Below are 57,671 nucleotides of genomic sequence, written 5' to 3' on the forward strand. Positions count from 1 at the left end.
CTTCAGCACCAAAAAATTGGTCATCGTTTTGTTCCAAACTTGTAAAATTCTGTTCAGACGAATCAATTACTTCAGTATTCTGCTCATATCTATTGTTGGTATTATTCTCTGAATAGTTCGCAATGAATTCTTGATCTTGTTCGTGATCAAAGTAGGCTTTTTCTTCTTTTTCAAATTGCAGTTCATCGAAATTGTCGATTGTTACACTTGAATTATCAGTATCAGACATCGTTTCTAGTTCCAGTGAGTTTTCTTGTTCCACTGATTCGGATTCTGTATTCTCAACAATTGGTTCTATTTCTAAATCAGCTTCAGTATTTTCTGGTGGTTCAGATACTACCGTTTCATCTGCGATCCATTCATCGGACTCACTTAAAGAATTATCAAAATCTGTTTCTTCTCCCTCCAACTCTGGCAAAGTATCTTCCAATGAATTATCGATTTGTTCTTCTTCTGATACTTCTTCAAAAACCGCTTCGATTTCAGGCGTTACTTCATCAACATCTTGTTCTTTTTCTTCTATGTCGAAACTTTCTTCAGGTGCTGAATCTTCTTCCATTTCTGGATTAAAGAATGAACGCAATCCCTGTTTGATCCCTGTGAATTGACCTGTTTCATCGACAAAATGTTCTTTCCCAACATTTAAGGCTTTATCTGGCAAAAGTGCATCTGCACCACTCATTACCATACCCGCATTTCCAGTATAAGCACCCGCAGCAACCTGAGCTGTTCCTACACCTACTTCAGTCACTCGTTCTGCTCCTTCTTTGACTTTTTCATTGAGTTGTTTTTCAAAGAACGGCTGCTCGATTTGACCATCTGAGAAGAAACGCAATAAGCGATAACGATTTTTCCATAACGTTTTGATCATGACGATTTTTACAACGATCATAATGATTCTTGTGCCTAATAAAACAATGCCGCCTGACAGCACGTTCAATAAACTTTCGTTGACTGTTTCAGCGACATTTAGAAACACTTGATCAACTAATTGATTCATCCAAAAGAGTACAGATAGGAAAACGCCATAAATGACTGGCATAAAGGATACGCCGACAAGGGCTTTAAAGAATTTGAATAGAAGCATTTGGCAACGTGGAAAGAAAGAAGCAAGCGCAATGACTGGAAAAGCAAGGATCAATAAATTAATCGCCATTTGCATGATTGTTAACATCACACTTACGTATAAGCTCGGTAAAGCTAGGACGAGTAAATTGATTACACCAACCCAAATCGCAAAACTTTTCTCCATGGTTTTCGCGCCATCTTGCGCAAAGTAAGGATTTTCTTTCTCTAAAGACTCAATATACTTGTCTCTTTCTTTCAGAAATGTTTCTTTGTCACTTTCTGATAAACCTGGTTCTTGCAATAACTTTTTTTCTTCTAGTTTTTCACCATTTGGCATTGTCCCATCTAACGATCCACTATTTACATAATTAAAGGTTTGTTGAATCGTCGCATCAAACATACTGCTTTGATCCGCACCTGATTCATAGGTAGTACCAGAAAGGAAGTTGCTTCGAATGGAAGAAGCTATGCCATTTAATGACTTAATAATAAAAATAGGGACATCTTGGGTGGTTACATGCCCATTTTGATTGGTTGAAGAAACTTGACCAAACCAACCGAAAAACAATAAAAATACTGCAGCATAATGAAGCAATACTTTTGAAAAATTACGTCGATTCGAGAAGAAACTGACCAATAAATAATAGGCACTGAACAAGATTGCCAATCCCATCAATGTACGCGTACCGAATTGAGTACCACCAAAATTATCTAAAATTTTTACAGACATCTCATAAGCTTCGGTTTGTCTTGCGATAAAATAGTCAGATTGATTCAACACACTTTCACAAAATAGGAAGAAAGAAACACAGAGCTTCAGTATAAAAAAAGGGACGCCTACAAAAAACCAATTTACAGCTTGCCAACCTTTATCAAGTAAGCCGCCGCCCACTGTATAAGCATCATAACTATCAATCAAATAATTCATTCCTTACCTCCTTCCTATACAGCAAAACGATTCTCCATGACGGAAGCCTCAGTATCATCAACTGTTTTGAATAATTCCAACCATTCCTCAAAAAGTACATGGACGACCACCCGATTTGTTTGCCCAAACATATCTTTCAGCAAGCATTGTCCCTGGACCATATTCGAAACCCATTTCATATTCTGTTCATTGTTTGGCAGATTCAAATAACTCAATATACCTTCACGATTCTGTACTTCATCAAAACAAATCACCGTTCCAAATCCTGTACCGTCTTCTTTATCATCTAAATCATTGACCGATTGAGTGATCAATACTAAAAAGTTATTGAAGGAACGCCCGATCCGCTTCATCGATTTCAAAATTGCCTTTCCTTCTGGAGACGATTGGAAGATCCAACTTTCATCAAAGAAAGTCACCGTTTCTTCTTTAGGATTTCTTGAACCAAATTTCGAACAAAACGTTCCTAAAGCAAACATCAATGTGACAGACAATCGCTTGTTTTCATCCATATGTTCATTTTTGTCTGTTGGCAAATCTAAATCTTCAATTTCTAAAATGGTGACTTTCTTTTCAAAAGAGAGCCCTGGTGTTTCGCCATGGGAAAAAGCAAGTTCCAAAATGGATTCTTTGATTGTCGAAAGTAAAAAACGTCCCATATCCTCTACATCAGGAATAGGACTTTTAGCTAATCGCTCGATTACGTGCCAGAAACCAACTTTGTTACCCGATTTTCGTTCCTTCACGACTGCAGCAATTGTCTCATTAATTTCTGTTTTTTGTTTCAAGTTCCAGGTACCTTCGTAAATATTGGTTAACATCGCTTTTGCGGTCGCAATCGCTTCTGTTTCATCGAATAAAACAATTGGGTCCAATACACCTCTGTTTTTCTTATCCCGGACATCTAAGGTCACAAAATTAAAGGAGTGGACAAATGCAACATCTAAAGGATATTTTTTCTGATAGGTTGGATCATCGATTGTTCGCATGAATTGGCAGCGCATTTCTTTTTTTGGATCGATATACAATACACGGTCTTTTAATGTTGCACATTCCATAAATAATTTTTTTGCCGTAACAGATTTTCCATTTCCAGTATCTCCAGTCAGTGCCCAGTGTGGATTATTGGTTTTCTTACCTATTACATCTTGTTTATTCGCTAAAAACATATTCATATAGATCAGATTTTTCGAGTTAAGAAGAATACTCTTTCGGTCTTCTTTTTCTTCTAAGGTCGTGTCTACACGTCCAAAATAATAACCCAGGCTGGTACCAGCTTTCAGTGACGTGAAAAAATTCAGCTCCGCAAACGATTCGATGGTGCTAGTATGTTGCCATTTTTTCTCTTTCATTCGCAGAAAATTACCAAACAATGTGGATTGGAAAAGATACGGATTATCAAAGGCTGCTTTTAACAAAGGAATTCCTAATCCATCAAATCGATTGATCAGGTATTTTTTTCGCGCTTGCATTTGCTTCTTGGAACTTCCGCAAACAACCAGGTAAGCCTTCCAATCGATAATATCGACGCCATCATCGATTTTTTGATTCAGGTCATCTAAAGACGCTTGTCCTTCAATGATTTTTCGTTTTTGTTTTGATCCTGCTAAATGTGCTTCTTGCATAATATTTTTAGTTCTTGTTCGTGCCCTAGAAGAACGTCCAGATAAAGCTAATTGTCCCTTACTCTCAGCAAAAGTTGCTTGTATTTTAACTTCAACTGGGAAAGGCATCTTTTGGACGATTTCCAGTAAATGGTTCCCATCTAAAAAAACACCCATATCGCCAACAGGCAAATAGGAAACGTAACTTTCTCCTTCTTCACATTGGAATTTCAATCCACCTGAGAAAACAGGATTGATTTTTGTTGCCATCAAATTATCTAGGTTTTGACTGGCTAAAATATCTTGTCTTTCATGAGGGATATTTTTCAAAAATTGATAGGCTTGATAGTAATACAGTTCATCTTCTGTCAGACGTTCGACTAAAAGCTCCGATAGATTCTGGTATACTTCCTGTTCTTGTTCCTGGTAATTTTTATACCACTCCTCTTCTAACGCTAAATCAAAGCCTAATCCTGTCACAACTGTTTCGGTCACATGGTTCAATGCTCTTGTCACATTTTCTTTCAAATCGATTGCAATATCTTTTTTTACTAGCGGTACACCAATGATCCAAGCATATTCATAAACCATGCCCATCTCATTTTCTAACATCATTGCTGTCTTCTTTAGTTTATCGACACCAACTGCATAATTTTCAACGTCAATCAATGAACGCATCGCTCCCATTTTCCCACGGATATCTGCATTCACTGGTAATAAATTGATCTCGAACCCACCGCTTGTTTTTAACCTCTTTAGCGCACGGGCAACTTTTTTCTTTGTCTTTTGTTTCTTTTCAAAATCCGTCAGCATTACTGTTTCAGAACGTACCCTGTAATAAGCAATCGCTGATTTTTCTTTGGTTAGTACCATGTTTTTCTTCATGGTCTCTAACAGCGGATATTCAAGCTGCATATCATTCTCCTATCTTTTAAATGAAATTTCTTCCAGTTCCTTGACTCGTTCAAATGCAATAATGGGACGTTGATCAAAAACGAAATTCAGAAGATAAATAAAAAAATCTTTTAGAAAAAGATTGGCTGATTTTCCATCGAGCTCCGTTTCAGAATACCAACGTGCAATTTTATTTGGCAGATACAACATCACCAATAAATTTAAATCGATACCGAAAATCGTTGGTAAAGAAACATTCATCCAAAAAATCCCAATTATGATTAACCAAAAGAACAGCATCAATACATAAGAAAGATTTAATGGCTGAGCAAATACCCATACGACTTTTCCTTTTGGTGAACGTATCACTTGTAAAGAGTAAGGAGCTCTTAACCCTCGTGAATAATCGTAATATTTCATTTCTCCCTCACATTCTGATACCAAATAACGTCAGTACCCATCGCACAAGAGTAAAAACATTTCCTCCCTGATTGGTAGCAAAGTCGTTCAGGATCAAAGCGATCAAAATCACCGAAATGATTTTGAGCCATTCAGCGCCTCTCCAATGTTTTAAGATCAGTAGAATGACACCGAAAGCTAAAATAGTGACAAAACTGGTTCTCAAAAAGTTATCTAAATTCGTGATATTCATAAATTACCTTCCTCTTCCGTAAAATAATGTTTTAGTGTATTCACAAAATATGAGTTTTCTGTCTGTGTGATCCAAAGAGAAAAATCTTCTGTATGGGTCAAACTCGTTTTCTTGTCTGCAAAAGTAACAGAGACTTGTATTCCTCGAACGTCTTCTTGATTGGTTTCAAAATAATGAACCTCATTGAAATCTACAGAGACAAATTCAGTTGTTCCTGTCGTTTGAACTGGTTCTTTCATCAAAAGCATCATTTCTTGTTTATCAGCATCAGCATATTTTTCAAAAAACATCGCTAGAAATTTCTCAATGGCTTCTTTTTCTTGAGTAGGCACTTCCATGCGTTCTTCTCCTTGCGTCAATGCTTCCGTTTTTCCTTGTGGCAAAGCAGCCGCTAGGAAGTAAGGTCTGCTGACGATCGAGAACAAATGGTTTTTCGTCTGGATCGGCAATACCATATCTTGCGTGATCGTTTCTGTTTTGTCTTCCGTAGTTACTTCATACGTGACATTTACATAAACGAGTAAGCAGTCACTTTCTTCTTTCACTTGTACCAATGAAGCTTCTTTAAATTCCCTTGAAAAATCGAGTACTGTTTTTCCTGTTTCATCAATCGTTTCAACATCCATAGATAAATAATCAGATAAACGCTCTAAGCGATCTTTTTTCTTTCCTTCGTCTGCAGACGTATCATAATCCATGTATTCTTTGACAAAATTTGTTGCATAAAAAGAAAGAGCAGCGTAATCGTATACCTCTTGGTTACTCTGTTCTTCTGGCAGTTTTTCGCTTATCTTTTCCACTTTATTTGCTAAGTTGTCAAAATTAGTGGCGACAACATTTGCTCGAACGACACCAACAACCGAAGAAATAGCTATGACACTAAAAACTGAAAATACCAGACGATTCGCTTTTTTCTGAGAAAGGCGTTTTGTCCTTGGTGCCTTTTCCTTTTTCTCCTTCTTTATGATCTTTTTTAAATTCATGTTTCCTCCTTGTTCCTTATTTTTAGGCAAAAAGATAGACCTAGTTATTCTTGAGATTTCAAGGTGATAACTAGGTCCATATGCTATAATTATTACTAGACAGTAAAGTTTAATGACGGTGGCTATCCAATAGAAAGCGGGGTGGTGCTTATGCACATAAATCCAAACTTTTCAGAAAGGAGAAGCCTTTTGTCTGTGGAAGCAGCGTTAGGGCTAATGATCAGTTTTGGATCTTTGATCGCAACACTGATTTTTGGCATTCTAACTTTAGCCCACAAAAATGACAAAAAGAAATAGCCGTCACTTTAGCGAGCCGACTAGCTATTTCTTCTTGAAATATTTAGATTAAATCGTCACCGTCTTTAGCGGTGCTGTCAAAAGGGAACTGTTAGCGCAGTTCCTTTTTTCGTGTTCATTATACCATGGCTTCTCATTTTAATTCAATTGTTTTAACGAAATGGCTTTGTTCATTATTTTTTATATTTATTTAATCCTATCAAAGCAACAAATGCAATCAACAAGATTCCTACCAACACACTTAGAATAGATCGTGCACTTCCTGTTTCTGGCAGTCTTTCTTGGATTTGTTTTGGTTCAGGATTATCCGGCTCCTCTTCCTTAGACTCTGGCTGCTCTGGTGTTTTGAATGTGACAGTCTGTTCTTTACTGGTCAAATCATCTTCTCGCCCTACTTCGTTTTCCTGTTCTTCTTCATAGTACAGGATATGCGTAGCAGTTAACTGGTCACCATCATTTAAAGTATTTGCAGCCAAATCTAAAAAGACCTCAAATTCATCTTCTTTGTTCTTAGCAGTGTAAGTTGACGTGTCTTCACTGACAACTTCTCCAGTTTTAGTATTTTTGTATTGAGTGAAAACTGTGTAAGTATGCCCAATCTCGATTGCTTCTCCTTCAACCCAAACGACGTCTCTCAAACGATTGTCTATTGTTGGATCGATTTCTTTGTTTCCATCACTATCTGTAAAGAGCGAAGCTAGTACCAAATCTTCCCGTTCATTGTAGGCTTCCAGTACAATAAGCTCTCCGTCATTTTCCACTGTAACTGAAAAATCGATTGACTCTTCCAATGGCAAATATCCATCCAATTGTGCTGTTTCGATAAATTTATACGAACCATAAGGCAAGTTTTCCACTTGGATTTTCCCTTCTTGATCCGTCAAAAACTCATCGATCAAGATTTCTTTTTCTTCATTTTCCTCGTCCTTTTCGATTCTGTATAATTCAAATGCCACATTTTCTAACGGTTGCTCATTTAGACGATCACGCTTGATCAATTCTACTGTTTGTCTAGCTAGTCGGTTGGGTACTTCTAAGCGAATCAGAGCATTTACATCCTCTTCTGTCACGCTAAATACTAAAGGCTCTTCTAAGGGAACATACCCTTCAGGCGCTTTCATTTCATGAAGTTCATATCGGTCAACACCCCAAGGAAGACTTTCCGTTGTAACGATTTCTCCTTTTTCATTCGTTTCAAAAATTTCTGTCTGTTCTGTATCATTTGGGCGAACCATTGAAATAAACGCCCCTTCCCCACCATTTGCCCATGTATCGAAAATTTTGAACTGAGCGCCAGCATACGGAATATTTTCTCCAGTTTCTTCATCTACTTTGACAATATGCAAACGTGACTCAATGATTCGGTCCTCCAACAAGAAGAAATGAGTATAGCCCTCTTCCGTGATTGTGACGTCAAAAGGTTCAATTAATAAATAGCCATCAACACCTTGCGTTTCCGCGATCGTATAGGTATCATAAGGCAAGTTTTCAAACTTAAAGTACCCATTCTCACTTGTTACTTGAACATATTCCTGTCCGGTTGTATGAGAAGTAGCGGTTAACTCCACACCCTCTAACGGCGGTTTCACATCACCTGATTGGTTGGTCAATCGTTCGAGCATTTCCGTAAATGTTTTGGGGATTAATGGTCTCGACCCAAATTTATAACCTTCCATATGACCTTTAATGACACGATCAGTCACTGTTTTCTGGTGGATCGCTACTGTTTCATTTTGACCTGCATAAGTTAAATTAACTGTATACTTCGTTGGATCTAAAATGTAGCCTACAGGTGGCTCTACTTCTTGTAAATAGTAGGTACCAAGTTTTAGTCCTTTAATTTCTGCTTGTGAAATCCCATCTACATCTTCCATCGTCAAGCGACCGGCTAGCTTTCCATCAGCACTTGTTAATTCATAAACAGCCCCAGTTAATTGTGCAGCTCCTTGTGGCTGATTCCCTGTCTCCTCATCTTCTTTGATCACAGTTAAATTTGCTAGTTGTTCTTGATTGTCTAACGAAATCGTTGTGGTTTCGTTTGCCTTGATGGTCAGTGTTTGAGGATTAGAATTTAAAATATAGCCATCCGGCGCTTTGATTTCTTGGATCGTCACCTTTGTATCTACCAATAAATCATTCCAAGTCGCATAGCCATCCGTTCCACTTGTCAGTTCTTTTGTCTGACCATCCGATGTAGTAAAACGAAAAACGGCACCTGCAAGTGGTTGCTTGGTGGTTTGATCCACTTTGCGGACTCTTGCATTACCGTTTTTTTGAACATTGATCTGAAAATTTGTACGAACTGGATCATTCACTTTTCCTAACATCACATTCTGTGTATAGGGATTTTCATATACCACAATCGCACCTTTATAGCTACCATCAATATTGTATTGAAATTCAATTTTACTACTAGTAGGTGCCTCTTTAGTTGCTGTAATAGTTACTTGATTACCTTGTCTAGTAATCGATAATCCTTGTGGCGTTGAAACAGGAGTACTTTCATAGTTGTTAAATGCTCCTGTTGTATCAGTTAACGTTTTACTCTCTCCAACTTTTAAAGTTACTGTTTGTCCTTGAAAAGAAGGATTAGTATAAAATCTGTCCACGTTAGCCATAACTTCAGACTTAAACACCTGATAATCTGCCATCGAAAGTACTCCAGACATATTGAGTGGCATTATTCCTTGTTGTTCCCAACTTAAAAGCTGTGTCATAATCTCTTTGTATAATGTATGACCGGTAACAATGATACCATAATACTTAATCAATGATATTCTTTCCATCAATGCGGTATTTTGGAACACAGCTGTATATCCTCCATTTGAGCCAACATTTAGAGCAACTCCTTGTTCGATACATATCGCAATTTCTCCATTGACACGCTTACCGTACCAACCGTATTCTCTATTTCCATTGGATAATTGAATATCAATATTCGCTACGTTTGTACTAGGATCTACATAGACAATGCTGTCTCCTGCTCGAAGTTTACTATCAAAATTAAGCATCTCACTAATTGGAGTCTCGCTATAATTTTCTGCGGTAGTTGTATAAAGTTTTCCATCTTGACCTTGTACTAACTTGTTTTTCTTTAAAAAGTCATTTACTTTTTCTTGATCATTGACTGCTTCATTTTCTAATTGAATAGTTTGATCGTTAGTTTCAATGGTTGTTGCAACAGCTAATAAACCTTGACCTAAAAATGAAGTTAAAAGCATACCAATAATGAACCAGATTCTTAATTTGATTTGAAATTTTTTCATGTATGTTCTCCTTATATTTTTTACAAAAGAAAAAGCCTTCAATGATTGAAGTGCTTCGACAGTATCTGCTTATTTTAATTCATCTCCTATTAGAAAAAACCAAGAGAAATCATTCCCTTGGTTAGCTTATTTTACTTTTATATAATTAATAGAACTCTAAATAATATTTTTCAGTACCATCCGACCAAAACTCTGTAATAATACGATACCCGTTTATATCTGTTGCTGCTCTACCTGCGCTATTTGCTGCTTCATAAGTCGCATAGAACGTTCCACTTCCAGTGTAAGGATTCAACGCATACGGTGCTTGTGGCGGCTCAGGTGTCGTGGTATTTCCTGTATTCCCGCCACTAGTATTTCCAGACCCGTTTCCTAGTGTACCATTTCCTGCAGTGCTGTTACCTCCTGTAGAATTTGAGTTACTCGATCCACCACTCCCTGAATTAGTAGGGGGCGTTACTGGGGTAACTGGTTGAATATTTGGTGTTTCTACTATTGGAACTTCTTCGATTGGAGCTGGTACAGGTTCAGTTGATTGAGTTTGGTTTTCAGCTGTTTCAGTTAGGGCAATTTCTTCTTTTACAGTTTCTTGTTGACGTTGTGCTTCCTCTGCAGCTGCCTTCTCCTGTTCTGCTAAAGCTTCACGTTCTTTTACGTTCTCTTCAATCACTTTTAAAGGATTATTAAAAGACTTTTTCGCTTTCTCATTTTTAATCAACTCAACTTCTTTTTTCAAAGCCTCATATTTTTCATGATCTACTTGATCAGTTGCTTTGCCATCTTTATACAACTCTTCCAGCATTTTATTTGTTTTATTGATTTGATCAACTTGTTCAGTCGCTAGATCAAGTCCTTCATTCAGGACGTCCTCAAAACCTTGTTCTACTTTTATCTCCTTTTGGTAATAAATATCTCTGACATCCTTCAATTGGTCCTCAGACAAATCATCAATAATTATTACATCTTGGTTGCTTTCAGCACCAATTAGATAAGGTTTTTGAAATAGTCCATTGACAGACTGTTTCCCATTTAATTTTCTTTGTACTGCTTGTAGTTCATTCTTAATTGAGGAAACGTTATTGACATTTAACTGATATTTCTTTTGATCATTTTTCCGTAGATCTGCTAGTAATTTGTCCGTTTTCTTATTCGCTTTTTCATAAACTTCCAGATGTTCAACTAATGAACTAATTTTCTCCTGAGTCACTTCTTCTTTTAGAAACTGTTTGGAGTCATCTGTATAACTAGCGGATAATTCTACTTGGATCTGTTTTAACTTCTTTTCATTTGATGATAGTTCACTTGCTGCCACTTCTACTTTTTTTTGATAACTTGTTTCACTCAAAAAATAGAACCCAATACCACATAAGGTAATCAATACCATACTAACAATACCAATTTGCACTTTTTTATTCATTATTTCCTCCCTTTTGTGAACGTTTTCTAAAACTTACCATATTTATATTGTTATTTTCTTTACAATTGTTTTAAATCGATCTTGTTATCTTAAGAAATTAAATTTTTTTATGGCTTTTAACACATCTTTATAGGTACCATTTGCACAATATACTTTTACATTTTTAGGGGTATCTCCAAAATAGTAGGAAGCTTTATAAAAACTGTATTGTTTTCTGATCACAACATCATGTGCATTTCGAACACAGATTGCTTCTACAAATAAATAGGTGTGCCTTGTCAATCGTCTTTCGTAGCAAATATCCACGATTGGACGAAATGGAAGATCCTTTCGCTTTAGTCGTTTTTGTACAGCTTCATACACTTCGTATTCTCTTTTGATTGGTGTAGCAGTAAAGATATTAAATCCATAATCTCTTTTCAATATGACAGACAGTGTTTCTGAAAAAGGCATCAAATCCCTCCTTACTTTTTCCTAAAAGAAGCAAGCAATGGATCATTTAAAAACTCTTCCTTCATTTTTTTATAGCCAATCTGCTGTGACATCGTATTGATTGAAATACGTTCCTGTTCATAGCCACGCAAATACACGTCATTCGCTTCAAAGTATGCTGTAGCACGTTGACGCTCGTATTTTTCAACAAAAATAAGGTCTTGCGAATCAAACACAAGACCGGACAACAATTTATCTAGTTTTAACCTTTCAATATGACCATGCACAAAATTATCTAAGGAAAGTATATTCATTTCAGGTTGAAAATACTGGATTCGATTGACACCAAAATTCGTTACCATTTCTTGTAAATAAGCATAATCTGGCTCTCTTCGGTTCCGTTCATAAAAGGTATAAAAAGAATTTTCTGCTCTTCTTAATTCTGCTTTAAGCAAAATTTTTACTTTTGGATCGTTTAAATCAACGAATGATAACTCATTCAAAACATGTCGAATCATTTCTTCATACTGAAATAAAAATTTTCCTAGTTTTATAGGTTCTCCTAATTTTATTAAGTTCATTTTTACCTCTCACTTACTTAATACATAAAACATTCTAAGAAAATATTCTTTCTATTTTTCTAATTTTTTTAAATTTTTTTCTACAAACTCTTTATATTCTGGATAGATTACTTTACAGAAAACCCTATAACATTCATGTTCTACTCTTACTTGTGTAGCATTTATCGGTAAACTGTCAAAAATAATCGAGCTATTCTTTTTCCAAAGTAACGTTATACGTTCTTCAAACCTCTTAAAAGTTTCAATCTTAATCGATTTATAATCGAGATCTGGTCGAAAAACACCACTGGCATCAATTGTTAATAAATAATGAGCTCTTAGTTCACCAATTTTCTGTTCCAAATAATTTGATAGGATTGAGTCAATCCTTGCAACATTAATTTTATTTTCTACCATATTCTCCTCCTATACTTCACTCACCAATTCATTATTTTTTATTTCCCATTCAAACCATTCTGAAAAATCTTGCTTAAATCCATCGACTCGATATTGATTTTGTAGATCTGCTGCTTCTCCATCTTTAGGATCTAAATAAGTCGGCTTCTCTTTTGGACGAGCATAAACACCAATCCAAGTCTCGTAGTCTCCTTCAAAATACCCATCTACTAAAAATCCCTTTTTAGCAAGTGTTTTTCGTACTCTTTCTTGTATATCTTGGGCATTATTTGGTAGAAAAAAACGATACTTTGAAGCAAACTCTTGGAATTTGGCGACTTGAATTGCGAATTCGTTTTTCTTTTCGAAGTATTCATTCCACAATGCCCATTCTTTATTCGTTAAGTTCCTTCTGTGGATCTCATAAAGGCTATCGATTCGACGATAGGCAGTTTCTCTAAAATGAATTTCCCCTTCAGAATCATTCACTTTAGAAGTTAACACTGGAATAGTTAGTTTCTTACTTTCATCTAAACCCTCAATTATTTTTTTGATTTTTATAATGTCATTAATCGCCTTAGTTAACTTTTCAGTTTCTTTTACGATCATTTTGATCAAATGATTTTCAATAAATTCTCTGCTTGTCATTCTTTACCCTCCTACTACACATATTCGTTTTCTAAATGAAATTCTTTTTTCATATAATCTCTTAGTCCAAGATTGTTTTCACTTGTCAGCAACAAGTCCTTCGCACCGACACAGACTTGTTCAATCAGTTCTTCATGCTTTTCTTTTAATTCTGCAAATTCGATCCGTTCCATCAACTCATTCGTGCCTAAGCGTGAATCAATTAGCTTGATCATTTTTAGGGAAGGCGCTAAATAGTTTGATAACCACCGTAATGTCTTTTCTATCGAAGGCTTTTCACCTTGAACAGATAAACGTAAACCTTCTAGCTTATCAATGACGTTGTACCATTCTTTACAATAAACGCGCACCCCATCTTCGATTTCATAAACAACAAGTGAAGCGTTAATAATCTCTTTGACTAACCAATCTAAACTCTCACCAGTCGATAAAAAGTATTCGACAAACAAAAAGGCCTTCTCATCAGAAAGCCGGATTTCATAACGGTTCTTAATTTCATGGATCTCTCTCGCTTTCTCAATTGATAGACCTTCTTTACGAGCTATTTCATAATCTTTTTGATAAAAGTTAAAGTAAAGTGGAGATTGACGACTTCCAAAATAAAGAGACAAGCCTTTATTCACTTTTTGTCCTTTCTCAAATGAATAGCCCCCACTAAAATCGAAATTTTTGAAGGTTGTGCCAATCAAACCAGCTTCCATCTTTTCTTTTAACTTGTATAAATCAAAATTCGGCTGTCCTTTAACAATCAATTCATCTAGTGCAATGTCAATTCGGGTGATTTTTGTGTCGACAACCAAGCCTTTGCCAAAAATATCATCATCGTATAAAGAGCGAAAAAACTCTGTCCATGTCCGATCATGATCCTCTTCAAAAACTTCTTCCAGTTGCCGACAACCTTCACCAGATAAATCAAGCATGATTCCCATATTTATATTTTCTGGATTCCGAAACAGCCGAATCGAACCATACGAAAATGTTTCGGTATAGTGATAAAACCCTCGAGCTTCATGGGTGAACCAATTCATATCCATGTGGAGTAACTTACGAATAACCGTTTGGACATCCATTGTTTTAAAACGCACTCTTAAAAAATCGATTTTTGCTTCCACCGAGGCTTTCCCACCATCAAGATGAAGAACCTCACTCACTTTTTCAGCCAATTCTTTGGAAATTGCACGTTTGCCATTCTCAATTTTTGAAATCAAACTACGTTCGATATGCAATTTATCAGCTAATTCTTGCTGTTTCAGTCCTAATTCTTTACGGAATCGCTTTAACTCAATACCTCGCAACGATTACCAACTACTTTCAATAAATGTGACAACTTCCGTCCATTTATGTGACAAAAACCAAATCGCTGTACCCCTTGTGCCCCAAGGGATAAACGACACTTTTTATATCGGCATGTTAAATTCTACCCCCATGTTATAAAAGGGGGGTTCATTCGTTGAGGTGGGCATTCGCCCACCTCACGCCTTTTTATTTGATCAGGGATATAACAGTTGCTAGAAGTGTGAGCGGGTGTGGGTTCGCTACGCTCACCCGCCCACACTTACTACAGCAACTATCCCTGAAATAGATAGGCGTATAGCTACCTTTGTTCCATTGCCTCTAGTTTTTGTTTTAAATAGGAATTATCCGCAATAATCTCTTTGCTCAGTTCAAGCAAAGACTTCAAGTCTTGTTTCATCTCGATTAATTCCTTTTTATTCGCCTGAAACTTCTTCCATTCCTCCGAACCAAAAGCTAGTTCAATCGCTTCATCCAGCGGAACATGTTCTTTTCTTAATAAAATAAGTTGCTTAAAATCAAGTAAATCCCCTCTAGAGAAAACTTTATAGCTATACGTATGATTTGCTGTATTTTTTGCGTATCTTCTTTGAAACTTTCTATCTGTTACTTTCTCTATTTTGATTGCCCAACTCTTTAATGTTTTCAGTGCGATTACTTCACCTAGCTCCTTATATATTTCTTCAAAAGAAAACATTAGTTGCCCCTTTCTACGCAACATACTTGTCGGTTAATTTATTCAATAAATCATTCTTTGACTTCGCTTCTTCATCCATTTCCGCTAATGCTTCTTTGTCTACATGTTTAGCGATCGTCGTAGAAAGTTCTTCTTTGGTTTCAGCTTCAATTGGTTGAAATCCTAACTCATCATTTATCTTGATAAACTCATAGATAAAGTCAAACGTCATTGGTACTTGCGGAGAATAGAGTTCTTGGGCAGTACTTCCGCCTTGTGCTGCATATCCTCGACCATACACTTTTTGCCCAAGAATTTTCTCTACGAACTTAAACTTTTTATTTTTATTCTCATCCCCAAAAATCATCAATATACCTGCTTCAGATAATCTTCCAACAGACATGCGAAACATAAATTGATCACGTAAAGCTGTTTTTATAAACTCGCCATCTGGTCGCTGCATCGCAACAATAAAAAATATATGCCACACTGTCGAGCTTTTAAAATCAGTTGAGTCAGATATTCGTCCACTTCACCGTCCGACTTATAGTCCGTTCCGATCTCCGCTCGAAAAGCAGCAAATTCATCGATAATGACAAACTTTGGTTTTAAACCATAGTACGCATAATTCTTTCCCATCTTAAACTCTTCACTATGATTCATCATTTCAAAGCGAGCTTCCATCAATTCAACGGTATTTCTCAAACAATTGATGATATCGGTTTTACCTGTATGGACTCTCCCTGCAAACATTGGAATACGGTTTAGAGCCATCAGATCACTATTCTTAGGATCACAAATCTCAATATCCGCTACTCGACAAAGCGCATAAATCAAAGCTAAAAGTGTAAATGTTTTACCACCTCCGGTACCTCCGCCAAGCAATAAATGCGGATCTTTATCAAAATGCCAATATAAGTTTTTCATCAATTGGACTTTTCCTTTATCCGCTTGCATTTCTGTGATTGAAATCCGTTGTGAATAGACATCTGTCACTAACTCGTAAGTAACAAATCCTTTCTCATCTACTTTCGCAATATTATCCGCATGAAAAGTTGTTTCTAAAAACCCGCCAATTGTTTCAAATTTATCCTGGAATTTATTTCCTGCAGTCTCAAACGAGACAAAAATACTTCCTTTCTTCGCTTTATAATAAACCTTTGGAAACTTGATCTTCTCTTTGGTTTTCCCATTATTAGACGTCTTCACTTGTTTTTTCGTGTAATACCCATTGTCAAGAATCATTCGAGCAAGAAGTTGTTGTTGCTCGACACGTGAAAAGTATCCTGAACGAACAATTGATAAGCGAATGAAAATGAAATTAATGGTTATACCTACTAAAGATATACCTAAGAGGATCACTACAGGTAACACGTATATTTGCCAGTTTCTCGCCTTTTGTCCAATCAAAGGGTAAATCCATTGATAACCGATGAAGTAGCTTAAAACACCTAAATAAGGCATAAAAAATAGCACTTGATATAGTGCTAACAGATTTCTTTTGAAGTAGCGAATTCTTTTCCCACGATAATGAATTATTTGTTTTAGCAATTACTCACCTTATTTCTATTTTTTCGATTCTCATTTAAGGTTCAATTAAGTTTGATCGACTATTCTTACAACATACCAAACAAACTCCTAAACACTTTTTTTCATTTCTCCTTTCTCTTGCAGCCCTTTGTGGCTGCTTTTTTTATGTCATTCTTACCAATTGTTTTATTTTTAAACGGCAAAATGTCGCATAGACAGGTATAAATACCGTCGCAAATTCCCATACTGTCCGCTCATTTACATTACTATAAGCGTGTGCAAATAAATTGCGAATGTATTTAAGGCTCCGCCAGTCTACCTCCTTACTCGTTTCTTCTTTAAATGTATCGGATAACTTATTAGACATTTCCCCCACTTGCATCAAAGACATACTGACTGCATGAAAAAACACTCGATCATTGATAAAAACTTCGTAGTTTCTATCAAAACGATTGAGTGTTTGCTCGATGTCATCACAATAAGTCAATGATCCATATAAAATACGCAAATCTGCTTTCATTTTATTTTTCAAATATTTTTAATCGCTCCTCCATTACTTGTTTTGTAAAATTCTTTTGAATTGTTGTTGGATTTGTATTTGCTAGTGCTTCAATCTCTACTAGATCGATCTCATGATCCACCGCTTTTTTTAACTCTTCAAAGAAGTCACTATAGACTAACCAACGATATTCTTCTGGCATGCCTTCCGTTCCTACCAAGAAATCAATATCACTTTCATTGGTCGCTTCATTCCTTGCGTATGATCCAAAAATATAAACGACTGGAACTTCGTATTTTTCAGCAACAGGCTTTACACGCTGCTCGATTTCTTTTACCGTCAATACCATCTTATAGCACTCCTTTCACGTTCTATCTTTGATTTCATTATATGGTATTGTATACGTTCAGGCAATTTTCTGTTTTTAGTAATAGCTAAAGAGTAAACTCACTTATTTGCAAAAGTTCATCTTTTGAAATTTTATTTTTGATATAATTATCTCAAATAATTATATAAGGAGTTATGTCTATGAATACTGAATTAATGAATGTTTTTTTATTAGCTGTAAATTTAATATGGGTAGCCTACAATACTAATAAAATTAGAATTATCGAAGCAAACCAAAAATTTGCTCCTATTTTGATCGATGAGATTTTCAAACCATATTATTTGAAAATTGAGTGTCATTTATTTATAGCTATTACTGAGGATAATAAAGAACTGATATCTTCCAATCTAATAGAATTGTATGATCAATTAAAAAATAAAAATTTACTTTTTTACATATCTGATAGATTATTAGTATCGTTGGAAGAAACAATTGATATCTCTAAATCAAGTTACTTTGATAAAAAAGAGTTTAATAAGAAGTATCAACAATTTTCTAGAGATTATTATTTTGAATTAAATAAATTTAGAAAAATAGTTGGATTAAGAAATAGAACACCTTATTTTAGAATTCACCATAATTTATACAAATATAAGATTCAATGGCTGGTTATAAAGTATTCATATTTATTACCAATTACAATAATTATAACCCTATACTTATATTACTTTTATAATACATTTCTTAAATAGCTATAAATAACTCCTATAGCTAATATAAATAGTAGGACCTTTACATATGTTTCACCTGATTCATCTTGCGAATAGCATTCATACGTTAATCCAATAAAACCTATCAAAAACAGTATATGTGTAAATAAATTATTCTGCATTATAAAATCCTTTTTCAAATTTTTAGATGATAAGTTAAAAGAAGTCTTTCTATAATCTGTAGTATTGTACTAGCTTTCTTTTTTCTCTTTGATTGGAGCAACAGTCCGAGTAATACCAAACTTCTTAATACCGGCAGCTCGAATTTTAAAGGCTTGTTCCGACTGGATCGTATTGTTATAGCCCTCATACGTACTTAACCAAGCTAACGCAGTCACTTCACCAGTCAGTTCGATTCTGTCATCATATTCAATGCCTTCTACTTTGTAATCTGGTGTGATCGCAATTTCGATTTGATCGTTTAACTTTTCGGAATAAACAGTTACACGTTGCTCACGTACTGTATCAGTTACCCGATTTTCTTCATCTCTTTCAAAAATTTGATCTACTTCAAGAAAATTCATTGTTCCAAAAGTTGCTTGAACATCAAAATTCTGAATCGTATTATTTTCAAATGTTAAACCCATTTTCATTATCCCCCTTGCACTACTTCTAAACGTTTCGCATAAACAACCAGATCCAACGAACGACTGTTACCAATATTATTTCGTTTTGCGTTTACACGTACAACAGGTTCGATCAGACGAATTTCTTTTCTCCCCACAAATGATTGCGAGTTTCTTAAATTGGGTACATAGATCTCAAAATCACGTTGCTCAGCACTTGAAGCTGTAAAAATACGTCCTCTCAACTGATTTCCGTTCACGTACATATCACGTTCCATATTGAATACTGCTTTGATTTTCTTACCTAACTGTTTTTCAGTTAAGGCAATTTCTTGAATACGGTTTGCCAAATGTTTTACCTTCTTTCATTTTCTTTTTGTTATAATTAATTAAAATTCAAACTAGCATAGAGGTGCCATATTATGGATATTACTGTCTTAAATTTCATTTTTGGAACATTCAATGTATTTTGGGGAATCTACAATTCTAAGAAGATGCACTCACTCTCAATTGTTCAAAGCTTCTCTTCTAACCTAATAGAAAAAATTTTTATTCCCTTTTACAAAAATATTGAGTGTAATCTATTTGTAAATGTCACATCAGATAATAGAAAAGAAATTATTCGAAACTTATCTGAGTTGTACAATACATTAAATAATGAAAATTTATTGTTCTATATTTCTGATTCCTTGTTGATACCTTTAGAAAAGCTAACACAACAAAACAGAAAACCTTTAACTTCAAAAGAAATCAATAAAATATATCAGGACTTTTCTAAAAATTATTATATTGAGTTAAACCGAACAAGAAAAACTGTAGGGCTTAAACCTCGAACTCCAAACTTTAGAGTCCATCACAAATTATATCGATTTAAAATTCAGAATTTCTTAGTTGCATATGCGGAATATATTTTTGTTATAGCATATTTGGTTATACAATTATTCCTTATATTTTATTCTTTATTTAAGAAGTAGGTACATCATCGTCAATTCAAGCGAAAATAATACAAAGCAAAAAAAATAAACATCTCGCTCATTTTCTTTGATTCCATAAATTACTCCACAAAAAGAAACAATTAATGCAGCAATCATAATATAATAGTCACTCAAAAATTATCAACTCCTTTTTTATTATTTAAGAAGGCGAGTTACTCAATCATATATTTTTCAATCGCTTCTTTAATCGTGTTTGCAGGAAACGAATTAATCCCGTTTTCGTCGTCTTCTCCTGAATAATACGGTACAAGATTCCCTGCTTCATTGATTACAATATCAAAAGCTTGATTTGTTTCAGGCTGATAAAAACAGAAAATTGTTACTAATGGTCGCTCGTCTAAGATCCATCCTTCAATTTCTATCTTTTCTTCTTCCATCTGTGCAATGACACCTTGTAACACATTCTTAGTAACCACAGAATGTAAAGTAGCGTATGTCCTCGGTTTAGATAATACAATACTCATCTTATTTTCCTCTCTTGATTAATTGTTTACACTACCCCCAAAGATAACCATTGTTTAGTGTTTTCGTAATAAAATCATTGATCGGTTTTCTGTAGGACATTTCAGCTTTTTGAAAATAACTTTGGACCAGCTTATCATCTAGTCCTTCATCCCAAAATTTTTCATGCAGCGTAACTAACCGCTTGTTCATAGCTTTTTCTACCCGAAGTTTTGCATGGTGAATTTCTTCAGAATGTTCTTCTTTATCAATACCTGCTTTGTAAATGGCTTGATCAATACGATCATAAAATTCTTTTTCTAAACAAATCCAATGTTCTTCAAGTTCCTGGATTGTTTCAATTTTCTTTGACATTTTTTCACCTCGTTATTGAGAATATAAAAAAGCACAACTAGAATACTTCTAATTGCGCTGATTTTTTGTTACTTATTCATATTAAATCGGCTGGATCACAAATGCGTTTATCTATTTCAGACTTCAAAACTTTCCCAGTTTCCTTATCAATTGTTTGAATATGCCCTGTTTCAGTTAAGAATCTGTAGGTTAATGCCTTCTCACTTAATATATTGTTCACTTGGATTCCATTGATTACTTTAAAATCAAATTCTGGTTTCTTTTCATTCAACCACATTTATCCCAACCTCTTCTTTTTTTAGTTGAAATTTCTGTTTTTTAGTAACAAAAAAGCACAACCAGAATACTTCCAGTTGTGCCCTTCTTTTCAAAAGAAAAATTCTATTAGTTCATGTAATTATCGTAGCAATCTTTCTTGACTGATCATTTATTGATTCTTTTATTCATCGTAGTAGAATATGCAGAGTTCTGCTGACAATAGTTTAAAAGTTCGCTTACGCTATGAAATAAACTATTATCCATTCGTTTCATAGAATCATCCTTCAACGGCTAACAATTTCTTGTATCGCGGCACGTTAGATAGACCTACGACATACGGTGTACAACACTCCTCCTTTTATTGAGCTTTCTTTGACTTTTTTACTCAGTCAAATCTGGCAATTATTTTCAACGTGTCCTCACGACATGGTTAACGAAAATAATCTGATTCATCAAAATAAACACCCTTCAATCATTAAGCGGAACTTAGTCCAATGTTTTCAATGCCCTACTGCATGTGCAGTCAAAACGGAAAACCTAGTCCTTAATGAAAGTTAGAAACCTTCTATCCTGATTCCTCATCAATATGGCTCTAATTAAAGATTCCATTGCCACCTTGTGCGCCATTCATCGGCTGGCACACGCTACCTCAACAAGACTTATAACCGTAAAGGAAAATATCCTTCTTGTATTATTCCGTCAAATCGCTTAAAATAAAATTGTCTAGGTTTTATCTTAAGTGTTTGCGGAACAGAAATTTATTTTCTTCTCGTGAACGCTTTTTTGTTTATTCTTTTTCAGTTAAACATTTTGTTTAACTTGTAATTAGAATACAACCTTTAATAAGCATTGTCAACACTTTTTGTTTAACTTTTTATATTTTATATTCAAAACGTTTATAATGAGAATTAGGGGGAGGATTTTACATTGGAAAAACTAGCTGAAAGATTAACTCTTCTGAGAGAAGAAAAAGAGTGGACAAAAACTTATGTAGCTAAGCAATTAAACCTGAATAATTTGGGAACTTATGCTAACTGGGAATATGGTACTAGAGAACCTGATAATGAAATGCTTACTAAGATAGCTTCTTTATACAATGTTTCTACAGATTATTTGCTAGGTCGGAGTGAGAAACGTCATTATTATGATTTAACTAAAAAAGACGAGAAAGATATCGCTACAGAAATAGAAAACATGATTGCTGATTTAAAAAATGCTGATGCTTTTGCATACTCAAAAGAAGCATCTGATATTGACAGAGAGACCCATGAATTACTTATTGCTTCTTTAGAGAACTCGCTTAGAATAGCAAAAATAGAAGCTAAAAAACGATTTACTCCAAAAAAATATAGAAATTAACTAAGGTGAACTATGTTTATTCCACATATCCATAAAAAAATAAACTCGCTCATTCATGTTCATGAAACAAGAAATCCCTTCAAGATTGCTAGGGATAAAAAAATTATCGTTATCGAGGAAGAACTTGGTGAAATTTTTGGCTATTATAATCGTATAAAAAGAATCCAATTTATCCATATAAATACTTCTCTACCTAATGATATGAAACTTTATATTTGCTGCCATGAGCTGGGTCATTGTATTTTTCATCCAAATGAAAATACACCCCAACTTTCATCCACATCTATCATTTCTGAAATGAAAGTAGAAAAAGAAGCAAATTATTTTGCTACTAATTTAATCATTGATGGTAGCCATAAAGAGTTACATTTACCTAGCAAGTACGAAATATTGGATTATTACGGCTTACCTTGGTATCTAGACTGCTATTTGCCAGCAGAAATAGCAGTCATGTAATTATTCTAACAGTACACACGGAGGTATTCCATTGACACAAGATTATTATGAACTTTGTCTAAATTTTTTAAAAGGCGAGCCAGAAAAATACTCTACAGATGAGTTCATTCAGAAACTATTTTTCTTATATCCTAGTTTGAAAGTTAATGTAGATTTGTTACACAAAATTACAAGCCAAATAAGTATTACTTTAAATATTCCCTATCATGATATAAAAGTTATTGGTTCAAGTCATACTGGTTTTAGCTTTATAGATAAAGATAAAAAAGGTACAGTAAAATTTTATGATTCAACAGCACCATCAGATATTGATATAGCAATCATCAATGATTCAATTTTTATAGATATTTTAGAAAAAACTGTTATTAGAACTGAGAATTATTCAGATAATACAGCTTTTAAAAACGCTCATTTATCGCAATATTTTAAAAAAAATATACCTTCAGGTTTTATCAGACCCGATTCCATTGGTTGCGAAGTTACTAGGGAAAAATGGGTACGTTTTTTTTCTGACTTATCTAGCGAACATGATTTAAAGATTTCTGGAGCCATATATTTAAATGAAACTTTCTTTATTAAAAGACTAAAAAAACAAATCGAAACTTTCCAAAATATCGAGGAGGTACAAAATGGAATTAAATGAAAAATTTGAGATAAAGTCCGAAGCAATCGGTGAATTGTATAATAAAATGCAACGTAAAGAAATAATTTACGATCCTTATTATCAAAGAAAATTCGTATGGGAACCTAAGCATCAAGTAGAATTTATAAAAACAATATTATTAGGTTTGCCCTGTCCAGAAATATTCCTTGCAGATGGAAGTATAGATCTTGATACACATGTTAGGTATACACATGTTATAGATGGACAACAAAGACTGAGAACTATAGAAAGATTTTTAAAAAATAAATTTAAGGTTGAAGATAAATTCTATAAAGATTTAGATAACGAAACTAAGACAAGGATTTCAACGTATGCTATTGGAGTAGTAAAACTTAAGTATAATCCGGACCAACAATCAGATGAGATAGCTGAAATTTTTAGAAGATTAAACATAGGGACTTATGAGTTAACTGAAACAGAAAAAACTATTTCAAAATTTTCAGATAATGAATTTGTTTTATTAGCACGCTTAATCAGTAATGATATAACTTTTGGACAAAAAAATAATATAAACGAAACCGATCCAAAAAAACAAGATAATTCCGAAGAAATTTCAGAAGAGCAAAAAGAAATCATTAATAATATGAGGGAAAACCCTTTTATTACTGATGAATTTAAAGATTGGGCCTGTGCACAAGATTTTTTCAATTTTGCTGATTTTTTCCTCAGTAGAGAAATATATAGTTCAAATGAAATTCGTAGAAATAATAATAGTAAAGACGCAATTGATATGATTGGTATTCTTGTAAATAATGCTTTCCATGGCCGTGTACTTAGTGATGAAGAGATTGATAGGCTTACGAGTGATGTAAGTAAAAATAAGAATCTTATTTTAGCAAAATTCCATAAGGCAATGGATATTTTTAGCAAACTACAAATACCTGAAGTAAATGGGTACAAGAAAAGAAAATATCTTTATATTAGAAGTAACGCTTTTTCTTTATTTACTGCATTATTGCTTAACTATAAGCTTTTATTTAACATATCTATTGAAAAATTAAATGCAAATTTAGCTACTTTTTGCGAAAATCTACCTGAAGAATTTATCAACGCTGCAAGAAATAGTAACATGGATAAGAAACAGAGAGAAATTCGAAATAGACATCTTGATTCTATAATAAAAGAATCTCTTTGATTATCTCCTGGACAAAGGATATAATTTGTTTTATCCTTATACATCATTAGAACAGTTTAGGAGCTTGATCATGAATAAAGTAAAACCCTTAGCTATAGATTTATTTGCCGGCGCCGGAGGCATGAGTGAAGGTATATTACAAGCCGGATTTCATATTATCTATTCAAATGAAATAAGCAAAGATGCTGCATTGACCTATCAAAAACGACATGAACAATTAGGATTGATAGACGGGCAAAATACTATTTTAGAAGTCAAAGATATACGAACTATCTCTGGTTTAGATATTTTAAAAAAAATATCTAAATTACCTTTGATAGATAATAAAAATATAAAGATTGATGCTATCTTTGGAGGCCCTCCTTGTCAAGGTTTTAGTAGAGCAGGAAAACAAAGAGAAAACGATACAAGAAACACCTTGTTTAGAGAATATTTAAGAATTATATCAGAAGTGAAACCAAAATATGTAGTTTTTGAGAACGTAACAGGGATAACAGATATTAAATTTTCTAATTACAAAAGTTTATTTGATCAAAAAGTTTACGATAAAGCTCATGCTTTAGACATCATAGTTAATGAATTAAGAAAAATTGGCTATGACTCTTTAGATTATAAAATTTTAAATGCTTCTGACTTTGGAGTTCCCCAAAATAGAAAGAGATTTATACTTATAGCTTATAAAAAAAGAGCAAAAAAGCCTAATTATCCTTTACCTACTCACGTTGAAAATAAAATTACAACACTTGAAGCTTTAGGTGACTTGGCAAATATTAATAATATTAATCCATTTCAATTAGCTTCAAAGTATGGACGCACACCACATATAATTACAGGTAAACCAATTGCAGAGGAAAAAATCTATAATAACGAAAAAACTTCTCATCATCCATATATCAAAGAACGATTCTCGTTATTAAATGAGGGGGAATCAATTGCTATGGTTAGAAAAAAAATAATACAGTCTGGTCTAGATTTAGAACGATATCCTCACTTATTAGAATATTTTCTTTCAAAAACAACACATTCCAGAACCTCCGCTATTAACATTTTTAAAAACAAACGATTTTCTGAAAATGATTTAGACATATTATTAACTAAAAAAAATTCTAGAAATAAATTAAAAAAAGATAGCCCTAGTAATACCATTGTAACTTTACCTGACGATATCATTTCTCCCTTTGACAATAGGATTTTTTCAGTCAGAGAACTCGCTAGACTTCAATCATTTGATGATAGTTTTATTTTTTATGGCAAACGAACCACTGGCGCCAAATTTAGAAGGATTGAAACACCACAATATACACAAGTTGGAAATGCTGTACCACCTCTTCTAGCCAAGGCTATTGCAAAGGAAATAATTAACGTATTAAGATGATAGCTAATTGTATTACCATACACTTAATAATATACAATTTAAGACACAAGACATGAGCCAACTTATGGCTTGTGTCTTATTTAAATTCTAGATCATATGTTACTGTATTTTTAAAATTTTTATTCTCTGACATCATTAATTTCTTTAACATCGAACTTAATATTTATTTTTACCAGAATAACATTTCAATGACATGGCCTGAATGCAAGTATAATAATCCTTATAACTTCGACAAATTTTTTTAATTTGAAGTTTACTTATAAATTTAAACTACTAATATCCTCGTACATTTATTACTATTTTTTTAGTTTACATAATGCAAATTATCCTAAGCTCTGATTTCAGATGAGTTCTACTACAAGTAAAACTCAACAAAAATGCACAAGATCATTCACTTCTATAGTAGCGTTCCTACTTCAGTGAGTCTCGTGCATTTCTTGATTCTATTTTAAAATGTGAATATAAAATTTTGGTCTAGAGTAGCTAGAAAAATTTACTTATCCAACCCCACTAATTTTCGCTGTTTACGATTTGCTTCATCTGCTACGTACTTCATTACTGTTTTAAATTCTTTCGCTGAGGCGTTTTCTGACAAATCAGCGATACTTTTATTATACTTCTTCACGATTTGTTGTACTTGTTCTTTCTCAGTCATGTAATTCCTCCTCCAACTCTTTTGAAGTATATTGTATGGGTAGTACTAATTGAATATTATCTGCTGCATAGTGTACTTCAGAAATATTATTTTGATAATCCTTAATCATTATGTGAAGGACTACTTCAGGATGTCTATCTTTGACTTTTTCAATATTCTCTCTTGACTTAAAAAACGCATTTATAAACGTTTCTTTTGGCACATGACGTCCCTCAGCTAATTCACGTTTTCGAGTGAAATCCCAGGCAACTTTGGGATCTTGGTAAACATAGAAAATCGTAACGCGAAAGTTATTTTTAAGGGCTCGAATAATGTTTTTCTCTGCACTAAGGATAGCAAAAGTAGCATCTAATATGAAAGAATAGCCATGTTCCAGTACATATTTTAATGATTGTTCAACTAACCAAGAAGAAGCTTTCTGAAAAACACTTGAGTTCTTTCCATTGTATTCTGGAAATTGTGTTCTAAAATAGTCCGCATCAATCACAACATGGTTGTCATAATTTTCAGCTAAACCTAGTGCAACCTCTGTTTTACCTGCTCCTGGGCTTCCGGCCATGAATACCGCGTCTTTTTCATCGTCAGGGATTTTCCCCTTGATAATTGTTTCAATAAATTTATCTTTATTGACCCTAGCGTAATCTAAATACTGGTCTTTAGATTCCAAGATTGCACCTTCTTTCCTTCTTCTATATTCATACTAATTATACGATATTTATATAAAAAATATAACGGTCATTTTAACCATATTAACATTTAAGTCACAGTAATAACAGATATGTTCGCAAAATGGAATATGGATATAAGCAGAAACCTTATGTTCTGCGGATTTGTTTGTTTCTTTCATTTGATTTTCTTTCTCCTTACGTCAAAAAGTCGTACCGCTTTTCGACCACTCTTTAAACGGTGTTCAAGTGCCAACTCCTTGAAATAAGCCAGCAATTTTCAAAACATGAAAAGCTGTTTTAAAAATTGCTTTCTTATTGTCATCGGAGCTAACCGGCACTTTCACGACCTCTTATATACGCATACTAAACGTATTTAACAAACAAATCCACTAAAAAATCCAAGAATCGGTTTCTTGGATCAGTTTTTCTTTAGTTGTATTGGAGACTTGTTTGTAAATTTCCAGTGTGGTTCTCATGTTGGCGTGCCCTACACGTTCTAGAATGTATGCGTTTCGTGTTATAGTAAGTTTCAATCTATTTAAATATCTCCATTTGAGCCTGATCAATATCTCTAAATTGAGCATCATTGATCAGCTCTCTTTTTATCGTTTTGTAAAAAGATTCCATTAAGGCATTATCATAAGGGTTTCCTTTTCGGCTCATACTAGAGCGTGCTTCTTTTTTTCTTAACACCGATTGGAATTTAGCGCTTGTTTATTGTGAGCCTTAATCAGTGTGAATAATAACCCCTGGTCCAGGCTGCTCTTTTCCAAATGCTTGAAGAAAAGAGTCCACAACTAATTGACCTTTCATTCTAGGTGACATAGACCACCCAACAATTTTTCTCGTACAGATATCAATAAATATAGATAAATAAAGCGTTCCTTCTTTCAGAGTGATATAGGTAATGTCTCTTAACCAAATTTTATATTTTCTGTGGCCTTGAACCTTTGTTGATTAACAAAATTGGGTTGTGAAAGTGGCTCGCACTACATAATTTTCCTCTGCAAAAAAGCATAATCAGGCTCTCTGCGATGTTGATCATAAAAGATATAAAAAGTAGTTTCTGCCTTACGTATTTTTGCTCTTAATAATGCTTTTATTTTTTCTGAATCAAAATCTACAAAAGACAATTCACATAACACATGCTGGATCATTTCTTTGTAACGACCCATATATTCGCCAAATTTGATTGGTTTTCCAAGTTGTTCAAATTTCATAATACAATACTTTTCTGTTGCGCATACTTATCGTCATGGAATATTTAGATACAATATATTCAAACCATGTTATTATATAATTTGAGGAGAGTGAAATAATGAAAAAAATATTTGGTTGTTATTACTTGTATCAACGATTACTTTATTTGCTGGTTGTTCTAATCAAAGTACCGAGCCAACCACAAAAAAAGTTAGTTCTACAACGAGTAGTACGGTTGAACAAACAAAAATATCAAGCAGTGAACCAACTTCTGAATCATTATTAAAAGAATATCCTGCAAGTGAATGGCATCCTGGAAAAATGGATATTCAAGGTATGATTAATGCTACTCAAGGCAACGAAACTAAAGCTTTGCAGGATGCCTCTATGGTTGCAGAATTGAGTTTATCACCTTATTTTTCTGATAATACTGACAAAGCTGAAATTGAGTTAACTAAAACAGGAGATAACTTCTATAGTCTAAGCATTACTAATAATTATTTAGAGAGTGAACAAGATTTAGAACGTTTTAAAAAGAACTCAGAGCTTTTGATGGCACAACAACCAGTAAATAAATCAATTAATCTGTATATATTTACTGGAACAGGAATGGGACTGAGTCGCCAAGTGGTTACTAGTTATCAATTAAAAGATGATGGTACTATCGCAAAAATTTAGACTAAAGTTAATGAATAGTTTTGCAGACTTCTTTGATCAGCAAAATATAATTGACGATAGAATAATCTATGGTTTTTCTGAAAATGGTAAATATGTATATTTAAAGGATTTCATTATTATTATACAAACTAGTAACATACCTGGTCTAGATGTATCAGACTACCTGGTTAATTCCTTATTTATTTCATCCCAACCAATTGCATTAATTGATAATTTAAATATCATAAAATCCACTTTTTCCTTTGACTCATATGAAAGATGGAATCAAAGTTCTCCAATCACAATATCTATAAATAAAGCAGAAAATTCTGAATCTGTAAACTATGGTAAGGAAAATCTAAAATCAATTGAAAGCTCATTTCTAATAGAGGTTGATACAATGGAATTTTCTAAAAGAGCTATACTATCAAGGAGACATATTGATGGATTTACAAAATTTGAAATTTCTCTAAAAAAATTTTGAAATAAAAGTTTTAAACGACAGTCTACTTCCTTTTTAAAGATTTTAAAGATAGTTTACTTAAAATCAATAATTTTTATTCAATTTTTTTTGGGACGAAAACTAAATTATAGATATTTAAAAATATTTACAGATTCACAAGAAATTATCTTACCCACGGAGATTCAGTAAGTAAATATGAATTAGCCATTACCAATCCAATAGAATTATATATGTAACTCTAAAATTACAATGTATCTTAGATATTCTTATGCTAAAACAATTAGATTTCGACGAATTAACAATTATAAAAAATATTTCTAGATACGATGTTCCTTATCAGAATCTTTTCTATCATAATAATTCTATCCTACCGTAAAAATTTTATACTCTCTTTTTCATAAATAATCGGGCTTACAACCGATTATTTATGAAAATAAACATAATACACTTTATGCTGAATATAAATTGTAATCAAAGAGAAATAATATCAATTAAATACTAATTAAAACGTATTAGTATTAAGATAAATGCTAATGTAAAAAAAACTATATAAACATAAAACCTATATTTTGTTAAATAATCTTGTGTTTTCATATAATCTGATCTTGACAAACTTTTCCCAAGGTTTTGTCGTACTAATTTTTTTATTCTCCATAAAAAGCTAATGCCTATACTAAAACACAACAGACTTAAGAAACATAAGCCTATTCGGATCGCGAAATATATCAATTTAACCTACCTACATCCTTTTCAATATGTACTGTTAAAGGCTTATTCCAAAAGATAACTATTATTTTTCTGACGATTCTAGCTATACCTTCTGCAATAATTCTCTTTACCATAGTTCATAGTAGTACCAAGAAAATTTTAATTACAAAAAAATTATTAATCTTTAGAACTTTTTTTACATAATATACAAAAAATCATAAACCTTTAAACCACACGTTTAATATAACCTAATAACATAGTTATTATTCAAACTAATCATAAAAACTTATTTTGAACGCATAAACGTTAAATTTATCTCAATCAAGTATGATAAAATCAGCAAAACAAAAAAAGCCATACACATATTTCTTGGATGACTTCAGTATCCAATCCATTTTACCCTAACCAACTAATCCTTTCTGTCTTTTATTCGCTTCATCTGTTACATATTTCATTCCAGCATAAAATTCTTTCGCTATGACAATCTCTACTAAATCCACAATACTTTTATTTTACATTTCTTGTACCTTTTCCTTTTCACTTTATAAGTGTATTTTTATTTAACTGATTGATAAACTACTTAGGCAAAATAAAAATCAGTTGAACATCCTCCGTCTTTATACTATGTCTATAAAAAGAAGGAATGTTCAACCAACCTTGTTTTTTGGTGCGAAAAAATAGAAGAGATATAAGTAATTTCATGCATCTGTTCTTTTGTCGAAATCACCTATTTAGCCAAGCTCATTAACACCGCCTTTTCAATCGAAAATTAAGCGGTAAAAACTTGGTATTTCTGATAAAATGACTACTTGTAAATCTTTATCGAGCGAAAATATTTCTAACTCTTTCGACTTTGGCTAGAAAATGATATGCCAAGAAGTTTCAACTGGTTTTTGAATCGCTTGAACTTTTTATATTATTGAAACATGACTGTCACATTTGAAACCACACGCACTGTTCGTCCATTTGGATATGAAAGCATTAGCTCTAGCTTATGTTGACCAACTTTTGATAGAACTTCAGGATTCAAAATAGTGATTTCAGGACGATCGTTTTCTTCTATATGGGTTTGCTCAACAAAATCAAATGGATCATAAGATTCACCTAAAATAATCTCAACCGTCCGACCAACAGGAAATGCATCTTGTATTGGTATTTGCGTTTCTTTATATTGATCATACATTGTAGAATCGATCAAACTTCTCCAATCCTTTGGCATTTTGTCATACTCTGCTGAGGTCCAATACTCAACATTTAATTGACGATCAGATGTGTCATCACGTGTATTGCCAGAAACATATGTTGACTCTCCTTTAAAACCTTCAGAAGCTTGATTCATGATCAATAGCTCTCTCCGGCGGTTGGCTGGAATATTGTGATAATTGATAAATTTATTATCAATAAATACCCCATTGTATACGTTGTCCTTTCCAGTATGCCGATTATACTCTATCCCAATCGCGTATTTATCCTGCCACTCTTTAAAATCAAACACGTTATTTGCTACGAACCAATTCGATAACTCAGCTACTTGACCTTGAGCAAAACTATCTCCTAATCCAAATTCTGGTGTTTCATACATGATAATACCGGTATTACGTAGATAATTATTCATGATCGTGATGTTACGTCCTGATTTGAATTTAAATCCACCATAAGGTCCATTGTGCAATCCACGAACGTGATTGCCTACAACCTGTACATTCTGTGATCCTCTTAGATAGATGGCATGATCACCTACCACACCATATCGATCCTCGTTCTCGTACATCTGCTGGAAGAAATTATTTTTTATCAAAACATTCTTCGAATTACTATATGAATTGACACCACAAGAAAGATAGTTTTGTTCGTTATGTTCAAGAGACATTTGCTCAGACTCCAATGCAGATTGTAGACGATTGATGGTTTTGATAATCTCAGGATTGCTAAAGCTCTTGATTGCTTCTAACTCATTGATCCGTAATCCAAATAGATTATCTGTAATCTGTACATTTTCCATATACTCATATCTTCCAACCGTCGAAAAACCACCAATATAGATTGCCCGATTTTCTGTATCTGGCGTGGCATGTTCATGATCTCTCATAAATATATTATTTTGCATAGTTGCCCCATTGGATGTCTGTAGGTTGATCGGATATAAAGAGACAGGATGATAAAACACATTATCATTGATGGTAATGTTATTTGCTAAACGTGTAAAAATTCCTACTCCATCGAAAAACAATGAATGAATCTCAATATTGTAGCTTGTCTGGTAATTTTCATCTGACAAATAAACGTTTTGTCCTGTTTCATTTTTCAGTATCGTTGGATTCTCTTCTTCTCCTTTGATCTTAAGACCGCTTCTTAACACTACATTTTTGTTGATAATATACGTACCAGCTGGAATATATAACTGTTTTGTTAAAGAATTGGCATGATCAATAATCGCTTGTAATTGATTTGACTGATCTTCTAAACTCTCACGTCGCAGCGCGTGCTCTCCAAAAATCGTCGCATCTGTTGCATCTAACCATTCGGTGTGCTGAGCCGAAAAAGTTTTTTGGCCCTCTAACTCATTCGTTGCTTCTGCGTTTATATTTGCTGGTATGCTTATTACAAACAGAACCAGAAAACATAACATCATTTTTAGTTGTCGTTTGTTCATTTGTCTCTCCATTCTTTTTAGCTGTGATTGGCTATCGTTCTAAACAGGAAGTATTCTTTTATTTTTGATGTTAGGTACCTTTTGTTTTAAGACACTATAAAATAACGAACGATATCCATTTGTAGATTAGCAGATAAATAAATAGTTTGGCACTCAATAATTTCATTCACAGGTGAAATTATTGAGTTCTTTCACAAAAAAAATAGTTGAGCAACAGTTTTACCTAAAAAGACCCGACTAAATTTCTCTAGTCGGGTAACAGTCCTATTCCTTATAAATTATCACTTGAAACTTGATAATCCTTTTCTATTTTCTTTATCAATCATCGGGGTTATCTTAAACTCTTTTTCACTATACACCCGATGCATCGTCCACTGATCAATGAATGGTACCGCTAGATTCATGACAACAATCGCTACGCCGATCCCCCCTGGCAAATCTAAGACGATTCTTAAAACAGCACATAGTAAACCACAGCCGATAGCGAAATAATACTTCCCTTTATCGGTTGCAGGTGAAGTCGTATAGTCTGTTACCATGAAAACAGCTGCCATGATCAATGCTCCACTAAGCAAATGAGCTGTAGCAAAGCTAAAATTAAACCCACTATAAATTAAAATCGCTAGATAGAAAGAGCTTAGGGTCAACAGAGGAACGAATGGATGGATGATTTTTCGCACGATCAAATAGCCCCCTGCAATCAATAAGAGCAGTTTACTTGTTTCCCCCATTGGACCGCCTAGATCAATCCCTAAGAAAAGTTTCCACCATTCAGGTGTGGTCGCGCTGATTTCTCGAGAAAAATGAGCAAGTGCCACAAGTGGCGTCACAGTAGTGATCACATCTGGTCCTGGTGCGATCCAATTGGTGATCCAAGGAGATAAAAAGAGCTTTAGAAGGACTCGTGCTGCTACTGCGGGATTGATCCAGTTCCTTCCTAACCCGCCTCCTAGATGCTTTACAAGGACGATAGCAATAAAGTCTCCGACAAGCACTGTCCATAATGGTGCACTAGTAGGTAATGTCAAAGCTAACAGCCAACCTGTGATCACAGCAGTCAAATCATTGACCGTGATCGGTTGTTTACTTACTTTTTGGATAACCCCTTCAAGTAATACACATGTGAGGATACTGGTAATGATCATCACTAACGAACGCCAACCAAAAAAGTAAGTAGCACCAATCGTTGGAAATATAAGGGCAATCAATACTTGTTTCATTTTCCATTGGCTTGTCCAATCATTACGGATATGCGGACCATTGATCGTTCCGTTTCCTAGATATTTCGTACTCATCCTTTTGCCTCCATGATCTGATTTTTTACTGCTCTGATATCTTTTAATAAATTGATTTTTGAAGGACAGATAAATGAACAAGCACCACATTCTAAACAATTCAACGCGCCTAACTGTTCGGCTGTCTGAAGATCCTGATGACGGTACGCTTGACTGATCAAGATCGGATGTAGACCGATTGGGCACGCATTCACACACTCGCTACATTTGATACACTTTTGTTCCTTGGGGATCATTGCCTCTGCTGCAGACAATGCTAAAATCAAATTAGTCGTTTTTGTGACTGGTTCATCTAATGATTGGATAAGTTTCCCCATCATCGGTCCACCATTCAATACCTTAAGAGGTGACGACACAAATCCACCACAAGCATCAATCAATTCCTCTACTGGTGTGCCAATTCGTACTCGTAGATTTTTTCCTTCTTTGATCGGTGTACCTGAAACTGTTACTACCCGTTCGAAGGATGCGACCTGCTTCAACGCAGCACTAAGAATACTATGTATCGTCGCTACATTCAAGGTGATCACTCCGACATCAAAAGGGAGCTTGCTTTTAGGTATTTCTTGAGATAATACATGCTTGATCACTAATTTTTCCGCACCTTGAGGATATAGATTCCCTAGAATATGTAACTGGATTCTTGGATCAATCAGATGTTTATGTAAATGTTCAATCACTTGTACAGATGATTTTTCGATCGCAATCCTTGCTTTGGGGATTTGATAAGTATCCAAAATCATTTGTTCAGTATCTTCAATCAATAATCTTCTATCACTAGTAATGGATGGTTCACATTCTGCTGCGTTAATGATCAAGGTATGGATCTTTTGTTCTTCTTTAGGTAGTAGCTTTAAGTCAGTTGGAAAACCAGCGCCTCCCATCCCTACAATTCCTGCATTCGCGACGATATTATGTAAAACTTTGTTTTTTGTATGTAATAATTCCATACGGTCAGAAAAGTCATTTTCTATAATGACCACTTCAGTCGACCGATGATTGACCATGCGGTTCTCGATTTTTTTTACGACTCCTGCCACTGAACTATGTACATTGGCAGATATTGGTCCATCTTTTTCTCCGATGAGTGTCCCAATTGCCACTTTATCGCCTACTTCAACAACGACTTTAGCAGGTTTTCCAAGATGCATAGACATTGGTAAAATAATTTTCTTTGGTGGCGTTAGTTTCTCGATGGCTTGTTGTGCTGTATGTTTGTTTTTATCAAGATAGACGCCATTCAACCTTTTTTTTACTATTAATTTCATTTTCATTCTCCTAACGATAGATAAAAAAGTAATAAATCAAACCGATAGCTACTAAAACTAATTGCAAACCTAATCCGATCCATTCATATTTTTTTCGATAACTAATTTTTTTCATTTCTCCCCCTAGAATAACAATTGTTTTTTTATATAAAACAGTTGTTTTATTACTCGAATGAATATGAACAAAATAGTATATATTCGCCCAAACTCTACTAAAGAAAATGATTTATAAGTGAAATATTTTACTATTTCCGTTTATATAAAAGTAAATAAAATAACTGTTTTTCACAAATATAATAACATTATATAACGTAATATAAAAGATTAATTTATAAAAATTTTTATCTTATCTTTTTTACTAAATGACAATAACAAAAAAAACTAACTCATGTGTTGCTTTGAGTTAGAATTTTTTATTGATTTGCTTGCGAGAAATAATTTGAAGGGTTACCTTTTTGCCAGATCCGGATTACCGAAAATTATTTCGTGGAACGTGACATTCTATCCTGTAACAATCTGCTTACTAATAGTTACTCCACCGCTTGTTTTTCACATTTTGATGATAAGGACTTTGTTCAAACAACACCTTCCCATGTGAGAAATACAATTCAGCGTCTAAACATTGCCTGTCGTTAAGTAAATCAGTTATGACATTCGCTAATTCAATTACCGCAATTCGATCAAACGCGGTGATCATCGACTGTCCAATGGCTAAATTATCTAAAACAATACTTCTATAGTCGGATAATGTGGGACAAAACGTTTCAACAAAAGAATCGATTGAACTAACTGAACGGTTCAATAAAAAATGCATAGGATGGCTATTCATATGTTTCAAAAGATATTTTTTATTATTCGTTAAATCAAGTTGATTAGCAATACAAACATCGATTTCATTTGTCAAAGATAGTTCTCTTGTGACTTTACCTGTGATGGTATCGTCAATTTGGATGAACGTTACTTTTTGATGAGAATGTCCAGTATCGACTATCCGATCAATCACTTTTGTTACGCCGTTGATAAATGTATCTGAACCTACTGTATAGTCACCACTTGGATAATCAAGATAGTTGGATACTGGTACAGTGATTACTGAAAGTCCATGGCTACGTAGCTCATTTGCAAATACAACACTCGAAGTCCCACCTAATAATACGAAGGAGTCGTAATTTGCCTCTTTGATCAATTGAATAAATTGATAGTTTACATGGTTAGTTTCTGAACATAAATAGGAACAATCAAATAAATGCCAATTATTTATATTTTGATCCAACTTTGTTTGGATATATTGTTCTTCAGAAAAATTGATTGCGAATAATTCGATTTCTTGTTCAGGTATGGAAAGCACAAGCTGTTCCACTAATCGCTCTCCCCCTTTTACATAGCCTTCTATTGATAAAATCCCAACTTTTTTCGCCATATTCTTTTCCCCTCACTGTATTCTTTCATTGAATTTCTATACTAAGTTAGTTCCAAGAGCTATCTTCCTCAGTCAGTAGTAATTTCTCATGCCGATCAAATAAATAGCAGCCCTATGTAATCGGTATCATTTAATCGTAAAAGTTTTCGAAAAGTCACTTAATTTTGTGATTTCCATAGGATAAACATAGTATCTTTCCGCTGTTTTCTATTTAAGTAAAATATACCATATTTATTCCAATATAGCATAGAGGTTTTTTTATTGGTAGAAAAAAGTATAGGAATACTAAAATAATAGTAGCAATTGCGACAGAACAAATTATGATATTTTTGTCTCACGGCAACACCTAGAAAGCGAGAAAGACAAAGACATTTCTTTTATTGGTGATCATCGAATCAGGCTTTGGATCTGTCTTCAACAAAAAAATAGACCGCAAGTGTGACTTGCAGTCTATTTTTAACGTTCGATAACTCAAAATAAAACAGCTTTAAACTTATTGTACCTCCAGCTGTAACATGTATATTTTATTCGTAGCAACAATTAGAGCTGTTTCATGTTGAATGATCCAACATAGAGTTAGATAATGTGCTTTTCATTTAACAAACAATCGATCGCTTCGACAAATCAGTTAAAAAATTTTCAATAAATAAATCTGTTCCTTCTTTTGTCAGTTCATTCGCGTGACTAAACTTTTCTTTTACTTTTAATTTGATTTCTTTGATGGTCTGTTCCTTTGTCAGAAGATCGAAGATATATGTCGCTACTTCATTCTCCAGTAGAAAGATTCCCTCATCTGATGACAAGTAGATTGTATTTCCTAATTTTTCATAAGCGATCGCTTTGTTTAACTTCATTTCTTTTTCTTCCTTTCCTATAACTCCATAACCAATAGTTCTACTATTGATTGTCTTCTTTTAACAGCAATTCTTCGAAATTGATGGTGTTCTGAATATTACTTCACTTGGACTGCCTTTTCAAAAGCATTAACCGTATTACTTGTTCTTATTCCTTATTCCAAAGATAAGAGTTCCTTTATTCTTGGCGGGTGATCGATTCTTGCATTTACTTTACATCGTAAAATAATCAAATGCGAATAAGTAGTAGTTTTCATCTCAAAATGGTATGTATACACATAAGATTCACTATATAGATAAGGTTTATCCTTCTTATCTGATCTTGGTCATCGTTAACTTACAATTGATTATTGTGAGGCAAATCATAGACGAAATCATTTGCCTCACAATATGGGGATTTTTAGGAAACTAAAGTTAGTCTGTACAAAAAAGGGGAGTTTTTTAGTGTACTAACTTCGTTTCTACCATAAAAAAGAACGGTGTAAGCTTTGGTCCATTTGCTAATCATCTAGAACAACTACATGACTTCACTTTGGTATACGGTCATTTAATGTGCTTAGAGACTCTTCACAGATCCTTTGAGCTAACTATCACTGTCCTCCTCTCTAGTATTTAGGAAAAAATTTCATTTTTTTTCCTAACATTAGTATAACGCGATTAATGTAAAAGTCAATATCTTTGTTAGGAAAAGTTAGGAATAAGTTTATTTTTATTAAACAGCTTATTCGTACTGTTTTCATGGATTGCAGGATTTTAGACACTGAATTAAGAAGTAACTAGCTATCCTATATTGAAACACTCACAAATTTTAGAGAATGTTTTAGAAAAGGTTTAGGCGGATTGTTTACAGACTTGATATTTACCTTATCGATATTTTGCAAAAGTTTAAAAACATAACAATAATCTTCAAAAATTATGGTTTTAATGCTTTATATTGAGTATAATAATTTGAAAGATATCCTTATTTTTTCTCTATTTATTTATTATTTTACGCTATATTTATATAATTGATAGGCAAATCATAATAGCAAAAATCATTTACCTAACTCGTAAATGGTACTAGTTATTTGTTTCTATCATTCAAGAAAACGGAGGAAGGAAAACTGATGAAGAATTATTATTCAGTCAATGAAGTTGCAGAGATTCTAGGAGTAACTACTCGTTCTGTACGAAATTATCTACGCGAGGGAAAACTACAGGGGATAAAGGTTGGAGGAAAATGGAAATTCTCAGAAGAAAATCTGTCAGAGTTTCTACAGTTCTCTCTTAAAAACAAACCAAGCTTCGTAGGAACTGACCAACCAATAAATAGTGCAGTAGTCCTAAAATTCTACCTTCAGTACGAAACGTTGGAGTCATTGCACCAATTTAGAGATTGTATGATCAGCTATCATCAAGATGTTTATTCAAATAAAGAAGATCGTTACTTTTTTTATAATGTCTTAGATGATACCTGCGCGGAATTTATCATTAGCGGGAATTTTAACTATGTTCAAAGTTTTGGTACTTGGTTTAATGAAGCTGTTTTAAAACGAACGGATATCTCATTGACCGCACCAAAATAAAGCAGTGTAAGACATTTTTGTTAGTCGATGTCTTACATTGCTTTATTTTTTAAATCAGCACAGTAATCATACTACCCCCGACAATCAAGGCTAACCCGATCAACGTGTATCTTAATTCTTTTTTGCTCTTCTTTTCGTGCAAAATAACCATACCACCTAATGTTGAGATCACTACGTTCAGTTGTGTGATGATATAGGCAGTAGCTACTCCATTGGCACTAGCTGAAAATATATAAGCAAATGCGGCTAAACTAAAAATGACTCCGACGATCGTCGCTTTCCAACTTTTTCCATCTCCGTACGCTTTTGGTTGCTTCAAGACGACGTAAATAGCCGCGGCTAAGAAAACACCTAACATTTGTGGAAAGAAGATAGCTACACCATCTGCATTGACTAATTTAGGTAATGCACTGTACACCCAATAACCAATACTCGTAGAAGCAAGAATCGAAATTCCTTTAGTTATTCCACCTTGTTTACTTCCCCTATCAGTTACTGCTGTTAGTGCAGAACCAATCACTAGCAAGACGATCGCTACTCCACCAATCACTTTCCCTGTTGTTCCTGACCATTCGCCAAAAGCAAAAACACCAATGAGTGACGTTCCAACAAGCTGCATCGCAGTGGAAATAGGCATTGTTTTGGATACGCCGATCAAATTGAACGTCGTATATTGTCCGATTTGGCCAATGACCCAAAACGCCCCAGATAAAAGACTGATCAAAAATGTAGTAATCGAAATACCACCGGGTGACATGAACAATTGAACAACTAGACCAACGAGTAATGCCCCAATACCTGTACCCAATATTTCATTGGTGGGACGTCCACCGATTTTTTTCAAAACCAGTGGTTGGATTCCCCAGCCAATCGCTGGTATTAATGCAATTAAGATTCCCATCAATCAATCCCTACCCTTTCCCACCTTGAAATGAAGGATAAAGCGTCATACCACCGTCTACAAACAACGTGATACCTGTAACGTAGCTTGATTCATCTGAAGCCAACCAAGCAGCCGCAGCGGCGACTTCACTTGGTTTTCCAATGCGTTCCATCGGGATCATACTTTCTGTTGTCGCTTTTTGCTCTGGATCATCAAACTTTTCGGCATTAATCGGTGTTTTGATCGCTCCTGGTCCGATACTATTGATACGTATTCCTTCAGGCGCATACTCCATCGCAACACTTTGAGTGAATAGTTTTACCCCACCCTTTGAAGCGGCATAATGTGAGAAGGTCGGCCATGGGATTTGTTCATGGACAGAGGAAAGATTGATAATACTTCCTTTTACTTTGTGTTTTTTGAAATAATTGATCGCGGCTTTTGTTCCTAAAAACACGCCAGTAAGGTTGACTTGCATCACAGTTTCCCATTCTTCCAAGCTTAATTCGTGCGTAGGTTTTTGGTTTTCAGTGCCAGCATTGTTGACCCAAACATCCAACTGACCATAGGCTTTTATCGCTTGATCAATCAAAGTCTGCACGCCTTCTTCTGTTCCTACATCCGCTTTGACAGCTAATGCTTGACCCCCAGCTTCTTCAATCGCTTTAACTGCTTCTTCTGCTCCATCAGCATCCGAATGGTAATTTACAACTACTTTCATCTTCTCTTCTCCAAAACGCTGAGAAATGGCTGTACCGATCCCTTTGGACCCACCAGTCACTATAGCTACTTTCTGTTCTAATTCTTTATACATAGAAGACACCCTTTCTTTTATCACATTAATAACAGATATTTTAAAACATTCGTTATTAGCTATAAAGACAGTGTACACTACGCAGTGTAGGTGAAAGCAAATCATACGCACTAAAAAATTCTTTCCAAAAAAGAAAGCCCTTCAGTTATCCTGATTGGGCTTCTTCCTTATTCTCGAATACTACATTTGCTTATTCAACATGTTCAAAAAAATCAGCAGTTACTCGTTCGTCTGCTTTTAATTGCTCGATCAAAGCTTCTGCTCCATCAAACTTCACTTGATCTCGGATAAACTCGTGCCAACGAATGTAGACATGTTCACCATAGATATCTTGATCAAAATCTAGAATATACAGTTCGACTGTCAATTCACGTCCATCGCCAAATGTATCATTATGTCCGATTGATCCCATCGCTGGGTACCACGTCTCACCGATTTTGATTTCACAAACATAGACCCCCACTTTTGGTAAATGAACGGTGCTTTTAACTTTGACATTGGCTGTCGGAAATCCTAATAAGCGACCACGTGCGTCCCCGTGGATGACCACACCGTCGATTTCATAAATATATCCTAGCAAATGGGCCACACTCGCGACATCTCCAGCATCCAAGTCTTGACGAATCCGTGAAGAACTGATTTTTTCCCCTTCTTGTTGCTCTTTTGGTACAGTGACTACTTCAAAGCGACCTTTTGCATAACCTGGGAGATGAGGGACATCCGCAATTTCTTTTGGACCATACGTATAGTCAAAGCCAGAAACGGCATACTTAGCATTTAGCCCTACAATATATTGATCAACGAAATCTTGAGGGGCTAAGTGAGCAAATGCAGAAGTAAATTCAATTTCGTAAAGATAATCGATCCCAAGTTCTGCCATTTTTTCTTCTTTTTGTTCTAACGTAGTCAAGTATTTGACGTTACTTGGATTGATTTTTTTAAAGACGATTGACGGATGTTGATTAAATGTCATCAATGCCAATTTCAGACCCTCTCTTTGAGCAATTTCTCGCCCCGTTTCAATCACTTTCTGATGTCCTAAATGAACTCCGTCAAAGAAACCTAAGATCAATACGACGTCTTCTTTCGGAATTTGAGAAACTTGATAAGGGTGTCTGATTTTGATGATTTCCATTTTTACATTAAACCTCATTTCTTAAAACTTTACTTGGTTTTAACTTATTTTTTTCTTTTGGATTTGGTTGGTAGATACTCACTACTTTTCCTTGATAAAAAAGGGCAATTTCTTCTGATGGCATCTCGGATAGACCGAATACTTGGTAATCTAAGCGCATACCATTCTTGACTTTCTGCCACACTGTTTCATCGATATCGACCTGTTTGAACTTTGCTACACCCGTTTCAATGGGTAATAAATACTCTTCGATCGTACCATTCTCCATATATGATACTACTTCAGCTAAAGTAATTGCTTGGGATTCATCCATGCCGGCACTCGCTGTTCTCGTCAAATCTGACATATGCGCAGGATAGCCTAGCTTACTCCCCGTATCTACAGCCAACGTCCGAACATAGGTACCTTTGCCACATTCGACTTCAAACCGCCACGAAACGGTCCCTGCTTCTTTTGACCAGAGGATTTCACTTGTTCGTTCAAAACGATAGATCTGTGCCTTGCGAACAGGTCGTTCCACTGTCTCATTATTTCGAGCATATTCATATAAACGTCGACCATTGACTTTCACAGCCGAGTACATCGGAGGAATCTGTGTGATCTCACCGACAAAAGCAGCCATTGCTTCATCTACTTGCTCCTCTGTCAATGCTTCGGTGACAGCTCGTTGTTCAACGATTTCACCTGATTTGTCTTCAGTCGTCGTACTGTAGCCAAGTGTGATTTCTCCTTTGTAGGTCTTCCCCGAATCCGTCAGATATTCAATGACTTTAGTGGCTTTACCAATACAAATTGGAAGAACACCATCTACATCAGGATCTAATGTCCCACCATGTCCGATTTTCTTTGTATGTAAAATTTTTCGTAATTTGAATACACAATCGTGGCTAGTCATGCCGCGTTCTTTCCATAAAGGTAATAAGCCTTCCATCTTTTGTTCTCCATTCTTTTAAGTATTAACTGAATTATTATAACACATCGGATCAAAAACTGACGGGATTGATCCTTAAATGTACGATTATTTTGTTTTAGAAACATAAACGTAACAAAAGTTCACACTGTTGTAAATAGAAAGGTGGTATTCTTTTTGTAAAGGAGGGAGCACCTATGGAAAATCTTTTCTTTGCACCTTTTGATTGGTTATACGGATGGTTATCTGGTAGATGATCGGATGATTCTTTGATCAGTCAATTCTTATCTTTTGCTTTTATGATGAAACATGTTTTCCCCAAAAGCGGACAATTCAGCGATGATCATCTGCTACGAATACAACGAAAAAATTCGAAAATGGCTCCTTTTATTTTTGGATTCTTTCGTTGTATTTTGTTTGGCTCTCTAGTGTCGAATGAAAATAGACAAAAAAAAAAAACAGGGAGGATACAGTTATTGTATCCTCCCTGTTCGACCATTGATACGAACGATTTAACTCGCTAGAACATTAGTCTTTGTTTAAATTACGCAATAATTCATCGATATGATTACCATAGACAACTGATTCGTCTAGCTCAAACGTCAATTCAGGTGTTTTATAAATGCTCATGTTATGTCCTAATTCACGACGAATCAGTCCACTTGCTTTATTCAACCCTTCTTGCGCTTTTTTCTTATCTGAGGCTAAGTCAGATAAGAGGCTATAATAAATCGTTGCTTGTTGCAGATCACCCGTGACATGCACATCTGTGATCGTTACGTTTTCCACACGTGGATCACGTACCTTTTTGCGTAAGATATCATTCACTTCTTTTAAAATTTCTTGACCGACTCTGCGGTCACGATAGTTAGCCATAATGAGCGGCCTCCTTTTTTTAAATTAGTCGACTTTGATTTCTTCCATGATAAAGCCTTCGATAACATCGTCTACTTTAAGATCATTGAATTTCTCTACCATTGCTCCACATTCAAAGCCCATTTTCACTTCTTTGACATCGTCTTTGAAGCGTTTCAAGCTTGCTAATTGTCCTTCGAAAATGACGATGCCATCACGAATGACACGTACGCCGCTATCACGACGAATGTAACCATCAGTGACAAAGGCACCAGCGATCGTTCCGACTTTTGATACTTTGAAGGTTTCACGGACAGTCATTTGACCAGTGATTTTCTCTTCAAATTCAGGATCTAGCATCCCTTTCATCGCTGTTTCGATTTCTTCGATGGCTTTGTAGATGATACGGTGAAGACGGATATCCACTTCTTCTGTATCTGCTTGGATTTTCGCTTGTGGTGTCGGACGAACATTGAAACCAATGATGATCGCATTACTTGCCGCAGCAAGCGTTACATCACTTTCATTGATTGCTCCAACAGCTGAATGGACGATCTTGACACGTACGCCTTCAACGTCGATCTTCTTCAATGAAGCAGCTAGTGCTTCTGCTGAACCTTGTACATCAGCCTTGATGATGACATTGACTTCTTTTAATTCGCCTTCTTTTAAGCTTTCAAACAAGTTATCTAATGTCACACGGCTAGTTGCTGCACGTTGTTCTAACATCGCACGTTTGCCACGTTCTTCACCCGCCGCACGAGCTGTTTTCTCATCTTCAAAGACAACAAAACGATCGCCTGCTTGAGGTACATCATTCAATCCTGTGATTTCAACTGGTGTTGCTGGTCCAGCTGTTTTTTCACGGCGTCCTAAGTCGTTGACCATTACACGTACACGACCATATGTGTTTCCGACAACGATTGGGTCTCCAACATTCAATGAACCTTGTTGAACAAGTAATGTTGTCACAGGACCTTTTCCTTTGTCTAATCGTGCTTCAATCACTGTACCGATCGCACGTTGTGTTGGATCAGCTTTCAAGTCTTCCACTTCAGCGACTAAAAGAATCATTTCTAATAGTTCTTCGATGTTTTGACCGAATTTCGCTGAGATTTCTACAAAAATCGTTTCGCCACCCCATGCTTCAGGAATCAATTCATATTCACTTAATTCTTGCATCACATGTTGTGGGTTTGCACCTGGTTTATCGATTTTGTTGACTGCAACGATGATTGGCACACCAGCTGCTTTCGCATGGTTGATCGCTTCTACAGTCTGTGGCATTACGCCATCATCGGCGGCAACAACTAAAATCGTGATATCAGTGATACTTGCACCACGCGCACGCATACTTGTAAAGGCCGCATGTCCTGGTGTATCCAAGAATGTGATTGGTTTGCCATCAATATCGATTTGATACGCACCGATATGCTGTGTGATACCACCGGCTTCTCCGCTTGTTACGCGAGAATGACGTAAGGTATCGAGTAAAGTTGTTTTACCATGGTCAACGTGTCCCATGATCGTAACAACTGGAGGACGTGAGACTAATTTTTCTGGATTCACTTCATCCGCTTCAAAGAATTTGTCAATATCCGCAATATCTACTTGGATTTTTTCTTGTGGTTCCATCCCGTAGTCTGTTGCTAACAATTCGATCGTATCTTTATCTAATGCTTGGTTTTGATTGACCATCACGCCTAGCATAAATAATTTTTTAATGATCTCTGCTGGTTCGCGGTGAATTTTCTTCGCGATATCTGCAACATTCATACCTTCTGTATACTCTAATACTTCAGGTAACTCACGGAATTTACGTGGTGGAACTGCTGGCTTGTTTGACGTTTGTTGTTTGCCTTTTTTTCCTTTTTTGTTGAAACGATTGCGGTTGTTATTGTTGAATTTGCCGCGATTGTTATTATTGTTTCTATTTTGGCCGCCGCCTTGGTTTGCTCCTTGACGGTTTTGGTTACTGCCCTGAGTGCTTCCTTGGGTAGAGCCTTGGCGGTTTTGGTTGCTACCTTGGCTGTTTCCTTGGGTAGTTCCCTGACGGTTTTGGTTGCTGCCTTGGTTGTTACCTTGGCGATTTTGATTATTGTTTTGAGTAGATCCTTGACGGTTTTGATTGTTTCCACCTGTCTGGTTACTCTTATTCTGATTTGTTGATTGGTTTTTTCCTTGATTCACTTGACCGCTCCCTTGACCGCGATCTTGATAGTTGCGGTTACTTTTATTTTTTTGTTGGTTCGATGGTTCGTTTGTTTTCTTTTGGTTACTTGGCTGTTGTCCGGCTGGTTTTTGGTTTGCTTTTTGTACTGGTTGCTTTTTCTGCTGTGGTTGGTTGAACGCTTGTTGCAGTTTCTTTTCATCTTGTGTGCTGACCGCACCCATGTGATTTTTCACATCGATTCCAAGTTTCTGCGCTTTATCAACGACCTCTTTACTAGACTTGTTCCATTCTTTCGCTAGTTCATAAATTCGTTTATTGCCCATGCAATCACCTTCCTAACCTTCAATTAGCTCCTTGACCTTTTTTGCAAAGCCGGTGTCCGTGATTCCTATCACTTTCCGAGGTTTACCGATCATCTGCGTGATTTCTTCCTCAGAAAACAGCTCAAAGCAAGGAACTTCGTAGTACGAACTCTTATCTTTGATTTTTTTTCTGGTATTCTCACTGGCATCACTTGCGACGAAAACGATCTTGGCTTTTTGACGACGGATGTCTCCGATCGTCAATTCTTCACCTGTGATCATTTTCCCTGCACGCATCGCTAGACCAATAAGATTCATGGCTTTTTGCCGATTCATTCCATTCATTCGCCAAATAGCTCTTTTCGGGCTTTTTGGTGAGTGACGTAATCTAATAGTTCTTGATAAAATTCATCTGTTAGCTTAGCTTCAAGTACACGATCCAAGAGATGTTTATCCCAAGCTTGTTGTACTTCCTCCGGCTCAAGTGAGACATACGCTCCTCGTCCAGGCATTTTTCCAGTAGGATCGATCGATACCACACCTTCTTTTGAACGTGTGACACGAATCATCTCTTTTTTTGGTTTCATTTCACCTGAAACCACAGATTTGCGTAAAGGGATCTTCCTTTGTTTCATCTCTTTGCCTCCTTCACTAGCAGTTAAATTTCTTCTTGTTCAGTTACTTCAGCTGTTTCGTCTTCAAATGCGATTGTTTGATATTCATCATCTGTCAAATCTGATTGGATGATTGCTTCATCGTGTAATTCTTCAGAGATTGCTGCTTCTGCCTGAGCTTTTTTCTCATAGAATTCAGTCATGTCTGACTCTGATTTGATGTCGATTTTGTGGTTCGTCAATTTGGCTGCTAGACGCGCATTTTGTCCACGTTTACCGATTGCCAATGACAATTGATAATCCGGTACAACGACCGTACAAGCTTTTGGATTTTGTTCGTCAAAAATGACATCCACGACTTGTGAAGGATTCAATGCGTTCGCAATGAACACCGCAGGATCTTCATCCCACTCGACGATATCCATGTTTTCGCCCTTCAATTCATTCACGATCGCTTGGACACGTTGGCCTTTAGGACCAACACACGTGCCGACAGCATCGATATTCGGATCCGTTGAGCGGACAGCCACTTTTGAACGATCGCCTGCTTCTCTAGCCACACTGACGATTTCAACAAGTCCATCATAAACTTCTGGTACTTCTTGTTCGAACAAGCGACGCAAAAGATCAGGATGACTACGGCTAACAAAGACTTGAGGGCCTTTTGATGTATTCTCAACACGTGATACATATACTTTGATACGATCATGTGGTTGATAAAATTCATTTGGCATTTGGTCTTGTTTTGATAGTACCGCTTCGATTTTACCTAAATTGACATAGATATAACGTTTGTCTTGACGTTCAACGATCCCTTGCATAATGTCTTTTTCATAAGCACTGAATTCGTTATAGATGATCGTGCGTTCTGCTTCACGTACACGTTGCAAGATGACTTGCTTCGCTGTTTGGGCAGCGATACGACCGAAATCTTTTGGTGTGACTTCAAAACGGATCTTGTCACCGATCTCGTAAGCAGGATTGATCAACAAGGCGTCTTTCAAAGATACTTCTAATTGTGAGTCCATCACTTCTTCAGTGACTTCTTTCACTGCATAGACATGGATCTTGCCTTTTTTTTGTTCAAATTCTACTTCTACGTTTTGTGCTTGCCCATAATGGCGTTTGTATGCAGAAACTAACGCAGCTTCTAAAGCGTCGATCACGATTTCTTTTGAGATTCCTTTTTCAGCCTCTAAAGCATCTAACGCGTTCAACATTTCTTTACTCATTCTTCTGTTTCCTCTCCGTGATTAAAATTGGATTGCTAAGCGAGCTTTGGCAATATTCTTACGGTCAAAAACAATTTCTTTTTCCCGTGTCTTTATGCGTATCTTCAATGTAAGCTGTTCAGCATCAAATGATTGGAGAAAACCTTCGTATTGTTTTTCTCCGTCAACTGGTTGATATAAAGACACATGGATATACTCTCCTCGTGCTTTTTCATAATCTGCCTCTTTTTTCAAAGGGCGTTCTGCGCCTGGAGATGATACCTCTAGGAAATATGCTTGTGGTATCGGGTCTGGCTCTGTCGTATCAAGTTTCTCACTTAATTTTTCACTGACAAATGCGCATTCTTCAATGTCGATTCCGCCTTCTTTATCTATAAACACCCGTAAAAACCAGCTTTTTCCTTCTTTGACAAATTCTACTTCTACTAGCTCAAACTTTTGTTCATCTAAGATCGGTGTCACCATTTCTGTGACTGTTTCAACGACGCTACTCAAAGATTTCGCCTCCTTAAAATTAGATCCGTAATTCCATTAAAAAGAGTGAGCGAAAATTCCGCTCACTCACAGTTAGTATCATTACCTTGAATAACTATAACATAAATCACTCTAAATGACAAGCCATATCATTAGAACCAACTGGCAACCAGCTTTACTAATCTTTGCTTTCATTTTGATTCATTTTCATTTCTCACGTTGACTTTTATAACATATCAAATAACGATAATTGATTTTCATCAGGTAAATCTTTCAAGACACCATTTTCTGTCATATACTCGATCAATGTCTTCGAGACTTTCCCACGAGTTGCCAAGTCTTCTTTGGATAAGAAAGGACCATCTTTTCTAGCTTCGACGATTTGTTTCGCTACGTTGGCCCCTAAACTTGGTACCGCACGGAATGGCGCAATCAGCGTGTCTCCTTCGATCACAAAGTTTACTGCATCGGATTTGTATAAATCGATCATTCCGAATTTCAAGCCACGTTCTAGCATCTCATTGGCTAACTCTAAAACTGTCAACTGATTCTTTTCTTTTACAGAAGCATCTAAGCCTTTATCCGTGATTTCCTTCATCGCCTCTTTCACTGCTTCTTTTCCTTTGCACATAGCGACAAGATTAAAGTCATCTGCACGAACGGAAAAATAGGCACAGTAATACAATATCGGAAAATAAACTTTGAAATAAGCAACCCGTAGCGCCATCAAGACATAAGCAGCCGCATGGGCTTTCGGGAACATGTATTTGATTTTCGAACAAGAATCGATGTACCAGTCAGGTACGTTATTTTCTTTCATTGCGGTCAAATACGTTTCACGCAATTCGTCAGGGATCTTATTCCATAATCCTTTACGCACCGTCTCCATGATTTTGAACGCCATCCCACTATCTAAGCCAGCATGGATCAAATAAACCATGATATCGTCACGACAGCCGATTACTTCAGCCAGCGTCGCATCCCCACGTTTGATCAATTCCTCTGCATTCCCTAACCAAACATCCGTACCATGAGAAAGACCAGAGATCTGCAATAATTCCGCAAAAGTCGTTGGGTGTGTTTCCTCTAACATCCCACGAACGAAACGTGTCCCAAATTCCGGTATCCCTAATGTACCTGTTTTAGAATAAATCTGTTCTTGTGTGACTCCCAAGACTTCGGGTCCAGAAAAGATCCGCATGACTTCTGGATCATCGGTTGGGATCGTTTGTGGATCAATCCCAGATAAATCTTGCAACATCCGGATCACCGTTGGATCATCGTGTCCCAGGATATCAAGTTTCAAGACATTGTCATGGATCGAGTGGAAATCAAAGTGGGTCGTTTTCCATTCTGAATTCTGATCGTCTGCCGGATATTGGATCGGCGTGAAATCATATACATCCATATAATCGGGGATAACAATGATCCCTCCTGGATGCTGTCCGGTCGTTCGTTTGACCCCAGTAGCACCTTTGGCTAAGCGATCCACTTCGGCGCTGCGGTAATGCAAGTTGTGGTCACGTTCAAACCCTTTAACGAATCCATACGCCGTTTTATCCGCAACAGTACCGATCGTTCCCGCACGATAGACATATTCTTCGCCAAACAATACTTTCGTATAATGATGGGCTTCTGCTTGATAATCCCCTGAGAAGTTCAAATCGATATCGGGTACTTTATCGCCATGGAAACCTAAGAATGTTTCAAACGGAATATCATGCCCATCTTTATTTAAACGAGTACCGCATTTTGGACATTTTTTCTCAGGCATATCAAATCCTGAACCATAAGTTCCATCTTCATAAAATTCCGAATACTGACAATCTGGGCAATAGTAATGAGGTGCCAATGGATTGACCTCTGTGATCCCTGTCATGGTTGCGACGAAACTAGAACCAACCGAGCCACGAGAACCTACTAAATAGCCATCTTCATTACTTTTATGCACTAACTTTTGTGAAATCAAATAAATCACTGAGAAGCCATTACCATTGATCGAATCCAGCTCTTTTTTCAGACGCTTTTCTACGATATCCGGTAATGGATCACCATACATTTGTTTTGCCTTCGAATAACTTAGATCCGTGATTTCATCTTCCGAACCAGGAATTTTAGGGGTATATAATTCATCTTTCACTGGCACGACTTCTTCACAGATATCTGCAATCTTATTGGTATTTTCAACTACGATTTCTTTTGCTAAATCCGTACCTAAGAAGGAGAATGCAGTCAGCATCTCATCTGTTGTTCTGAAATGCACTTCGGGCAGACTGTGACGATTCAATGGATTGGCTCCCCCCATCGAATTGACCAAGATTTTACGATAGATCGCATCTTCTTCATTCAGGTAGTGGACATTTCCTGTCGCTACAACGATTTTATCTAATGATTTGCCGATTTCTACTAAGTTACGAATGATTTCTTCTAAGTCATGTTCATTTTTGACAAGCTCTTGCTCCAGGAGTGGTGCATAGACAGCTTTAGGCATGACTTCGATATAGTCATAAAATTTCGCCCGGTTACGTGCTTCTTCTACCCCTTTTTGCATCATGGCTTCAAAAATCTCACCCTTGTCACAGGCAGAGCCAACTAACAAATCTTGTCGGAATTTTTTCAGCTGTGATCGGGGGATTCGTGGCACGCGTTCAAAATAATCGACGTTTGACATCGAGATCAATTTGAACAGGTCTTTTAATCCAGCTTGGTTTTTAGCCAGTAATGTGACATGGAAAGGTCGCGCCCGTTTGTAAGAATCACCTTCACCTACATGGGCATTCAACTGATCGTGATAATACATTTCGTGGTTTTCCATCGCTTCTTTGATAAATATCCAAGCCAGATGTCCGGTTGCTTCCGCGTCATAAATCGCGCGGTGATGTTGTTCCAAGCTAACACCGAATTTTTTGGATAGTACACCTAAACCAAACCGTTTGAATTGTGGATATAAATAACGAGCTAATTCTAAGGTATCTATAACTGGATTGGCTGCTTCAGGGATGTTGTATTTGGCATAACTTGTATTCAAAAATCCCATATCGAATGCCGCATTATGGGCAACTAGGATCGCATCTTTTGAGAATTCCAAGAATAAGCGTAAAACTTCCTCCTCAGATTTTGAACCGCGAACCATTTCATCCGTGATCCCTGTCAAATCAATGGTTGTTCGTGATAAGGGATGTCCAGGATCGATAAATTCATCAAAACTTTCGATGACATTTCCTTTGTACATCTTAACAGCAGCTAACTCGATGATCGTATCATAAACAGCAGACAAACCTGTTGTCTCCACGTCAAACACGACATAAGTGGATTCACTCAATGAATCATGGGCGTCATTATACGCAATCGGCACCCCATCATCGACCACATTCGCTTCGACACCATACAAGATCTTCACACCAGCTTTTTTCCCTGCACTATGTGCCTCTGGAAATGCTTGTGCACCGCCATGGTCAGTGATTGCAATTGCTTTATGTCCCCACTTACCTGCCTGTGCCACAAGATCTGAAATATTGTTCGTTGCATCCATAGTACTCATATTACTATGAAGATGTAATTCGACACGCTTTTCCCCTTCAGGAGAATAATCTTTACGTGGTGCATGTTTGACTTCTAAAATGTCTTGGGCATTCATCACTAGGTCACGAACAAACGTGTCTTCTTGTACACTCCCACGAACTTTCAACCAACTACCCGTACTGATTGCTTCAAAGATTTGTTCATCTTTTTCATTATTTGAAAACTTTTTGACGATAAATGAAGAAGTGTAATCTGTGATCTTCAATGTCAAAATCTTACGTTTTGAACGAAGCTCGCGTACTTCTTTATCGAACACGTAGCCTTCGATCGTTACCCGGCGTTCCTCTTCCAAGATATTGATCATCGGTGTGATAGGCTCATCATTCGGGATATTTCTACCTAGCTGGATTGGCCCGTCAAGCGCTGGTAATTGCTCTTTGCGCTCTTTTTTCTTTTGTTCATGAACAATCAAGCTTTCAGCTGCTTGTTTCATGAACGCCTCAGCCTGTTCTTGTCGTCTTTCTTCAAAAAGCTTTAGGACTCTTTCTGCTTGTTGCTCATCAACTTCTGGTTCGATTCGAAACTTAGGAAAACCGTAACTAACAAATAACTGTTCTACTAATGGCAGATATTGTTGTTTAAGATAGCCGATCGCTCCTTCACCATCAACAGGCAAAATCACCTTATGCTCTTTGATCATTGGTACTTGCGTCTTTAATACCTTTTGTACTAAAGGTGTATCGCATTGCTGACTTTCCAGTGCTTGCGACCAATAATCTTGTAAGAGTTGTTCATCGAATGTTTGATCCGCTGCTTGGACTGTGATTTTCACCTCAGCAATTTCTTTGAATGCAAGTATAACATGCTGCACCAGCGAGCGATAAAGCATCACAGGCAAAATAGCTGGAAAACGTAACGTAAACTCCCACAGACGAGATTTACGATGGACCACCACCTGTTCCATTTCCCCAGCAGAAATAAGCGGATGTGCTTTTTCTGTTTCTTCTAATTGGATCTGCTCCAATAATTTCTCAAATAACTCTCGTTTTTCTGACAAAAATATACGCCCTTTCTGTCAAGACCAGAAATTATTCCATTTCCGACCCTTACTTTTCAATACTATTTAGTATAACCCTTTTTAGGGAAATTTTCATTAAGGTTGTAAGAAAAGCGCTCTGACCTGAGCAGTAAGATGGAAAATCAGAAAATAGCTTTTCATATTTTTTAATTTTCCAGCTTAATGTTGAAGGTTAGCTTTTCGAAAACCGTTTATCAGGTTGTGAAAAAAGCGATCAGCACTGAGGAATAAGACAAGAAAATCGAAAAATGGCTTTTTCATTTTGATTTTTTTGGCTTATTATTGAAGTGTTGCTTCTTGAACACCGTTCATTAACTGAAGAAAAGGAAATGAAAAAGTCGCTTCCGTCTTCTAAAAGACTGATACGACTTTTCCACTCTTATTTATTCGCCTTGATTCAATAAAATCGGTAGTGTATTTACGAGTTCTTCTTTCCGAACTTCGACCATTTCACCTGTTTTTTTGATTTTCACTTCGACGATGCCATCTACTGCTTTTTTACCGACGGTGATACGGATTGGACATCCGATCAAATCAGAATCAGCAAACTTAACACCGGCACGCTCATTGCGATCATCAACAAGTACTTGATAACCGGCTTCGTTCATTGCTTTTTCCACTTCATTCGTCAAGTTCGTTTGGAACTCATCTTTTAAGTTCATTTGTACGACATGCAAATCAAATGGTGCAATGCCTTTTGGCCAGTGAATACCGTTTTCGTCAGCATTTTGTTCAACGATCGCTGAAAGTAGACGGCTCACACCGATACCATAGCAACCCATGATCACGTGTTTTTCACGACCATTTTCATCAAGAACAGTAGCACCCATTGATTCACTGTAACGTGTACCTAGTTTGAAGATATGCCCAATCTCGATTCCTCGAGTGAAGGCTAATACGCCATTATTATCTGGCGAAGGATCGCCTTCTTGGACAAAGCGTAAGTCTTCATATGCTAGGACATTGAAATCACGTTCTGGATTGACATTGATATAATGGTAGCCAGTTTCATTCGCTCCCGCAATCGCGTTGGCCAGATCTTGAACATGACGATCCGCATAGACTTTGACTTCTTCTGCTACACCGATTGGTCCAACTGATCCAAAATCAGCGCCTAAATAGTTTTTCGCTTCTTCTTCTGTTGCTTCTTCTAAGAAATCTGCACCTAAGAAGTTTTTCAATTTCACATCATTGACTTCATGATCGCCGCGAACTAAAACTAGAACAGGCTGCTCATCTGCTGTGAAAAGTACAGACTTAATGATTTTTTGTGGTTGAACGTCAAAGAAAGCTGCAACCTCTTCGATGGTTTTCACATCTGGTGTTTCTTTCTTTTCCATTTCCAATTGTGTTTCATGGGATTTTTTTGGCACATAGTAGCTCGTCGCCATCTCCAAATTTGCTGCATAGTCACTTTCTGTTGAATAACAAATCGTGTCTTCACCAATTTCTGAGATTGCCATAAATTCTTTTGAGTCTTTTCCGCCCATCGCCCCACCGTCACCGATGATCGCGCGGAACTCTAGACCACAACGCTTAAAGATCTCTGTATAAGCTTTTTCATAATCTTTGTATGTTTCATCCAAACTCTCTTGAGACGCATGGAAAGAATAAGCATCTTTCATGATAAACTCGCGTCCACGCAATAGTCCAAAACGGGGACGTTTTTCATCACGGTATTTTGCTTGGATCTGATAAAGATTCAAAGGTAATTTTTTGTATGAATTGACTTCATCACGGATCAATTCTGTAAATGTTTCTTCATGTGTTGGTCCTAAGATCATCTGACGATCGTTACGATCATTCAAGCGATACAAGTTGGGACCGTATGTTTCATAACGACCAGATTCTTGCCATAACTCAGCAGGTAAAATCGCTGGCATCAACATTTCTACTGCGCCGATTTTTTCAAATTCTTCGCGCATGATCGTTTTTAATTTTTCTAATACACGATTTGCAAGTGGTAAATAAGAATAGATTCCAGCCGAAACCTGACGAATGTAACCGGCACGTAGTAAGATTTGATGACTTAATACTTCCGCATCATTTGGAACTTCTCTTAATGTTGGAATCAACATTTTTGATTGTCTCATTATATAAACTCCTTTATTCCTCAAATAATCTAACGCATGTCATTATACCCTACTTTTTCTAGAAAAAGAATCGTTGAATGTCATTCCATGTTACTAATACCATCAATAGCATCAGGAAGCCAAAACCAACGAGCGTCAAAACGCCTTCTTTTTCCTGACTAAGTGGTTTACCACGGACACCTTCAAAAATATTCAAGACTAGTTTTCCACCATCTAATGCTGGAATCGGTAATAAATTGACGATCCCTAAATTCATGGATAAGATAGCCATCAAACCAATGACTGTCATGATCCCTTGATTCGCTGCCTCAGAAGACAATTGGAACATCATCACCGGTCCACCTAATTTGTCCAAGCTAAAGCCGGTAAATAATGAACCTAATGCTTTGAATATTTCCAAAGAGCTACTAAATGCACGTTGTGTTCCACCGATGATCTTATCGAAGAAGCCAGTTTTCATTGGCGCTTGTATCCCAAGTTGACCAATTTTTTCACCATTTGACTCAATTGCTTTCGGTGTCACTTCAACAGAAGAAACCTGTCCATTTCGTTCAACTTCAAAATCAAGTGGTTTATCTGGATTTTCAGTAATGATCGCTGTCAGATCATTCCATGTTTGGATTGATTTTCCCTCTACTGAAAGAATTTCATCATTTTCTTTCAGTCCGGCTGCAGCCGCAGCTCCGTCTGGCGTAACAACACCGATTTGGTTGGTATTTGTGACAGTCACCCCGCCTTGCATGAACGCTAATACGATGAATAATAGAATTGCTAGAATAAAATTATTCATTGGACCTGCAAAGTTAGTTAACATTCGTTGCCATAATTTGGCTGATTGGAACTGCACATCTCTCGGTGCGATCCTCAATTCAGTCCCATCCGCCTCGATGATCGAAGCATCGTGATCCACTGCATACGTTACTTCTTGCGTTTCATCACCATTCACATAACCTGTGATCGTGAGTGCTTCATCAAGATCATAACGGATCAATTCCATTGGGATCGCATTGGTCAATTGGATCTTTTTGCTTAAATTGATTTTCTTTACGACATGATCTGAATCCATCAAGAGTGATAACGGCATTCCTGGGGCCATTTCCGTTTCGTCGTCCCCATTCCCAGCCATTCTCACATAGCCACCGATCGGTAACAAACGCAATGTATAAGTCGTGCCGTCTTTTGCTTGATGACCGTAGATTTTAGGTCCCATGCCAATCGCAAACTCGCGAACTAGGATTCCTGATCGTTTCGCAAAGAAGAAGTGGCCAAATTCATGTACGATCACTAAGATGCCAAAAACGATAATGAACGTGATAATTGTTCTCATCCTATTCTCCTTTACATTAATCATTATTTTTTATTCAGTTAAAATAAAACTACTTAATTTTACCATATTATCGACACTTCACCAAGCACCTATTAAAATGTAAAAAAATAAAAATCCTGTAAAGAATCTCCTTACCGATCGTGTCTGATTGACGGACGAAAAACTTTTGGCTTCGGAAGCTTCTTTTACAGAATTTTTATTTATATCAATCCAAATAAGTACATGACTGGAAAGACGAACAATAGACTATCGAATCGATCTAAGATCCCACCGTGTCCAGGTAAAATGTTCCCTGAATCTTTGACCTCATAGTGGCGTTTAATTGCCGACTCGACTAGATCCCCAAATTGGCCTACGATCGATAGAATGATCGTTAGGAGTAACATGACGAATAAGCCATGTCCAAACAATTCTTGTGGTGGATAAAGTAAGAAATATAGTAAGGCAACAACTAACGCACTACCTATTCCCCCTAATGCACCTTCAATCGTTTTATTGGGTGAGATATCTGGCCATAGCTTACGCTTACCAAAACGTCTACCAACTAGATATGCGCCAATATCGGTTGCCCAAACGATGAACAAGCCAAAAAGTAATACGTTGATTCCTTCTGTACGCGCACTAACAAAGTTTTGAAAACCAAAACCGACATATAAACTAGTAACAACTGGAAAACCAGCTTCATCGATCGTATACATATTTTTTGAGAAGACAGCGGCACCCAATAGGATCATCACAGTCAAATAAAACAACATAAATTCATTTGTTTGTTCAGGTAAAAAGAAAAACCAGCGCTCTTTCGGCAGGACAAGAAAAACTGCACCAATGGCAGAAAGAACTCCTTCAAAACTTAATAGTGTCAATCCTTTCATACGAAAAAGTTCATAGACACCAACTACTGCTAATAAAGCCGCTACTAGCTCAAGACCAATTCCTCCGATCCAAATGATCGGAATAAATAATGCCAATGCTACGACCGCAGTGATCA

55 protein-coding genes and 1 pseudogene (2 of these 56 only partly in view) are annotated in these 57,671 nt (G+C 36.0%); 11 read left to right on the forward strand and 45 right to left on the reverse strand.

The features are described from left to right. The 5 genes in view from HZ311_RS01350 to HZ311_RS01370 are tightly spaced (at most 14 nt apart) and all read right to left on the reverse strand, a layout consistent with a single transcriptional unit that may run on beyond the window. Positions 1-1,996, reverse strand: the 5' portion of a protein-coding gene (locus tag HZ311_RS01350) for a hypothetical protein (RefSeq protein ID WP_178946415.1). It extends 35 nt beyond the left edge of the window; 1,996 of the gene's 2,031 nt are visible here — the first part of the coding sequence; the start codon lies at positions 1,994-1,996; its stop codon lies off the left edge, out of view. A 14-nt stretch (positions 1,997-2,010) separates the two neighbouring features. Beyond that, positions 2,011-4,515, reverse strand: a complete 2,505-nt coding sequence (locus tag HZ311_RS01355; protein ID WP_178946416.1) for an ATP-binding protein — start codon at positions 4,513-4,515, stop codon at positions 2,011-2,013. 9 nt (positions 4,516-4,524) lie between these two features. Next, on the reverse strand, positions 4,525-4,914 hold the full coding sequence (locus HZ311_RS01360) for a conjugal transfer protein (protein WP_178946417.1): 390 nt from the start codon (positions 4,912-4,914) through the stop codon (positions 4,525-4,527). A 7-nt stretch (positions 4,915-4,921) separates the two neighbouring features. Beyond that, positions 4,922-5,146, reverse strand: a complete 225-nt coding sequence (locus tag HZ311_RS01365; protein ID WP_178946418.1) for a hypothetical protein — start codon at positions 5,144-5,146, stop codon at positions 4,922-4,924. After that, complete coding sequence (locus HZ311_RS01370; RefSeq protein WP_178946419.1) at positions 5,143-6,129, reverse strand: conjugal transfer protein; 987 nt, start codon at positions 6,127-6,129, stop codon at positions 5,143-5,145. Before HZ311_RS01370 ends, HZ311_RS01365 begins: the two co-directional genes overlap by 4 nt. 150 nt (positions 6,130-6,279) lie before the next feature. Between HZ311_RS01370 and HZ311_RS01375 the strand changes: the two genes are divergently transcribed. Next, complete coding sequence (locus HZ311_RS01375; RefSeq protein ID WP_331251507.1) at positions 6,280-6,426, forward strand: putative holin-like toxin; 147 nt, start codon at positions 6,280-6,282, stop codon at positions 6,424-6,426. Positions 6,427-6,599: 173 nt separating this feature from the next. Here the strand turns inward: HZ311_RS01375 and HZ311_RS01380 are convergent, their stop codons facing one another. From HZ311_RS01380 to HZ311_RS01430, 12 genes are all read right to left on the reverse strand, one after another. Then, entirely contained in the window at positions 6,600-9,692 is a 3,093-nt protein-coding gene (locus tag HZ311_RS01380) for an LPXTG cell wall anchor domain-containing protein (protein WP_178946421.1), read from the reverse strand. A 145-nt stretch (positions 9,693-9,837) separates the two neighbouring features. Beyond that, entirely contained in the window at positions 9,838-11,109 is a 1,272-nt protein-coding gene (locus HZ311_RS01385) for a hypothetical protein (protein WP_178946422.1), read from the reverse strand. An 84-nt stretch (positions 11,110-11,193) separates the two neighbouring features. Further along, on the reverse strand, positions 11,194-11,562 hold the full coding sequence (locus tag HZ311_RS01390) for a hypothetical protein (protein ID WP_077151475.1): 369 nt from the start codon (positions 11,560-11,562) through the stop codon (positions 11,194-11,196). An 11-nt stretch (positions 11,563-11,573) separates the two neighbouring features. Next, positions 11,574-12,122: a hypothetical protein gene (locus HZ311_RS01395; protein ID WP_178946423.1), complete on the reverse strand. Its 549-nt coding sequence runs from the start codon at positions 12,120-12,122 to the stop codon at positions 11,574-11,576. A 51-nt stretch (positions 12,123-12,173) separates the two neighbouring features. Beyond that, positions 12,174-12,518, reverse strand: coding sequence for a hypothetical protein (locus HZ311_RS01400; RefSeq protein ID WP_077151477.1), 345 nt, complete (start codon positions 12,516-12,518; stop codon positions 12,174-12,176). Positions 12,519-12,527: 9 nt separating this feature from the next. Continuing rightward, positions 12,528-13,145 (reverse strand): hypothetical protein, encoded by a 618-nt coding sequence (locus tag HZ311_RS01405; RefSeq protein ID WP_178946424.1) that lies wholly within the window; start codon positions 13,143-13,145, stop codon positions 12,528-12,530. Between the two features lie 14 nt (positions 13,146-13,159). Beyond that, positions 13,160-14,440 (reverse strand): replication initiation factor domain-containing protein, encoded by a 1,281-nt coding sequence (locus HZ311_RS01410; RefSeq protein WP_178946425.1) that lies wholly within the window; start codon positions 14,438-14,440, stop codon positions 13,160-13,162. 299 nt (positions 14,441-14,739) lie between these two features. After that, positions 14,740-15,135 (reverse strand): hypothetical protein, encoded by a 396-nt coding sequence (locus HZ311_RS01415; RefSeq protein ID WP_178946426.1) that lies wholly within the window; start codon positions 15,133-15,135, stop codon positions 14,740-14,742. 13 nt (positions 15,136-15,148) lie between these two features. Then, complete coding sequence (locus HZ311_RS16020; protein WP_414458100.1) at positions 15,149-15,604, reverse strand: hypothetical protein; 456 nt, start codon at positions 15,602-15,604, stop codon at positions 15,149-15,151. Beyond that, positions 15,550-16,665: an FtsK/SpoIIIE domain-containing protein gene (locus HZ311_RS01420; protein ID WP_414458091.1), complete on the reverse strand. Its 1,116-nt coding sequence runs from the start codon at positions 16,663-16,665 to the stop codon at positions 15,550-15,552. Before HZ311_RS01420 ends, HZ311_RS16020 begins: the two co-directional genes overlap by 55 nt. A 142-nt stretch (positions 16,666-16,807) precedes the next feature. Then, positions 16,808-17,176, reverse strand: coding sequence for a HepT-like ribonuclease domain-containing protein (locus tag HZ311_RS01425; RefSeq protein WP_178946427.1), 369 nt, complete (start codon positions 17,174-17,176; stop codon positions 16,808-16,810). Further along, positions 17,166-17,492 carry a nucleotidyltransferase family protein gene (locus tag HZ311_RS01430; RefSeq protein ID WP_178946428.1) on the reverse strand — a complete coding sequence of 109 codons (327 nt, stop codon included), beginning with the start codon at positions 17,490-17,492 and terminating at the stop codon, positions 17,166-17,168. The genes HZ311_RS01425 and HZ311_RS01430 overlap by 11 nt, the downstream gene beginning before the upstream one ends. A gap of 179 nt (positions 17,493-17,671) precedes the next feature. Between HZ311_RS01430 and HZ311_RS01435 the strand changes: the two genes are divergently transcribed. Further along, positions 17,672-18,223: a hypothetical protein gene (locus HZ311_RS01435; protein ID WP_178946429.1), complete on the forward strand. Its 552-nt coding sequence runs from the start codon at positions 17,672-17,674 to the stop codon at positions 18,221-18,223. Between the two features lie 209 nt (positions 18,224-18,432). Here HZ311_RS01435 and HZ311_RS01440 read toward each other — a convergent pair whose 3' ends face one another. Together HZ311_RS01440 and HZ311_RS01445 are read right to left on the reverse strand one after the other, a co-directional pair. Next, the gene (locus HZ311_RS01440) at positions 18,433-18,828 is read right to left on the reverse strand and encodes a DUF961 family protein (RefSeq protein WP_178946430.1); all 396 of its coding nucleotides are present in this window, start codon (positions 18,826-18,828) and stop codon (positions 18,433-18,435) included. A gap of 5 nt (positions 18,829-18,833) precedes the next feature. Beyond that, a complete protein-coding gene (locus tag HZ311_RS01445; RefSeq protein WP_178946431.1) occupies positions 18,834-19,157 on the reverse strand; it encodes a hypothetical protein in 324 nt (107 codons plus the stop codon). A 72-nt stretch (positions 19,158-19,229) separates the two neighbouring features. On the opposite strand from HZ311_RS01445, the gene HZ311_RS01450 reads away from it, so the two are divergent. Beyond that, positions 19,230-19,781, forward strand: coding sequence for a hypothetical protein (locus HZ311_RS01450; RefSeq protein WP_178946432.1), 552 nt, complete (start codon positions 19,230-19,232; stop codon positions 19,779-19,781). A gap of 173 nt (positions 19,782-19,954) precedes the next feature. Here the strand turns inward: HZ311_RS01450 and HZ311_RS01455 are convergent, their stop codons facing one another. From HZ311_RS01455 to HZ311_RS01465, 3 genes are all read right to left on the reverse strand, one after another. After that, positions 19,955-20,266, reverse strand: a complete 312-nt coding sequence (locus HZ311_RS01455; RefSeq protein ID WP_178946433.1) for a hypothetical protein — start codon at positions 20,264-20,266, stop codon at positions 19,955-19,957. Positions 20,267-20,297: 31 nt separating this feature from the next. Beyond that, on the reverse strand, positions 20,298-20,618 hold the full coding sequence (locus HZ311_RS01460; protein WP_178946434.1) for a hypothetical protein: 321 nt from the start codon (positions 20,616-20,618) through the stop codon (positions 20,298-20,300). Between the two features lie 76 nt (positions 20,619-20,694). Beyond that, complete coding sequence (locus HZ311_RS01465) at positions 20,695-20,895, reverse strand: hypothetical protein (RefSeq protein WP_178946435.1); 201 nt, start codon at positions 20,893-20,895, stop codon at positions 20,695-20,697. A gap of 908 nt (positions 20,896-21,803) precedes the next feature. Here HZ311_RS01465 and HZ311_RS01470 point away from each other — a divergent pair. The 5 genes from HZ311_RS01470 (at position 21,804) to HZ311_RS01490 (ending at position 25,865) form a co-directional block, all read left to right on the forward strand. Further along, positions 21,804-22,235 carry a helix-turn-helix domain-containing protein gene (locus tag HZ311_RS01470; RefSeq protein ID WP_178946436.1) on the forward strand — a complete coding sequence of 144 codons (432 nt, stop codon included), beginning with the start codon at positions 21,804-21,806 and terminating at the stop codon, positions 22,233-22,235. Positions 22,236-22,247: 12 nt separating this feature from the next. After that, complete coding sequence (locus HZ311_RS01475; RefSeq protein WP_178946437.1) at positions 22,248-22,691, forward strand: ImmA/IrrE family metallo-endopeptidase; 444 nt, start codon at positions 22,248-22,250, stop codon at positions 22,689-22,691. Positions 22,692-22,722: 31 nt separating this feature from the next. Further along, a complete protein-coding gene (locus HZ311_RS01480) occupies positions 22,723-23,334 on the forward strand; it encodes a hypothetical protein (protein WP_178946438.1) in 612 nt (203 codons plus the stop codon). Next, positions 23,321-24,490 carry a DUF262 domain-containing protein gene (locus HZ311_RS01485; protein WP_178946439.1) on the forward strand — a complete coding sequence of 390 codons (1,170 nt, stop codon included), beginning with the start codon at positions 23,321-23,323 and terminating at the stop codon, positions 24,488-24,490. The genes HZ311_RS01480 and HZ311_RS01485 overlap by 14 nt, the downstream gene beginning before the upstream one ends. A gap of 70 nt (positions 24,491-24,560) precedes the next feature. Beyond that, positions 24,561-25,865 (forward strand): DNA cytosine methyltransferase, encoded by a 1,305-nt coding sequence (locus HZ311_RS01490; RefSeq protein ID WP_178946440.1) that lies wholly within the window; start codon positions 24,561-24,563, stop codon positions 25,863-25,865. A gap of 493 nt (positions 25,866-26,358) precedes the next feature. Here the strand turns inward: HZ311_RS01490 and HZ311_RS01495 are convergent, their stop codons facing one another. The 4 genes and pseudogenes from HZ311_RS01495 to HZ311_RS01515 all read right to left on the reverse strand — a co-directional run bounded on the left by HZ311_RS01495 (position 26,359) and on the right by HZ311_RS01515 (position 28,408). Further along, positions 26,359-26,520, reverse strand: a complete 162-nt coding sequence (locus HZ311_RS01495; RefSeq protein ID WP_002294460.1) for a hypothetical protein — start codon at positions 26,518-26,520, stop codon at positions 26,359-26,361. After that, positions 26,513-27,187, reverse strand: coding sequence for a zeta toxin family protein (locus tag HZ311_RS01500; RefSeq protein WP_178946441.1), 675 nt, complete (start codon positions 27,185-27,187; stop codon positions 26,513-26,515). The genes HZ311_RS01495 and HZ311_RS01500 overlap by 8 nt, the downstream gene beginning before the upstream one ends. Positions 27,188-27,725: 538 nt before the next feature. Further along, positions 27,726-28,168 (reverse strand): annotated as a pseudogene (locus HZ311_RS15705) (IS3 family transposase); the annotation flags it as partial. A 9-nt stretch (positions 28,169-28,177) separates the two neighbouring features. Continuing rightward, a complete protein-coding gene (locus HZ311_RS01515) occupies positions 28,178-28,408 on the reverse strand; it encodes a hypothetical protein (protein WP_023519833.1) in 231 nt (76 codons plus the stop codon). A 115-nt stretch (positions 28,409-28,523) separates the two neighbouring features. Between HZ311_RS01515 and HZ311_RS01520 the strand changes: the two genes are divergently transcribed. Both HZ311_RS01520 and HZ311_RS01525 read left to right on the forward strand, forming a co-directional pair. Continuing rightward, entirely contained in the window at positions 28,524-29,066 is a 543-nt protein-coding gene (locus tag HZ311_RS01520; RefSeq protein ID WP_041684224.1) for a hypothetical protein, read from the forward strand. Positions 29,067-29,076: 10 nt separating this feature from the next. Further along, positions 29,077-29,529 carry a hypothetical protein gene (locus HZ311_RS01525; RefSeq protein ID WP_010735211.1) on the forward strand — a complete coding sequence of 151 codons (453 nt, stop codon included), beginning with the start codon at positions 29,077-29,079 and terminating at the stop codon, positions 29,527-29,529. A gap of 1,603 nt (positions 29,530-31,132) precedes the next feature. On the opposite strand, the gene HZ311_RS01530 is transcribed toward HZ311_RS01525, so the two are convergent. The 5 genes from HZ311_RS01530 to HZ311_RS01550 form a co-directional block, all read right to left on the reverse strand. Next, entirely contained in the window at positions 31,133-32,869 is a 1,737-nt protein-coding gene (locus tag HZ311_RS01530) for a glycosyl hydrolase family 28-related protein (RefSeq protein ID WP_178946442.1), read from the reverse strand. 281 nt (positions 32,870-33,150) lie between these two features. Next, positions 33,151-34,164 carry an RnfABCDGE type electron transport complex subunit D gene (locus HZ311_RS01535; RefSeq protein ID WP_010735208.1) on the reverse strand — a complete coding sequence of 338 codons (1,014 nt, stop codon included), beginning with the start codon at positions 34,162-34,164 and terminating at the stop codon, positions 33,151-33,153. Then, positions 34,161-35,432: an electron transport complex subunit RsxC gene (gene rsxC, locus HZ311_RS01540; protein WP_178946443.1), complete on the reverse strand. Its 1,272-nt coding sequence runs from the start codon at positions 35,430-35,432 to the stop codon at positions 34,161-34,163. Before rsxC ends, HZ311_RS01535 begins: the two co-directional genes overlap by 4 nt. Before the next feature lie 523 nt (positions 35,433-35,955). Next, complete coding sequence (locus HZ311_RS01545; RefSeq protein ID WP_023519838.1) at positions 35,956-36,852, reverse strand: 6-phosphofructokinase; 897 nt, start codon at positions 36,850-36,852, stop codon at positions 35,956-35,958. A gap of 596 nt (positions 36,853-37,448) precedes the next feature. Beyond that, positions 37,449-37,706, reverse strand: a complete 258-nt coding sequence (locus HZ311_RS01550) for a hypothetical protein (RefSeq protein WP_023519839.1) — start codon at positions 37,704-37,706, stop codon at positions 37,449-37,451. A gap of 1,106 nt (positions 37,707-38,812) precedes the next feature. Here HZ311_RS01550 and HZ311_RS01555 point away from each other — a divergent pair. Then, positions 38,813-39,271 carry a helix-turn-helix domain-containing protein gene (locus tag HZ311_RS01555; RefSeq protein WP_023519840.1) on the forward strand — a complete coding sequence of 153 codons (459 nt, stop codon included), beginning with the start codon at positions 38,813-38,815 and terminating at the stop codon, positions 39,269-39,271. A gap of 49 nt (positions 39,272-39,320) precedes the next feature. Here the strand turns inward: HZ311_RS01555 and HZ311_RS01560 are convergent, their stop codons facing one another. From HZ311_RS01560 to HZ311_RS01625, 14 genes are all read right to left on the reverse strand, one after another. Beyond that, positions 39,321-40,172, reverse strand: a complete 852-nt coding sequence (locus tag HZ311_RS01560) for a GRP family sugar transporter (RefSeq protein WP_023519841.1) — start codon at positions 40,170-40,172, stop codon at positions 39,321-39,323. A gap of 10 nt (positions 40,173-40,182) precedes the next feature. After that, positions 40,183-40,968 (reverse strand): glucose-1-dehydrogenase, encoded by a 786-nt coding sequence (locus HZ311_RS01565; RefSeq protein WP_010735201.1) that lies wholly within the window; start codon positions 40,966-40,968, stop codon positions 40,183-40,185. 190 nt (positions 40,969-41,158) lie between these two features. Further along, entirely contained in the window at positions 41,159-42,103 is a 945-nt protein-coding gene (gene ribF, locus HZ311_RS01570) for a riboflavin biosynthesis protein RibF (protein WP_062805094.1), read from the reverse strand. A 7-nt stretch (positions 42,104-42,110) separates the two neighbouring features. After that, positions 42,111-43,034: a tRNA pseudouridine(55) synthase TruB gene (gene truB, locus HZ311_RS01575; protein WP_023519843.1), complete on the reverse strand. Its 924-nt coding sequence runs from the start codon at positions 43,032-43,034 to the stop codon at positions 42,111-42,113. Positions 43,035-43,541: 507 nt separating this feature from the next. Then, positions 43,542-43,889, reverse strand: coding sequence for a 30S ribosome-binding factor RbfA (rbfA, locus tag HZ311_RS01580; protein ID WP_010735198.1), 348 nt, complete (start codon positions 43,887-43,889; stop codon positions 43,542-43,544). Between the two features lie 24 nt (positions 43,890-43,913). Continuing rightward, a complete protein-coding gene (gene infB / locus HZ311_RS01585; protein WP_023519845.1) occupies positions 43,914-46,364 on the reverse strand; it encodes a translation initiation factor IF-2 in 2,451 nt (816 codons plus the stop codon). A gap of 12 nt (positions 46,365-46,376) precedes the next feature. After that, complete coding sequence (locus HZ311_RS01590) at positions 46,377-46,688, reverse strand: YlxQ-related RNA-binding protein (protein ID WP_010735196.1); 312 nt, start codon at positions 46,686-46,688, stop codon at positions 46,377-46,379. Next, a complete protein-coding gene (rnpM, locus tag HZ311_RS01595) occupies positions 46,685-46,978 on the reverse strand; it encodes an RNase P modulator RnpM (RefSeq protein WP_010735195.1) in 294 nt (97 codons plus the stop codon). Before rnpM ends, HZ311_RS01590 begins: the two co-directional genes overlap by 4 nt. Before the next feature lie 23 nt (positions 46,979-47,001). Beyond that, positions 47,002-48,189: a transcription termination factor NusA gene (gene nusA, locus HZ311_RS01600; protein WP_010735194.1), complete on the reverse strand. Its 1,188-nt coding sequence runs from the start codon at positions 48,187-48,189 to the stop codon at positions 47,002-47,004. 21 nt (positions 48,190-48,210) lie between these two features. Next, on the reverse strand, positions 48,211-48,684 hold the full coding sequence (gene rimP, locus HZ311_RS01605) for a ribosome maturation factor RimP (RefSeq protein WP_010735193.1): 474 nt from the start codon (positions 48,682-48,684) through the stop codon (positions 48,211-48,213). A 205-nt stretch (positions 48,685-48,889) separates the two neighbouring features. Continuing rightward, the gene (locus HZ311_RS01610) at positions 48,890-53,242 is read right to left on the reverse strand and encodes a PolC-type DNA polymerase III (RefSeq protein ID WP_137072540.1); all 4,353 of its coding nucleotides are present in this window, start codon (positions 53,240-53,242) and stop codon (positions 48,890-48,892) included. Between the two features lie 404 nt (positions 53,243-53,646). Beyond that, the gene (locus HZ311_RS01615) at positions 53,647-55,356 is read right to left on the reverse strand and encodes a proline--tRNA ligase (protein WP_010735191.1); all 1,710 of its coding nucleotides are present in this window, start codon (positions 55,354-55,356) and stop codon (positions 53,647-53,649) included. 58 nt (positions 55,357-55,414) lie between these two features. Next, positions 55,415-56,683, reverse strand: a complete 1,269-nt coding sequence (rseP, locus tag HZ311_RS01620; RefSeq protein ID WP_062805088.1) for an RIP metalloprotease RseP — start codon at positions 56,681-56,683, stop codon at positions 55,415-55,417. A gap of 200 nt (positions 56,684-56,883) precedes the next feature. Then, positions 56,884-57,671: the 3' portion of a phosphatidate cytidylyltransferase gene (locus tag HZ311_RS01625; protein WP_023519848.1), read on the reverse strand. Its footprint extends 13 nt past the window's final position; 788 of the gene's 801 nt are visible here — the last part of the coding sequence; its start codon lies off the right edge, out of view; the stop codon is at positions 56,884-56,886.

Source organism: Enterococcus mundtii (genome assembly GCF_013394305.1).
GTDB classification, from domain to species: Bacteria; Bacillota; Bacilli; order Lactobacillales; family Enterococcaceae; genus Enterococcus_B; species Enterococcus_B pernyi.

What these genes read in the sequence shown, in the direction of transcription:
- HZ311_RS01430 (WP_178946428.1), bottom strand. Translation starts at nt 17,492, where the DNA reads ATGGTATTGACGGTAAAAGAAATCGAGCAGCGTGTAAAGCCTGTTGCT.
- HZ311_RS01390 (WP_077151475.1), bottom strand. Translation starts at nt 11,562, where the DNA reads ATGCCTTTTTCAGAAACACTGTCTGTCATATTGAAAAGAGATTATGGA.
- HZ311_RS01370 (WP_178946419.1), bottom strand. Translation starts at nt 6,129, where the DNA reads ATGAATTTAAAAAAGATCATAAAGAAGGAGAAAAAGGAAAAGGCACCA.
- HZ311_RS01455 (WP_178946433.1), bottom strand. Translation starts at nt 20,266, where the DNA reads ATGAGTATTGTATTATCTAAACCGAGGACATACGCTACTTTACATTCT.
- HZ311_RS01380 (WP_178946421.1), bottom strand. Translation starts at nt 9,692, where the DNA reads ATGAAAAAATTTCAAATCAAATTAAGAATCTGGTTCATTATTGGTATG.
- rbfA (WP_010735198.1), bottom strand. Translation starts at nt 43,889, where the DNA reads ATGGCTAACTATCGTGACCGCAGAGTCGGTCAAGAAATTTTAAAAGAA.
- HZ311_RS01525 (WP_010735211.1), top strand. Translation starts at nt 29,077, where the DNA reads ATGAATAGTTTTGCAGACTTCTTTGATCAGCAAAATATAATTGACGAT.
- HZ311_RS01385 (WP_178946422.1), bottom strand. Translation starts at nt 11,109, where the DNA reads ATGAATAAAAAAGTGCAAATTGGTATTGTTAGTATGGTATTGATTACC.
- HZ311_RS01545 (WP_023519838.1), bottom strand. Translation starts at nt 36,852, where the DNA reads ATGGCGAAAAAAGTTGGGATTTTATCAATAGAAGGCTATGTAAAAGGG.
- truB (WP_023519843.1), bottom strand. Translation starts at nt 43,034, where the DNA reads ATGGAAGGCTTATTACCTTTATGGAAAGAACGCGGCATGACTAGCCAC.
- rsxC (WP_178946443.1), bottom strand. Translation starts at nt 35,432, where the DNA reads ATGAAATTAATAGTAAAAAAAAGGTTGAATGGCGTCTATCTTGATAAA.
- HZ311_RS01450 (WP_178946432.1), top strand. Translation starts at nt 19,230, where the DNA reads ATGGATATTACTGTCTTAAATTTCATTTTTGGAACATTCAATGTATTT.
- HZ311_RS01590 (WP_010735196.1), bottom strand. Translation starts at nt 46,688, where the DNA reads ATGAATGGAATGAATCGGCAAAAAGCCATGAATCTTATTGGTCTAGCG.
- HZ311_RS01460 (WP_178946434.1), bottom strand. Translation starts at nt 20,618, where the DNA reads ATGTCAAAGAAAATTGAAACAATCCAGGAACTTGAAGAACATTGGATT.
- HZ311_RS01555 (WP_023519840.1), top strand. Translation starts at nt 38,813, where the DNA reads ATGAAGAATTATTATTCAGTCAATGAAGTTGCAGAGATTCTAGGAGTA.
- infB (WP_023519845.1), bottom strand. Translation starts at nt 46,364, where the DNA reads ATGGGCAATAAACGAATTTATGAACTAGCGAAAGAATGGAACAAGTCT.
- HZ311_RS01400 (WP_077151477.1), bottom strand. Translation starts at nt 12,518, where the DNA reads ATGGTAGAAAATAAAATTAATGTTGCAAGGATTGACTCAATCCTATCA.
- HZ311_RS01565 (WP_010735201.1), bottom strand. Translation starts at nt 40,968, where the DNA reads ATGTATAAAGAATTAGAACAGAAAGTAGCTATAGTGACTGGTGGGTCC.
- HZ311_RS01485 (WP_178946439.1), top strand. Translation starts at nt 23,321, where the DNA reads ATGGAATTAAATGAAAAATTTGAGATAAAGTCCGAAGCAATCGGTGAA.
- HZ311_RS01465 (WP_178946435.1), bottom strand. Translation starts at nt 20,895, where the DNA reads ATGTGGTTGAATGAAAAGAAACCAGAATTTGATTTTAAAGTAATCAAT.
- HZ311_RS01515 (WP_023519833.1), bottom strand. Translation starts at nt 28,408, where the DNA reads ATGAAATTTGAACAACTTGGAAAACCAATCAAATTTGGCGAATATATG.
- HZ311_RS01395 (WP_178946423.1), bottom strand. Translation starts at nt 12,122, where the DNA reads ATGAACTTAATAAAATTAGGAGAACCTATAAAACTAGGAAAATTTTTA.
- HZ311_RS01530 (WP_178946442.1), bottom strand. Translation starts at nt 32,869, where the DNA reads ATGAACAAACGACAACTAAAAATGATGTTATGTTTTCTGGTTCTGTTT.
- HZ311_RS01490 (WP_178946440.1), top strand. Translation starts at nt 24,561, where the DNA reads ATGAATAAAGTAAAACCCTTAGCTATAGATTTATTTGCCGGCGCCGGA.
- HZ311_RS01435 (WP_178946429.1), top strand. Translation starts at nt 17,672, where the DNA reads ATGAATACTGAATTAATGAATGTTTTTTTATTAGCTGTAAATTTAATA.
- ribF (WP_062805094.1), bottom strand. Translation starts at nt 42,103, where the DNA reads ATGGAAATCATCAAAATCAGACACCCTTATCAAGTTTCTCAAATTCCG.
- nusA (WP_010735194.1), bottom strand. Translation starts at nt 48,189, where the DNA reads ATGAGTAAAGAAATGTTGAACGCGTTAGATGCTTTAGAGGCTGAAAAA.
- HZ311_RS01365 (WP_178946418.1), bottom strand. Translation starts at nt 5,146, where the DNA reads ATGAATATCACGAATTTAGATAACTTTTTGAGAACCAGTTTTGTCACT.
- HZ311_RS01360 (WP_178946417.1), bottom strand. Translation starts at nt 4,914, where the DNA reads ATGAAATATTACGATTATTCACGAGGGTTAAGAGCTCCTTACTCTTTA.
- HZ311_RS01560 (WP_023519841.1), bottom strand. Translation starts at nt 40,172, where the DNA reads ATGGGAATCTTAATTGCATTAATACCAGCGATTGGCTGGGGAATCCAA.
- HZ311_RS01375 (WP_331251507.1), top strand. Translation starts at nt 6,280, where the DNA reads ATGCACATAAATCCAAACTTTTCAGAAAGGAGAAGCCTTTTGTCTGTG.
- HZ311_RS01615 (WP_010735191.1), bottom strand. Translation starts at nt 55,356, where the DNA reads ATGAGACAATCAAAAATGTTGATTCCAACATTAAGAGAAGTTCCAAAT.
- HZ311_RS01415 (WP_178946426.1), bottom strand. Translation starts at nt 15,135, where the DNA reads ATGTTTTCTTTTGAAGAAATATATAAGGAGCTAGGTGAAGTAATCGCA.
- rseP (WP_062805088.1), bottom strand. Translation starts at nt 56,683, where the DNA reads ATGAGAACAATTATCACGTTCATTATCGTTTTTGGCATCTTAGTGATC.
- HZ311_RS01355 (WP_178946416.1), bottom strand. Translation starts at nt 4,515, where the DNA reads ATGCAGCTTGAATATCCGCTGTTAGAGACCATGAAGAAAAACATGGTA.
- HZ311_RS01535 (WP_010735208.1), bottom strand. Translation starts at nt 34,164, where the DNA reads ATGAGTACGAAATATCTAGGAAACGGAACGATCAATGGTCCGCATATC.
- rnpM (WP_010735195.1), bottom strand. Translation starts at nt 46,978, where the DNA reads ATGAAACAAAGGAAGATCCCTTTACGCAAATCTGTGGTTTCAGGTGAA.
- HZ311_RS01495 (WP_002294460.1), bottom strand. Translation starts at nt 26,520, where the DNA reads ATGACTGAGAAAGAACAAGTACAACAAATCGTGAAGAAGTATAATAAA.
- HZ311_RS01405 (WP_178946424.1), bottom strand. Translation starts at nt 13,145, where the DNA reads ATGACAAGCAGAGAATTTATTGAAAATCATTTGATCAAAATGATCGTA.
- HZ311_RS01440 (WP_178946430.1), bottom strand. Translation starts at nt 18,828, where the DNA reads ATGGGTTTAACATTTGAAAATAATACGATTCAGAATTTTGATGTTCAA.
- HZ311_RS01475 (WP_178946437.1), top strand. Translation starts at nt 22,248, where the DNA reads ATGTTTATTCCACATATCCATAAAAAAATAAACTCGCTCATTCATGTT.
- HZ311_RS01550 (WP_023519839.1), bottom strand. Translation starts at nt 37,706, where the DNA reads ATGAAGTTAAACAAAGCGATCGCTTATGAAAAATTAGGAAATACAATC.